Annotated in this window: 56 protein-coding genes (1 of these 56 running past the window's edge); 43 read left to right on the top strand and 13 right to left on the bottom strand. The window is 46.4% G+C overall.

All coding sequences use genetic code 11. The features are described 5' to 3' along the window. Positions 1–1,058, top strand: partial view of an oligosaccharide flippase family protein gene (locus tag LRL21_RS39300; RefSeq protein ID WP_240421255.1) — the 3' portion only. Its footprint begins 421 nt before the window's first position; the window shows 1,058 of its 1,479 coding nt (coding positions 422–1,479); the start codon falls outside the window, past its left edge; it ends in the stop codon at positions 1,056–1,058. 14 nt (positions 1,059–1,072) lie between these two features. On the opposite strand, the gene LRL21_RS39295 is transcribed toward LRL21_RS39300, so the two are convergent. Further along, complete coding sequence (locus LRL21_RS39295) at positions 1,073–1,285, bottom strand: helix-turn-helix domain-containing protein (RefSeq protein WP_240421254.1); 213 nt, start codon at positions 1,283–1,285, stop codon at positions 1,073–1,075. A gap of 135 nt (positions 1,286–1,420) precedes the next feature. On the opposite strand from LRL21_RS39295, the gene LRL21_RS39290 reads away from it, so the two are divergent. Continuing rightward, entirely contained in the window at positions 1,421–1,690 is a 270-nt protein-coding gene (locus tag LRL21_RS39290; protein ID WP_240421253.1) for a hypothetical protein, read from the top strand. A 392-nt stretch (positions 1,691–2,082) separates the two neighbouring features. Here LRL21_RS39290 and LRL21_RS39285 read toward each other — a convergent pair whose 3' ends face one another. The 3 genes from LRL21_RS39285 to LRL21_RS39275 are packed head-to-tail and all read right to left on the bottom strand — an operon-like array spanning position 2,083 to position 3,549. Continuing rightward, positions 2,083–2,565: an SRPBCC family protein gene (locus LRL21_RS39285; RefSeq protein ID WP_240421252.1), complete on the bottom strand. Its 483-nt coding sequence runs from the start codon at positions 2,563–2,565 to the stop codon at positions 2,083–2,085. 39 nt (positions 2,566–2,604) lie between these two features. Beyond that, complete coding sequence (locus LRL21_RS39280; protein WP_240421251.1) at positions 2,605–3,045, bottom strand: SRPBCC family protein; 441 nt, start codon at positions 3,043–3,045, stop codon at positions 2,605–2,607. Between the two features lie 3 nt (positions 3,046–3,048). Further along, a complete protein-coding gene (locus tag LRL21_RS39275) occupies positions 3,049–3,549 on the bottom strand; it encodes a MerR family transcriptional regulator (RefSeq protein ID WP_240421250.1) in 501 nt (166 codons plus the stop codon). 311 nt (positions 3,550–3,860) lie between these two features. On the opposite strand from LRL21_RS39275, the gene LRL21_RS39270 reads away from it, so the two are divergent. From LRL21_RS39270 to LRL21_RS39220, 11 genes are all read left to right on the top strand, one after another. After that, on the top strand, positions 3,861–4,151 hold the full coding sequence (locus LRL21_RS39270) for a hypothetical protein (RefSeq protein WP_240421249.1): 291 nt from the start codon (positions 3,861–3,863) through the stop codon (positions 4,149–4,151). Between the two features lie 187 nt (positions 4,152–4,338). Further along, positions 4,339–4,491 carry a hypothetical protein gene (locus LRL21_RS39265; RefSeq protein WP_240421248.1) on the top strand — a complete coding sequence of 51 codons (153 nt, stop codon included), beginning with the start codon at positions 4,339–4,341 and terminating at the stop codon, positions 4,489–4,491. 93 nt (positions 4,492–4,584) lie between these two features. Further along, positions 4,585–4,932, top strand: coding sequence for a hypothetical protein (locus LRL21_RS39260; protein WP_240421247.1), 348 nt, complete (start codon positions 4,585–4,587; stop codon positions 4,930–4,932). Between the two features lie 166 nt (positions 4,933–5,098). Then, positions 5,099–6,958 (top strand): sensor histidine kinase, encoded by a 1,860-nt coding sequence (locus tag LRL21_RS39255; RefSeq protein WP_240421246.1) that lies wholly within the window; start codon positions 5,099–5,101, stop codon positions 6,956–6,958. After that, positions 6,933–8,549: a response regulator gene (locus tag LRL21_RS39250; RefSeq protein WP_240421245.1), complete on the top strand. Its 1,617-nt coding sequence runs from the start codon at positions 6,933–6,935 to the stop codon at positions 8,547–8,549. Before LRL21_RS39255 ends, LRL21_RS39250 begins: the two co-directional genes overlap by 26 nt. Positions 8,550–8,753: 204 nt before the next feature. Then, positions 8,754–9,071: a glycoside hydrolase family 88 protein gene (locus LRL21_RS39245; RefSeq protein WP_240421244.1), complete on the top strand. Its 318-nt coding sequence runs from the start codon at positions 8,754–8,756 to the stop codon at positions 9,069–9,071. A gap of 8 nt (positions 9,072–9,079) precedes the next feature. Further along, the gene (locus LRL21_RS39240; protein WP_240421243.1) at positions 9,080–10,219 is read left to right on the top strand and encodes a trans-sulfuration enzyme family protein; all 1,140 of its coding nucleotides are present in this window, start codon (positions 9,080–9,082) and stop codon (positions 10,217–10,219) included. 231 nt (positions 10,220–10,450) lie between these two features. Beyond that, positions 10,451–11,443 carry an ABC transporter permease gene (locus LRL21_RS39235; RefSeq protein WP_240421242.1) on the top strand — a complete coding sequence of 331 codons (993 nt, stop codon included), beginning with the start codon at positions 10,451–10,453 and terminating at the stop codon, positions 11,441–11,443. 27 nt (positions 11,444–11,470) lie between these two features. Further along, positions 11,471–12,394, top strand: a complete 924-nt coding sequence (locus LRL21_RS39230; protein WP_240421241.1) for a carbohydrate ABC transporter permease — start codon at positions 11,471–11,473, stop codon at positions 12,392–12,394. Positions 12,395–12,473: 79 nt separating this feature from the next. Then, positions 12,474–14,108 carry an extracellular solute-binding protein gene (locus LRL21_RS39225; protein WP_240421240.1) on the top strand — a complete coding sequence of 545 codons (1,635 nt, stop codon included), beginning with the start codon at positions 12,474–12,476 and terminating at the stop codon, positions 14,106–14,108. 115 nt (positions 14,109–14,223) lie between these two features. Next, positions 14,224–15,960 (top strand): hypothetical protein, encoded by a 1,737-nt coding sequence (locus tag LRL21_RS39220; protein WP_240421239.1) that lies wholly within the window; start codon positions 14,224–14,226, stop codon positions 15,958–15,960. Positions 15,961–16,008: 48 nt separating this feature from the next. Here LRL21_RS39220 and LRL21_RS39215 read toward each other — a convergent pair whose 3' ends face one another. Continuing rightward, positions 16,009–16,926, bottom strand: coding sequence for a LysR family transcriptional regulator (locus LRL21_RS39215; protein WP_240421238.1), 918 nt, complete (start codon positions 16,924–16,926; stop codon positions 16,009–16,011). Between the two features lie 255 nt (positions 16,927–17,181). Between LRL21_RS39215 and LRL21_RS39210 the strand changes: the two genes are divergently transcribed. The 6 genes from LRL21_RS39210 (at position 17,182) to LRL21_RS39185 (ending at position 22,766) form a co-directional block, all read left to right on the top strand. Continuing rightward, positions 17,182–18,066, top strand: coding sequence for a carbohydrate ABC transporter permease (locus tag LRL21_RS39210; RefSeq protein WP_240421237.1), 885 nt, complete (start codon positions 17,182–17,184; stop codon positions 18,064–18,066). Positions 18,067–18,085: 19 nt separating this feature from the next. Then, on the top strand, positions 18,086–18,985 hold the full coding sequence (locus LRL21_RS39205) for a carbohydrate ABC transporter permease (protein WP_240421236.1): 900 nt from the start codon (positions 18,086–18,088) through the stop codon (positions 18,983–18,985). Positions 18,986–19,064: 79 nt separating this feature from the next. After that, positions 19,065–20,330, top strand: coding sequence for an ABC transporter substrate-binding protein (locus tag LRL21_RS39200; protein WP_240421235.1), 1,266 nt, complete (start codon positions 19,065–19,067; stop codon positions 20,328–20,330). 29 nt (positions 20,331–20,359) lie between these two features. Further along, positions 20,360–21,076, top strand: a complete 717-nt coding sequence (locus tag LRL21_RS39195; RefSeq protein ID WP_240421234.1) for a glycerophosphodiester phosphodiesterase — start codon at positions 20,360–20,362, stop codon at positions 21,074–21,076. 314 nt (positions 21,077–21,390) lie between these two features. Beyond that, positions 21,391–21,879, top strand: coding sequence for a DinB family protein (locus LRL21_RS39190; RefSeq protein ID WP_240421233.1), 489 nt, complete (start codon positions 21,391–21,393; stop codon positions 21,877–21,879). A 122-nt stretch (positions 21,880–22,001) separates the two neighbouring features. Then, positions 22,002–22,766 carry an SDR family oxidoreductase gene (locus LRL21_RS39185; protein ID WP_240421232.1) on the top strand — a complete coding sequence of 255 codons (765 nt, stop codon included), beginning with the start codon at positions 22,002–22,004 and terminating at the stop codon, positions 22,764–22,766. Positions 22,767–23,035: 269 nt separating this feature from the next. On the opposite strand, the gene LRL21_RS39180 is transcribed toward LRL21_RS39185, so the two are convergent. Both LRL21_RS39180 and LRL21_RS39175 read right to left on the bottom strand, forming a co-directional pair. Continuing rightward, the gene (locus tag LRL21_RS39180; protein ID WP_240421231.1) at positions 23,036–23,779 is read right to left on the bottom strand and encodes a sulfite exporter TauE/SafE family protein; all 744 of its coding nucleotides are present in this window, start codon (positions 23,777–23,779) and stop codon (positions 23,036–23,038) included. A gap of 322 nt (positions 23,780–24,101) precedes the next feature. Then, positions 24,102–24,521, bottom strand: a complete 420-nt coding sequence (locus tag LRL21_RS39175) for an AraC family transcriptional regulator (protein ID WP_338044740.1) — start codon at positions 24,519–24,521, stop codon at positions 24,102–24,104. Between the two features lie 166 nt (positions 24,522–24,687). Between LRL21_RS39175 and LRL21_RS39170 the strand changes: the two genes are divergently transcribed. From LRL21_RS39170 to LRL21_RS39130, 9 genes are all read left to right on the top strand, one after another. After that, complete coding sequence (locus LRL21_RS39170) at positions 24,688–25,476, top strand: nucleotidyltransferase domain-containing protein (protein ID WP_240421229.1); 789 nt, start codon at positions 24,688–24,690, stop codon at positions 25,474–25,476. 78 nt (positions 25,477–25,554) lie between these two features. Continuing rightward, positions 25,555–26,307 carry an SDR family NAD(P)-dependent oxidoreductase gene (locus LRL21_RS39165; protein WP_240421228.1) on the top strand — a complete coding sequence of 251 codons (753 nt, stop codon included), beginning with the start codon at positions 25,555–25,557 and terminating at the stop codon, positions 26,305–26,307. A 187-nt stretch (positions 26,308–26,494) separates the two neighbouring features. Beyond that, a complete protein-coding gene (locus tag LRL21_RS39160; protein WP_240421227.1) occupies positions 26,495–27,487 on the top strand; it encodes a sugar ABC transporter substrate-binding protein in 993 nt (330 codons plus the stop codon). Next, positions 27,468–28,925, top strand: coding sequence for a sensor histidine kinase (locus tag LRL21_RS39155; protein ID WP_240421226.1), 1,458 nt, complete (start codon positions 27,468–27,470; stop codon positions 28,923–28,925). The genes LRL21_RS39160 and LRL21_RS39155 overlap by 20 nt, the downstream gene beginning before the upstream one ends. After that, positions 28,922–30,511, top strand: a complete 1,590-nt coding sequence (locus LRL21_RS39150) for a response regulator (RefSeq protein ID WP_240421225.1) — start codon at positions 28,922–28,924, stop codon at positions 30,509–30,511. The genes LRL21_RS39155 and LRL21_RS39150 overlap by 4 nt, the downstream gene beginning before the upstream one ends. Positions 30,512–30,641: 130 nt before the next feature. Further along, positions 30,642–31,736, top strand: a complete 1,095-nt coding sequence (gene xylF, locus LRL21_RS39145; protein ID WP_420832552.1) for a D-xylose ABC transporter substrate-binding protein — start codon at positions 30,642–30,644, stop codon at positions 31,734–31,736. 70 nt (positions 31,737–31,806) lie between these two features. Next, positions 31,807–33,336, top strand: a complete 1,530-nt coding sequence (locus tag LRL21_RS39140) for a xylose ABC transporter ATP-binding protein (RefSeq protein WP_240421223.1) — start codon at positions 31,807–31,809, stop codon at positions 33,334–33,336. Positions 33,337–33,346: 10 nt separating this feature from the next. Further along, the gene (locus tag LRL21_RS39135) at positions 33,347–34,519 is read left to right on the top strand and encodes a sugar ABC transporter permease (RefSeq protein WP_420832551.1); all 1,173 of its coding nucleotides are present in this window, start codon (positions 33,347–33,349) and stop codon (positions 34,517–34,519) included. Between the two features lie 275 nt (positions 34,520–34,794). Next, positions 34,795–36,948: a bifunctional diguanylate cyclase/phosphodiesterase gene (locus LRL21_RS39130; protein WP_240421222.1), complete on the top strand. Its 2,154-nt coding sequence runs from the start codon at positions 34,795–34,797 to the stop codon at positions 36,946–36,948. A gap of 128 nt (positions 36,949–37,076) precedes the next feature. On the opposite strand, the gene LRL21_RS39125 is transcribed toward LRL21_RS39130, so the two are convergent. Continuing rightward, positions 37,077–39,341, bottom strand: a complete 2,265-nt coding sequence (locus LRL21_RS39125) for a helix-turn-helix domain-containing protein (protein ID WP_240421221.1) — start codon at positions 39,339–39,341, stop codon at positions 37,077–37,079. A gap of 377 nt (positions 39,342–39,718) precedes the next feature. Here LRL21_RS39125 and LRL21_RS39120 point away from each other — a divergent pair, with 377 nt between their 5' ends. The 10 genes from LRL21_RS39120 (at position 39,719) to LRL21_RS39075 (ending at position 48,330) form a co-directional block, all read left to right on the top strand. Then, positions 39,719–40,612, top strand: coding sequence for an ABC transporter permease (locus LRL21_RS39120; protein WP_240421272.1), 894 nt, complete (start codon positions 39,719–39,721; stop codon positions 40,610–40,612). A gap of 9 nt (positions 40,613–40,621) precedes the next feature. Then, a complete protein-coding gene (locus tag LRL21_RS39115) occupies positions 40,622–41,476 on the top strand; it encodes a carbohydrate ABC transporter permease (RefSeq protein WP_240421220.1) in 855 nt (284 codons plus the stop codon). Positions 41,477–41,547: 71 nt separating this feature from the next. Beyond that, positions 41,548–43,074 carry a type 2 periplasmic-binding domain-containing protein gene (locus tag LRL21_RS39110; RefSeq protein WP_240421219.1) on the top strand — a complete coding sequence of 509 codons (1,527 nt, stop codon included), beginning with the start codon at positions 41,548–41,550 and terminating at the stop codon, positions 43,072–43,074. A gap of 19 nt (positions 43,075–43,093) precedes the next feature. Beyond that, positions 43,094–44,125, top strand: coding sequence for a Gfo/Idh/MocA family protein (locus LRL21_RS39105; protein WP_240421218.1), 1,032 nt, complete (start codon positions 43,094–43,096; stop codon positions 44,123–44,125). Between the two features lie 59 nt (positions 44,126–44,184). Next, positions 44,185–45,117 (top strand): Gfo/Idh/MocA family protein, encoded by a 933-nt coding sequence (locus tag LRL21_RS39100; protein WP_240421217.1) that lies wholly within the window; start codon positions 44,185–44,187, stop codon positions 45,115–45,117. Beyond that, a complete protein-coding gene (locus LRL21_RS39095; RefSeq protein ID WP_240421216.1) occupies positions 45,114–46,013 on the top strand; it encodes a sugar phosphate isomerase/epimerase family protein in 900 nt (299 codons plus the stop codon). Before LRL21_RS39100 ends, LRL21_RS39095 begins: the two co-directional genes overlap by 4 nt. A gap of 191 nt (positions 46,014–46,204) precedes the next feature. Continuing rightward, a complete protein-coding gene (locus LRL21_RS39090) occupies positions 46,205–46,651 on the top strand; it encodes a MarR family winged helix-turn-helix transcriptional regulator (protein WP_240421215.1) in 447 nt (148 codons plus the stop codon). A 65-nt stretch (positions 46,652–46,716) separates the two neighbouring features. Further along, positions 46,717–47,538 (top strand): NAD(P)H-binding protein, encoded by an 822-nt coding sequence (locus tag LRL21_RS39085; protein WP_240421214.1) that lies wholly within the window; start codon positions 46,717–46,719, stop codon positions 47,536–47,538. A 148-nt stretch (positions 47,539–47,686) separates the two neighbouring features. Continuing rightward, a complete protein-coding gene (locus LRL21_RS39080; RefSeq protein WP_240421213.1) occupies positions 47,687–47,863 on the top strand; it encodes a DUF3934 family protein in 177 nt (58 codons plus the stop codon). 23 nt (positions 47,864–47,886) lie between these two features. After that, complete coding sequence (locus tag LRL21_RS39075) at positions 47,887–48,330, top strand: HEAT repeat domain-containing protein (protein WP_240421212.1); 444 nt, start codon at positions 47,887–47,889, stop codon at positions 48,328–48,330. A 77-nt stretch (positions 48,331–48,407) separates the two neighbouring features. Here LRL21_RS39075 and LRL21_RS39070 read toward each other — a convergent pair whose 3' ends face one another. Beyond that, positions 48,408–48,956, bottom strand: a complete 549-nt coding sequence (locus LRL21_RS39070; RefSeq protein ID WP_240421211.1) for a hypothetical protein — start codon at positions 48,954–48,956, stop codon at positions 48,408–48,410. Positions 48,957–49,207: 251 nt separating this feature from the next. Between LRL21_RS39070 and mreB the strand changes: the two genes are divergently transcribed. The 5 genes from mreB to LRL21_RS39045 all read left to right on the top strand — a co-directional run bounded on the left by mreB (position 49,208) and on the right by LRL21_RS39045 (position 54,211). Beyond that, positions 49,208–50,263, top strand: a complete 1,056-nt coding sequence (mreB, locus tag LRL21_RS39065; protein WP_240421210.1) for a rod shape-determining protein — start codon at positions 49,208–49,210, stop codon at positions 50,261–50,263. Positions 50,264–50,434: 171 nt separating this feature from the next. After that, entirely contained in the window at positions 50,435–50,581 is a 147-nt protein-coding gene (locus tag LRL21_RS39060) for a hypothetical protein (protein ID WP_179097742.1), read from the top strand. 160 nt (positions 50,582–50,741) lie between these two features. Then, positions 50,742–52,076 carry a hypothetical protein gene (locus LRL21_RS39055; protein WP_240421209.1) on the top strand — a complete coding sequence of 445 codons (1,335 nt, stop codon included), beginning with the start codon at positions 50,742–50,744 and terminating at the stop codon, positions 52,074–52,076. A 96-nt stretch (positions 52,077–52,172) separates the two neighbouring features. Next, entirely contained in the window at positions 52,173–52,805 is a 633-nt protein-coding gene (locus LRL21_RS39050; protein WP_240421208.1) for a spore coat protein, read from the top strand. Between the two features lie 89 nt (positions 52,806–52,894). Then, the gene (locus tag LRL21_RS39045; protein ID WP_240421207.1) at positions 52,895–54,211 is read left to right on the top strand and encodes an amino acid permease; all 1,317 of its coding nucleotides are present in this window, start codon (positions 52,895–52,897) and stop codon (positions 54,209–54,211) included. 10 nt (positions 54,212–54,221) lie between these two features. Here the strand turns inward: LRL21_RS39045 and LRL21_RS39040 are convergent, their stop codons facing one another. From LRL21_RS39040 to LRL21_RS39025, 4 genes are all read right to left on the bottom strand, one after another. After that, complete coding sequence (locus LRL21_RS39040) at positions 54,222–54,995, bottom strand: YqcI/YcgG family protein (protein ID WP_240421206.1); 774 nt, start codon at positions 54,993–54,995, stop codon at positions 54,222–54,224. Between the two features lie 81 nt (positions 54,996–55,076). Continuing rightward, positions 55,077–55,703: a LysE family translocator gene (locus tag LRL21_RS39035; RefSeq protein WP_240421205.1), complete on the bottom strand. Its 627-nt coding sequence runs from the start codon at positions 55,701–55,703 to the stop codon at positions 55,077–55,079. Positions 55,704–55,775: 72 nt separating this feature from the next. Continuing rightward, entirely contained in the window at positions 55,776–56,363 is a 588-nt protein-coding gene (locus tag LRL21_RS39030; RefSeq protein ID WP_240421271.1) for a DUF1989 domain-containing protein, read from the bottom strand. 100 nt (positions 56,364–56,463) lie between these two features. Further along, complete coding sequence (locus tag LRL21_RS39025; protein ID WP_420832550.1) at positions 56,464–56,946, bottom strand: phage lytic cycle repressor MrpR family protein; 483 nt, start codon at positions 56,944–56,946, stop codon at positions 56,464–56,466. Positions 56,947–57,671 lie beyond the last annotated feature (725 nt).

Genomic DNA, 57,671 nt, shown 5'->3' with positions numbered 1-57,671 from the left:
TCATTAATATGGGGGTATCCTCCTTCTCCGGTAATCGGAATTTCGGCACGCAGGCGTTATTTATGGTGATCACAACGACGCTTTCCACAGCAGGTACGGTATTAGGTGTATTATGGCCTGTAGGTGAGGATGGCTTCCTGTGGGGAGTATCCATTGGGATGAGTGTCGGATCGGTACTGGCTGCGCTATTCATTTGTTGGAAGGTACAAAAAGTACATCATCCGAAATGGCTGGGCCGTGTGTCTATTCCTGAAATCTGGAAGATGATGCAGTATGGTGTTCCGCTGTGGGCTGGCAATATTGCGAAGGCGTTTCAACAGCCTTTTGTGACGATGATTATTGGCTCCAGCTCGGTCATTGCCGTTGGACATATCAGCAACGCTTTTCGCATAACGGGATTTATCGGGATTGTGACGTGGGCATTCATGATTGTGACCTTTCCATTTGTCGCGGCGAGCTATCAGGACCCTCTGGAAAGCAAAAGGCGGGGTATCTTGTGTATCCGATATAACAACCTGATCCTGTACCCTCTAACGGTTGTGATTTGTTTGTATCCAGATCAGATTAATGGATATTTATTTGGTGAGGGCTACACGAGCGAGGACTCGGCCATATATATCCGGCTGCTGGCGCTCGGGGTGTTCTTCTCGTCTGTTGGCCGATTAGGCGGCAATATCTTAGCGGGGATTGGCAAAACCAAAGCGAATTTCTGGGTGATGATCGTGGCCGGTATTTTTGTGATCACGCTGGTTCCCACTATTGCCGCGAATCATCCTGTCCTGTCGGTATGGATCTATACGGGCGGCTGGGCGATCTCTGCCATCTGTATGATCTGGTTCTTTTATTTGGAAAATTTCACGCTCAATTGGTGGAAGGCTTACGGGGAGCCTTTGATTCCGAGCCTGTTTATGGGCCTTTTTATGGAAGTCGGTCGATTTACAGGGGGATGGATGACGAGCTTTGTTGTTGCAGGGATTATTTGTTTGATTGTGCTGACTATGTATGTAGAGCTGAGAGTGGGGAAAGGATTGAGGGCGACGAGGAATGAGGTTATGTGATGGGGGTGGAGCGACTATAATTCCTCAAATTGCAATAATTCACCTATATCAGAAATTCCCAATGCTTCGGCAATACGTTCCATCTGTTCAAGATTGATTTCTTGTCTTTCATTTCTACAGAGCTCGGATATAGCCGCTTGTCTAACATTAGCTTTTTTGGATAGCTCTAGCTGTGTCATATTCCGTTGTTTCAAAACGTCCTTTAATTTTACCGTTAATTTCATCATCAAGAAGATCCTCCAAGCAGTTTTGCTATTTTACTGAAATGTATTGACACATTACGCCCAAGCGTATATTATTAAATTACGCACAAACGTATAATTTATGCTTTATATAATGGACTAATGGCTGGGAGGGGAAATATGGATAGTGATTTAACAGCCCCATATGAACTATTAATAACTGAAGAACAAACGTTAATTGAAAAAATTAAAACTTGTGAAGCATGTGTTTTTGCAGTTCTTGATGCTGTTGTTCAGAATGGCAATAGTTTTCATGCTATTACAACCGAAGAAATCCTCACTGTGATACACAATATGGGCAATGATTTTCAGACAGAGCTGTTGCATTTAAGATTAGAAAAAAGCATCCTAGCTTCAAGTGCTTGCAACGTAGATACAAGATGTATATAGCTAATGGCTTGGTACGATTAACAAAATGATGATGCGCCTGATAACATTACTGTTGTTGGGCATCTTTACTTTACTTTACATTATATCGTATCTGATGATGTTGGCAATGTGAAGTCAACTTAATCGAATTTGTATATACAAACACGCCGTTACCCATTGTTATCTAAGAGGTCCGGTGAAGAACGAGCGCAGCGGCCAAATGATCCTGGAGAAGCGTAAGCGTTCGCCTTTGAAATCGTGAATAAACCGCTTAATCTCATCCCATTTCACGATTTCAATAGCGATCGGAAGGATATTTGGCCGCGCAGCGAGACTTATTCACCGGACTCCTTAGTGGTGTCATACCGTTGCCACCACCCAGAATGGACCGCCAGTGCGGCAGGTTGAACTATCTACTCCTGATGGGTTAACGTCCTTACGACCTCTGCCAGACGATCTAGATTTTCTTCATTTGCAGGAACAACAAGTTTTTTTAGCTTGTTCAGTTCCGCCGCCGTCTCGAACCGTTGACAAAACGTTACTTTGGTTTTGCCCTGCATCTCCTCAAAATCAGCAATTACCAGAAAATCATGTACAGGGGAAAGATGATGTATAACGATTCGTTCAGGGCTGCTGATTTCATCAAACATACATTGATTCGGATAATCCACACCGTTTGGACCATGCATGATGAAAGTCCAAAGCCCGCCTGGCCTGGCATCAAATTGTTGAAACGTATTCGTGAAGCCTTTGGGCCCCCACCACTTGGCAAGCAGCTCTGGAGTCGTCCAGGCATTAAAAACAGTTTCGCGAGGTGCATCTATGAGGCGGGTGTGTACCGTTTCATTGCTGCCTTCGTCATTCGTTGTGCTGATGTTCTCATTATTCTCTAACAATGGGAATTCCTCCGTTTCAATAGTAGTCTTGTGAATTACCTACTCATTTCCAAGCACTTCACCAAGCTTGTCCAGCATAGCGTTCGTGCCATGCTCTCGCTGTGCCGGTGTATCATGACCATCCAGGAAGACGCCTTGCTCGGTGAATACCATTCGTGTGCCGACTTCAGTAGGTTCGATCTCAACAGTAACCACAGATACCGATATTCGGGTATTTCCAAGATCCATGATGTAGGAATAAACGATGCGCTGTCCGGTTACGATTTCCTGATAATAAGCTTCAAAGGTATAGATGGGTCCACCGGGAGGCCCGCCCTGATTAAGTTCCCGTCCTCCGACCCGAAAATCAAACTCAACAGATTGTTGAAACCATAACGCTTTCTTTGAGGCATCAGCCCAAGCGGCAAATACCCGTTCAGGTGAAGTGGCGTACACACGTTCAATAACAAAGGTTGCGTGATTGGCATTTCGTTCTTTCATCAGTTAGTCCTCCTTTGTTGGTTGGGTATTCGCAGGCTCAGACAGAAAATCGCCAAGCCGATCAAAGCTACGCTCCCAGTTCATTTTCCGTTCCGCAAAAAACTTTTCATGCTTCTTTTTCATGAGCTGCAGCAGCCTTGTAAATTCTTCAATGGACACCTCTTCTTGGGACTGCATCAGGCTGCGCACGTACTCTAACTCTCCCATAAGCTTTTGTTGAATGAGGATATTATCTTGAATACGTCTGATCTGTTGGGATACAACCTCGATTGGGTTATAGCTTTGTTCGAGCAGCACGGACTTTATTTCTTCCAATGATAAGTTCAATTCTTTTAGAGCCAGGATTTGGTGTAATCGGGAAATATCCGTTTCGTTATAAAGCCTATGTCCAGAATCGGAAAATCCCGATGGGGAAAACAAACCTATTTGATCGTAATAACGTAAGGTTCGAATCGTTAACCCCGTTAATTTCGCAAGCTCTCCAACCTTCCAAGTTTTTGGCATTACCCTCTCCTTTGTTTGCGCTGATCATTTACCGGTATCTTTACTATAAAACATTACGTAACGTCAGGTGCAAGTATTATTTGTAATTTGAATTATTTTCATGTGAAATGGACCCGGCAATACTAATCCTGATTGGGTACGGCAGATTTGCGGCGAACGCAATCCATATTTTTTAAAAGCCAATTTCGTTTTTTGCATGAATTTGTGTTATCCTTATGTACTGCGATGTAAAATAACAATTCTTTTATCAATAAGGTAGCTGGGATCGATAAAACTGAATTAGGGGTGGTACTCTGAGAAAGCAAAAACCAATGTCATTTGACGATCTGCTGAAGGATTTACAAGGCCAAAAAACAATTCAGGAAGACCCGAACTATGTTTCGTTAGACAAACTGTTTAATGAATCGTTCATGAGCAAGCATTCCAGCTTCAAGAGCTTTGACGAGTTTTTAGAGAAGGGCAACTTTCAAGTGAAAACACACGAGGATATTAATAACATTCATGACGAGCTTTTTGATCGGCATGTTGTAAGGGAAACGGATTTTGCCAGTTGGAAATCGATGCTGGACACAGCGAATGTGGAATATTCGAATGAATCCTGAGTAGTGATATGAAGATCAGATAGAGAGTAAGCAGTCATCTTCTATCTGTAGGTTACGTTGAAAAGTCAAGCTGAAGCTGTGCTTGGCTTTTTTGTGTTATCACAGGGTTTCCCTGCATATGCGGAAGCACGTTGAGTTGTCCTCGCGTATATTGATTAAAAGGATCAATGAGAGGATGGAAGGTTGCATGAATTTAAGACTGTTGGAGTATGGTTACAAATTTCTGCAGGAGAATAAAGGTATACAAAAAATGTTCAAGGATATGGAAAAATTGAACAAAGAAGTAGACATAATAAAAAAGCGTGCCAAAAAAATCAAGGAAACGAAAGGCAAGAAATGAAGCAAGAGACGAAACAATATAAGTTCATTCGGATGATCTTGTCCTAAATCAGCTTCCTTCGCATAAATATGTAGTAAAAGGAGCGTGAATACGATGGACAGGAAAATAAAGCAATATTATCAGCTGAAGCAAAAGCACAAAGAGATAGAGCAAGAGCTGACAGAGCTGCGCAACGATATTTTGAATCATTGTACGGAGCTCGGCGTTTCCAAGCTGGAATCTGGAAGCTACCTGGTGAAGATTGTTCTTCAGGAGCGTAAGGAATACGATGATAACAAGCTGTATGAAGCGCTGCCTGACCCCGAAGTATGGCGATTGCTCTCCAAAGCTGATTCCTCAAAGATTGCCAGTCTGCTCAAACTGAACGTCATTTCGGAAGAAAAAATCAAGGACACATTTTCGGTCAAAAATATTTCACTGCTTCAAGTGGATAAAAAGTAATCATCACGCGAATCCGTTGTACATCATAAAACAGTGAAGAACGCACATAAAAGAATCGTCCTATGGTCAATAAAGGACGGTTTTTTGTTGTTTAATCAAATGCAGCAGTCCGTGAGGATTCGGAATAAAACGCATACATCTGTCGTATGCCGGGATGGATTGTGTTATGCTCGGGGAAGAACACATACTGAATCCACAGGTGATCACGTTGATAGGATGGATTTCCCGATTTCACGATTTCAAGCTGCGCACGAAATTTCTGCTTTCTTTTATTGCTGTTATACTGGTCACGGTGCTGCTCGTCGTAGCGGTCATTTACCAGGTCTCGATTAAGACGATCACAAGCAATACCTCTGTGTACTCGCATTTTCTAAGCCAGCAAATGGGCATTAATTTGGATAAGCGAACACGTGATCTAGAGACAGTTGTGTTTCAGCAGTTCAAAATGTCCCGCTTAAATCTCCCTGGTGAGGTGGGCAGCCAGGAATACGAGGTGGAAGCGTTGTTCCGCGGTCGTTATACGAACGATTTCATAGCAGGCTTGATGCTGTCGCAAAATTATTATCAATCCGTTCTGTTCTATGATGAGCAGGATCGGCTGTATGTTGCAGAACGCTCCGCAGGGCTGAACACGCTCAGCAAGCTGCCTAAGGATTTCAATGTAAACGCCATCAAGGAGAAGAGGGGACGAGCCTCGTGGCTTCCCGGTGGATCGAATCTTGTATTTATGGCCAAATCGCTGTATAGCGGGGAAAGCAGTGCTTATGCTGGAACGGTTGTGATCGGCATCGACAGTGAGCAGATCCGCAGTATTTATACGACGGTGGATGAGCTCACACAGGGAAAAGTGCTCGTCCTTAATGAGGACAATGAACGATTGGTACAGGATGAGCCGATGGAATCCACGATTCGTTATTTTATCGAGCAGCGGTTGTTCGAGCAGACTGCCGATATACAGACTACCTTTGAATTGGACGGACGGGATTATATATACACGATTATGGAGATGCCCTACGAGAAGTGGAAAATTATCCAGATTATTTCGGTGGATGAGCTGACCCGAGGTACGGTAGTGATTCGTTTTTGGACGATTACCGTTCTGATTGTGGCGCTGCTGCTAGCCTTTGTGATGGCGGCTTTTTTATCCAGGCGCATTACCGAAAATGTAGGCTTGCTGCTGCAGAGCATGAGCCAGCTGTCCGTCGATTTCACACCCAGATGGATCGTACCCAAAAGCCGGGATGAATTCGGTCTGCTGGCGGACAGGTTCAACTTGATGACGACCCGCATCAATGAACTGATTAATACGGTATATAAGGAGCAGATGATGAAGCAGCAGGCTGAGTACCGCACCCTGCAATCTGAATACAGAACACTTCAGGCACAGTTTAACCCGCATTTTTTGTACAATACATTGGAAACGATTCACGGTCTTGCCAAGCTGAAGGGCGACGAGCAGATCGGGGAAATGGTGTACCTGCTCGGTTCTCTGCTGCGCGAGAGCATCAGTCGGAAGGGCGATGTGATTGAGCTCAAGGATGAGGTGGCCTTTGTCGCAAAGTATTTAGAGATACACCGGATTATGTATGAAGATAAAATCGAGGTTGGCTACGAAATGGCTCCGGATGTAATGGACTGCTGGGTACCGAAATTTATTTTGCAGCCGCTTGTGGAGAATTCGATTGTACATGGCATTGAAATGAAGCCGGGGCAGGGGTTTGTCGGCATTAAGGCCAACAGGAATAAAGATTCGCTGCTTCTGGAGGTGGTGGACAACGGTATGGGGATGGATGCGGCTGCTGTCCAGGCGCTGCTGGAAGAGGATACGGGCCGAGCGGCTGCTAAGCCTAACCATACGCGGGTCGGATTGCTCAGTGTGCATAAGCGGATTCGGATGCTCTATGGAGAGGAGTTCGGGCTTGCCATCAGCAGCGAGCCTGGTGAGGGAACCAAGGTACGGATTCGTTTGCCAGTTCTGGAGGAAAAGGAGGTAGACACCATTGAAGAAAACAGTCGTGGTCATTGACGATAAACCGATTATTCGCAGAGCTATTGTACAGACGATCAAATGGGAGGAGCTCGACTGTGAGGTTGTTGGTCAGGCTGAGGACGGTATTGAGGGCCTGGCACTGCTGGAAGAGAAACGGCCTGATATCGTTATCACGGACATCAAGATGCCGGGTCATACAGGATTGGAGCTGGCCGAATGGATGCGCGGGCATATACCGCATGCCAAGACTATCCTGATCACAGGCTATCAGGAGTTTGAATATGCCAAGCAGGCGATTAAGCTGGGTGCGTTCGATTTCATCGTCAAGCCAATTCACAATCAGGAGCTGTCCAGAATTGTAAGAGCAGCAGCGGATAAAATCGAAGAGGAGCATTCGGTTCTCCGACAATCGGCGCTGCTGAACGACGAAGTCTCCAGATTGGTGCAGCGGCATTCACATTCACTCCCGGCCCTGCGGGGGCAATGGCTGGAGAGTCGGATTATGGGGATAAAGGAGGCTCAGAATGGGCAGCAGGCGATGAATGAGCTGGGTATTGATTACAGCCGTTTTGTAATGCTGGCATTCAGGCCTCTGGCTGGTAACGGACCACGCTTTGATAAGCCTGCCAATCGGGAGGCGTTGGCCGAGCTTGCCGTCGAATGCTGCCGCAAAGAGGGCATGAATACGATCACGTTGTATCAGGGTGGTGATCTGATTGTCATGTGCCAGTTTGATCGTGTTCCCATTGATCGAGAGGTTAGACGGAAATTGAATGCGGCCGCCGGCGAATGGTTGTCCATGGTGAAGAAAAAGGCAGCAGTTGAATTTCGTGCATCCTTCGGCTCTGTGTACCGGCTGCCTCAGGAGCTGCAGCAGGCATACAGAGAGGTCAGCGCGTTGCTTGATTCGGGTTTCTTTCGCAGCGACGAGATGATTTTGTCTGCAGAGAGCGAGCAGGCTGCCAGAACCCAGGTCAAATTTTCCGTGATGCAGGATATTGAACGCTTCGAGAAGTCGATCGAGCAAATCCCGATGGAACAGCTGGTCGAGGAAACGAAGCGGATCGTTGGGCAAATCGGCATCTATGCCGAGGGCAATATTACGGTAGCCAGAGGTTTGCTGGCGGAGATTTGTTTATCCGCTGCCCGGTATTATTTCCATGCGACAGGTGATGAGCTTGGTCTCGGCAAAAGCATCGACCAGCTGCTGGAGGAGGTGTACCGACTGGACAGCTTGAAGGAGGCGTCGGATTATATGGCGGAGCTGATATCCCGGATCCGGGTCAAGCTTGAAGGTGGGGAAAAGGAGTACAGCCTGATTGTCAAAAGCATTTTGGAGCATATCCATGAGCATTTTGCCGAGGCTGTTACACTGACTACAGTCAGCACACATTTTGGCATCAGCTCGGGTTACCTCAGCCGCTTGCTGAGAACGGAAACCGGCGAAAATTTCGTCGATATTTTATCCAAGGTGAGAATTAAAGCGGCCAAGCGGCTGCTTAAGGACCCGAAATATAAAGTTAATGAGGTTGGGGAAATGGTCGGCTACAAGGAGTATGCGTATTTTTATCAGGTATTCAAGCGGATCGAGGGTAGCTCGCCCAAGGAATTCAAAAATAAAAAGTAAAGAAAACTAATAAAACCTTTAAATATTGATATGGTAAAGACCTGCATCGCGATTTACAGTAGGAACAAGAGATAGGCGTTACCGGGCACGCTTGATTCATGGAAGCGCACTCAAGTCTCAAAGCCGTATTATCAGCTGTAAAGCACAGAGCCCCTTGCACAGCGCAAACAACGGTAATCCATACAGGCTGAAGCTGTTTCCGTTGTGTACAATGATCCGACCTCCTACGAGGAAACGTCGGCAACCGCAGGCTTCGCCTATGGAATTTTGAAAGCGGTACGCAAAGGCTATTTAAGTGAATGCTACCGGGAAACCGGTTTAAGGGCGATGTACGCTGTCATCCAAAAAATCGATGAGCAGGGGCGGGTACAGGGTGTCTCCTATGGAACCCGCATGGGCCGTACGCTCGATTTTTATAAGGAAATTCCGGTGTGCCCGATGCCTTACGGGCAGTCAATGACGCTGCTGATGCTGGCCGAGAGTCTGCATCACTTTCCCCCAATTATAAACGGCAAGGAGTGAAACAGGATATGAGCAGGAGATCGGATCAAGAGGAAATTTGTACACATTTGGGTGACGATTACGATCGTTATCTCGGCGCCATCGTACCCCCGATATTTCAGAATACACTGTTCACGCGCAAGACCGTGGATCACGGCTACACATATACGCGCGTGGCGAATCCGACCACGGAAATCGCCGAGCAGAAGATCGCCGCATTGGAATCAGGCGAAGCGGGACTGTGCTTCTCTTCGGGCATGGGGGCGATCAGCGCTGTGCTGATCAGCTTGCTCGAGCAGGGCAGCCATGTGATTTATCCGCTAAACGTGTACGGGCCAACGCGTACGTTCATCGCGGGTTATATGTCCCGCTTCGGCATCGAGTCGACAGCTGTGAAGGGCTCTGATCTGCAGGAAATTGAACAGGCGATTCGTCCGAACACGCGGGTGATTTATTTGGAGAGTCCCTTGTCCAATACGTTCGAGCTGCAGGACCTGCGCGCTGTTGCGGAGCTGGCGCAGGCCCGTGGCATCACGACCGTTATCGACAATACGTGGGCGACTCCACTGCTCCAGAATCCGCTGCTGCTGGGTGTGGATATTGTGGTTCACTCTGCTTCCAAATATTTGGGCGGGCACAGCGACATCCTCGGCGGTGTGGTTGTCGGCGGCCGAGAGCGGCTTGCCCGTATTAGCCGTGAGGAGCGCGGCTTGTTCGGAGCCGTGATGGACCCGCACCAGGCATGGCTGCTGATTCGCGGGCTGCGAACGCTGCCTGTGCGCATGCGGCAGCACGAGGAAAGTGCGCTGCGGATTGCGACCTTTCTGGAGGCGCACCCGTGCGTCGAGCGCGTGCTGTATCCCGGCCTGCGCAGTGATCCGCAGTACGAGCTCGGTCAATCCCAAATGTCCGGGTACTCGGGACTGATGAGCTTTGTGCCCAGGTGCGGCAGCGACCGGGTGCTCGGGCTGATCAAAGGGCTGCGCCTGTTTGAGGAAGGACCGAGCTGGGGCGGCTTTGAGAGCCTGATCAATTCGCCCGGCCTTTGGCTGGACGATGAAGCGTCTGTGCGCCACGGTATTCCCCGGGGGCTGCTGCGAATTTCGATTGGCCTGGAAAATGCCGAGTCGCTGATGGAGGATCTCGATCAGGCGCTGCGATCCGTATGATGAGCGGGTAGAGAGACGTCCCCAGGGACGTCTTTTTGCATGAAACGGGCTTCAGCTACTAATCGAGGGAGTTAAAAAACTCATAACAGGAAGTTAAAAAAACTAATAAAAAGTAAAGATTCCCGCATTTAAACCGCTTACAAATTATTTTATACTTCAATTACTAACAACGAAGCGAATCAACCCCCACTGAAAGCGTTGCCAGAAAGTGATAACCAATACCAGAAGAGTATGACATCCAAGCGGGGTTGTGCAGAAAGGAGAGACGATATGGAGGTTCACACTGCGACCATCCGTGAAAGGGAGGTCAGCAAAAAATCGAGTCCTGCCTTTCGGGAGTGGAAAAAAAACTATGATTTGTATTTGCTTCTCCTGCCGGCTGTAGCCTTTTTTATCATTTTTTCCTACATTCCGATGGTGGGGCTGATCATTGCTTTTAAGGATTACAATATTTTTCAAGGAGTGTTCGGCAGTGAATGGGCCGGTTTGGATAATTTCAGGGAAATGTTCTCGATTCCCGAGTTTTGGCAAATGATCCGTAACACCCTGCTGCTTAATGTGCTCGGTCTGGTGGTCGGATTTCCGGCTCCTATCCTGCTCGCGCTGATGCTGAATGAAATCCGCTCCAAATATTTTAAAAACATTTCGCAGGCACTGCTCTATCTGCCGCACTTTATGTCCTGGATCGTACTGGGAGGGATCATCTATGCCGTGCTTTCTCCGAAATACGGAATCGTCAATGCGATAATCCGCTGGCTTGGTTTTGAGGAAATTTATTTTATGGCTGATAAAGGCTGGTGGGTCGTTGTATACACCCTGGCTGCGGTCTGGCAGAGCGCCGGATGGGGCACAATCATTTACCTGGCGGCGATGACGGCCATTGATCCTTCGCTATATGAAGCAGCTTCTATTGATGGGGCAGGACGTCTGCGCAAGATCGTCAGCGTCACCATACCAAGTATTATGCCAACGATTATTATTTTGTTTATTCTGGCGATTGGGCATATGGTAAGCATCGGGATTGAGCAGCCGCTTGCATTGGGCAACCCGGTAGTCAATGAAATATCCGAGGTGATCAGTACGTATGTGTTTGCCGTAGGGATCAAGCAGGGGGAGTTCGGTTTGACGACGGCTGTCGGTTTGGTGCAGTCGGTCATCAACCTGACACTGATTCTTACAGCCAATTACTGGGCGAGAAGAGCGGGAGGCGAAGGACTGTGGTAAACTGCAGACAAGAAGGGAAAAAGCTGCATGGCTGACACTCAAAGCACAACGGCCGGACAAAGGTCCAGGCGGCGCCCTTATCCAATCGGTGATATTTGCTTTAACGCGATCCTTTACAGTACATTGACTTTTTTCACCTTCCTGTGCCTGTTCCCGTTTTTGAACACGCTGGCCAACGCTTTCAGCAGCAACCAGGCCATTCAGACGGGTCAGGTCGTACTGTGGCCGATAGGCTGGCAGCTGGATGCGATGAAATCGATTATAACGGACGTTACGATTATTCGCTCGCTGTTCATTACGATCTATATTACCGTACTGGGAACGGCGCTCAATTTATTGTTTACGGTCGTTACTGCTTACCCGCTGTCCCGGCGTGATTTAAAGGGGCGGGCGGTGTTCATGAATTTCATGATTATCACGATGCTGTTCAGCGGGGGAATGATTCCAACCTTCCTGCTTGTGAAAAACATGGGTATGCTCAACTCGCTGTGGGCGTTGATGATACCTGGATTGATCAGTGCATTTAATGTCATTATAATGAAGAGTTTTTTTCAAAGCTTGCCCGACGAGCTGAGAGAAGCTGCCATTATGGATGGCTGCGGCAATATCCGCTACCTGATCCGGATTGTGCTTCCCTTGTCTGGTGCAACGCTTGCAACCATCGGATTATTTTATGCGGTAGGCAACTGGAATGCATACTTCAACGCTGTTCTGTACATCGATAATCCCGATCTTCATACGCTTCAGGTCAAGCTGCGCAATATTTTGCTGTTATCGCAGATGGACACGTCACTGGAAACGATGCAGCTGCAGCAGAGCAAGTTGAGCATCATTCAGGAGTCGCTGAAGGCATCGGTCATTATTTTCGCTACGGTTCCGATTCTGATTGTGTACCCGTTCCTGCAAAAGTATTTTGTCAAAGGCTCATTATTAGGATCAGTAAAAGGCTAAAGTTGTATACGATGCGGGAGGCTGCCTGCAGCGCCTGACTTCATATAAATCTGTGACAGACAACAAGGAGGAAACGACTTTGAAAGCAACATTGAACAGGGGACTTAAGCTTTCTATGGCAGCTATGCTGATTCCAAGCCTGCTGATCGGCTGTACGGGAGGTGCCAATCCAAGCGACTCCACGGCAGCTGCCGGCGATGCCAAAAAAGCGGCCGATCCGGTTAAATTAGAGAAAGTCCGGGTATCGCTCTGGGATCGTTCCAACTCGCCAAGCGGTGAAAAGCTGACCGATTCATTGCTGGTCAAATGGATCAAGGAGAATGCCAAAAAAGAAGGTCTGGACGTGGAGTATGTCACACTGCCAAGGTCTCAGGAAAGTGAGAAGAACAGCACCTGGATGGCTTCCGGTGAATCGCCGGATATCCTGATCACGTACGATTTGAATGCAATGTTCAAATGGGCCGAGCAGGGTGGCTTGTGGGAATTGGATACCCTGCTCGATAAATACGGACCCGACATCAAGAAGCTGATCAAGCCTGCACTGGATTCCGCGGGTACGTACAAAGGCAAGCGTTACGCCATACCGGCTATGCGGATGAGCACGGCGGTCGGTCCCTCCATGAAAATCCGTCAGGACTGGCTTGACAAGCTGAATATGAAAGCGCCTACGACGCTCGATGAGCTGTATACGGTATTGAAAGCGTTTAAGGAAAAGGACCCCGGCGGCGTAGGAAAAGACAACGTGGTGCCTTGGGCGATTCCGGCGATTAATCAAGGGATGAAAGCTTTCTTCTACGGTCCGATGTGGGGCGCGGGCGTTGCGATGGACGGTCCGAAAACCGAGGTGTATATGCCGACAGGCAACTATACCGATGGTGTGTTCCATTCCGCGGTTGATCTTCCCGAGGGCAAAGCGTTCTTCGCCTTTATGAATAAGCTGTACCGGGAGGGCCTGTTGTCCAAGGAGTTCGTGACCGACGTTAACTCCCAGCAGTATCAACAGCATTATACGTCAGGAACAGCGGGCTTTATTGATTCCAATAATCCGGTTTGGGAAATGACTGTGGAGACGAGAAAGACGGTACCGACTGCTACCTGGGTAACGGTGGAGCCGTTCAAGAGACCGAATGGTACCCAGCTAACCTCGCTTGAGTCGCAGTTCGGGCTGCTTAATCTGATTCCAAAGTCAACGAAAAATCCGGAAGCGGCCGTCAAGTTCCTGAACTTCCTCGCCAAAAACGTCGCGATCGTGCAGAGCGGCCTGGAAGGCACACATTATAAAGTCGATAACGGCGTGCGTACCGTGATCGATCCGGCCAAAAACGTCAAGGAGATCGATTGGTATTTCAATGACCTGAATCTGCTGACTCAAGGTTATATGGGACCTCCTACGAAGGAGCAGATTTTGCAAATCAATGCGGCTGATCCGAAGAAGGAAGAGATCGCCAAGCTGATGGACCCTTACTATCGCATGTTCGAAAAATATGGAAAAAGTTATCCGGTTTTCGATACACAGCGTAAGGTGGCCGAGAAAAACGGTGTGAACATCACCAAATATTTGTACGAGAAATTGTCCAAGGTGATTATCGTTCCGAACTTTGACCAGGAGTGGGATGCTCTCGTAGCCGGTTGGGAGAAAAATGGCGGTCGTGAGTATGACAAGGAAGTTACCGAGAACCTAAAGAACATCAACTGGAAAACAACCAATAAATAAAAAACAAGCAGGCTGCAGCTATACAAAAAAATGGAGATTTACTAAATGATACAGAGGAGGAGGAAGAAGGAGCTTGTTCTCCTTTCCTCCTCTGTATATTTATGGGAGCTACAGGTTGAGCGATAACGAGCTGAAGGAGAGAATAGGAATGAACGGTACCCCTTATAACAGTACTGCCGAGATCAGAGAATTGATTGATCTGCAGGATCATAGATTGGATGAGGAATTGGCCAGATTTCGCGATGAGCAGGTGCATGGGAGGAGGCTCAGCTCACAGGGACTTGAGCTGGGCAGATTGGCGCTGATGCTTCCATTATACTGCCAGCCGGATTCGCGGTATTACCACAACAGCGAGCTGCTTGCGATACTTCATGAGCTGGCTTCGGCATTTCTTGCGATCCAGCTGCCAAGCGGATCGGTGTCGTTGTACAACTGCAATATTGATTCACCGCCGGATACCGCGTTTACTTCTCATCTGGTCGCTTTGCTGGTAGAGCTGGGAAGGCGTTTCGGCGGTGCGGAGACGGCGGCAATTACGGAGACTCTTGAGTTGTTTATGGAAAGGGCGCAGGGCAGCATGCTGTACGGAGGCATCCATACACCGAACCATCGCTGGGTGCATGCCTCTGCGCTTGCCAAAATGCATGAGCTGTTCGGCGGGACGGCATTCCGGGACCGCGCTTTTCAGTTTCTGAATGAAGGTCTCGATATTACCGAATATGGAGAATGGACGGAACGCAGTAATGCGATATACAACGCTATCTGCGCTTATTATTTGCATACAGTCGGACGGACGTTCGATTACGAGCCTGCCTTTGAAGCCGCTCAAAGCACCTTGGTCATGATGAGCTATCTGCTTCATCCGGGCGACACCATTGCGACCGAATACTCGGGGCGTCAGGATCTCGGTCAGGTGGCGAAGCTGGATGACCGTTTTTATGTTGCCTGCCATTTGATGGCAGCACGCAGCAAGGACCCGATACTGGCAGCGTTGGCCCGCACCGCCGACCGGACGTCGTCGAAGGGTTCACTGGGTTTAATTCACTGGATGCTGGAGCCGGAGCTGATGGAGCTGCCGGGTGACGATACGCCTTTGTCCGACAGCTATACGGTATTGTTCGGGGAAAACAATGTGGTACGGGTACCGGACCGTGTGCCCTATCTTGGTCCCGTTGTGAAGCACCCACATGGAGCATCCGTACTGCGCCATCGCAGGGGCAAGCTGAGCGTGACAGTGATGGCAGGCCAGCCGGAAATGATGTATATCCAGTACGGCCAAGCGAGAATGCCGGCATTGAAATTGGGTGTCGGCTGGTTCGGTATCGGAGCGGCTGCGTTCCCGGGTATCCGCAAGCTTGCGGAGGATACGTACAGAATGGAAGTTGAGCTGGAGGGTTGTTATTTCCAGCCGCTTGCTGAAGAGCATACGAGAGATGCCAAAGGGATGTATGTGAAGTTGCCGAATCATCTGCGTGAGCGCACCGATATTCTCCATCTCCGCATTGGTATCGAGGTTAAGCTGCTAGACGATGGTGTTGATGTGCGCATCATCTCGGAGGAGAGAGCCGGCATCTACCTGCAGGCCATCTGCATGTTTGATGCACATGGACAGCTGCAGGGTGAAGGCCTTGAGCATACGGCGCCTTCCATACAGCGCTTGACTGAGGGGGCTGCCGTATACAGCTGCGGTGAAGACCACATTCGCATTGAAGAGGGTGCTTTGGAGCACTTCGAAGTTTCCATGCGCAATGATGTTATCAATAAGGAAGCACTTAATTTGACTATGAACTGGGTCACGCCAGCCGATCGTTTACTCCGATTCCGATTTTTTTCGGAGCCTGAACTGCACTGAACCACAGCGAACCAAATAAGGATGCTCTCCATGATTCATTCCGGGCGTTTAGTCTCTGAGGAACGAATTTTTGGCGACGCGTATAAAATTGTTGGCGGTAGTCGAGAGACTCCGTCCTTTTTTATGTGCTACCACATAGCTGCGAGTCGTATTTTCAGCCAATATACGGCAATAAGTAGGCTGCTCATCAACCGTTGATGATCCAATCAAAATTTCAGGGACGAAGCCTACCCCCATTCCAGTGGCCACCAAGGAATTGATCGTATCCCAGTTCATCGTTTCGAATACGATATGTGGCGTGAAGCCAGCCTCATTACAGAGGCGATGTCCCATCGGTGTGAACTTTTGCTCTGTTTTAAGAAAAATAAACGGCTGGTGCTTGGCCAACCGCAAATCAATAAAAGGCAAACCAACGGACATGGCAGGCGTCAAATAAGCGTTAAGCTCATTGTTTTTCGGAATGGCAAATAAAATTTGCTCCTGATAAATATGCTGATACTCGATCTCCTTATAGGCAAAAGGAAGAGGAATCATGCAAAAATCGACCTCATCGTTAATGATCAGCTGCTCCAGTGTAGCGGAATGCTTCTCCATAATGTCTAATTTGACCGAAGGGTACTGTCTGCTGAAGGCAGGTATGATCCTCGGTAGGTAGTGGTAGCTATAAAATGGAGAAATGCCAATGCGCAGGTTTTCCTCTCGCGTGTTGGCTATTGCTGATATTTCCTGGGTTAATCGCTCGCTTTTGTTCATAATTTCGCTTCCCTCTTTAATAAACACCTCTCCGGCTTTTGTCAGCTTGACCGTATTGTTTTCCCGAAAAAATAGAGGGGTTCCCAGCTCCTGCTCCAGTTTTTTGATGCATTGGCTCAAGGCTGGTTGGCTGATCGAAAGCTGTTGAGCAGCTTTGGAGAAGCTCAGCTCTTTGGCTACAGTGAGTGCATACTGAATGTCACGTAATTGCAAAAAGGTTCACCATCCTTATAATTTTTAATTATAGGTTTATTATATAAAATTATTTAATAGAGATCAAGAATCGATATTTACATCATTTTTCAAGTTAATATATGGTAATATTTGCTTTAAATATCATATATAGTATTATTATAGATCGAAAAAGACTGAATTTCCGTTTTACAAAACGTTAACTTGATCTGTATCTATAATCACTTATAATAAAAATATATAAGGAAAGTCATTAAAACGATGTGAGGTGATGCTATGACAGTCAGGAAGCGAAGCGAGAATACGGCGGGATATGTACTGTTACTTCCTTCCCTGCTCATTTTGTTAGTGTTTGTAATCATTCCCATTTTTTATAGTGCAGGCTTAAGCTTACTCTCGTGGGACATGATGAGGCCGATGCCCGAGTTTATAGGATTAGATAATTATGTGAGCTTATTTCAAAACAAAAGCTTCTACAACTCGTTATTTCGAACGCTGCTTTACACGATCATGACAGTCCCAATTTCCATGCTGCTTTCGCTTGGATTCGCATTATTGCTCGACAAGGGACTTCGTCTGGCACTATCGGTATACCGTTCGTTGTTCTTTGCCCCTATTGTCACGTCCACTGTAGCGATTTCTGTTGTATGGATGTTTATTTATCACCCTGACTACGGCATGGCCAATGCGGCTATGAAATGGCTGGGACTGGAGCCCTTGCGCTGGTTGAACGATACCAAGACGGCGTTAATTTCTTTGGCCATCATGGCAATCTGGAAGCACATCGGGTTTTGTGTCGTTATTTACTTGGCTGGACTACAAGGGATTCCAACAGATGTGGAGGAAGCGGCCAAAATGGACGGTGCAGGTCCACTGCGAATCATGCTAAGCATTAAGCTTCCATTACTGACGCCAACAATCTTTTTTCTGCTTATTTATTTGACGATTGAGCAGCTTCAGACCTTCACGCAAATCGACGTTATGACCAAGGGAGGTCCAGCCGGAAGCACAGAGCTTGTGGTCATGCACCTGTGGAATTATGCGTTTGAGCGCTTCCAGATGGGATATGCCTCAGCCATTGCCATGGTATTACTCGGCATCATTCTCTTGCTGACTTGGGTGCAAATGAGATTAGTCGGCCGCAAAGTGCATTATCAATAAATGACGGAGGCGTAAACAATTGGATCATTCAACCAAGCTAGTAAGCCGTGTCTCTCCTCAAGGTCATCAGATTAAAAGCTTGCAAAATTCATCAACGATGATTAAACAAGCCGCATCCATTCTGAAGCATCTATTGCTGATCAGTGCGTCACTTGTGATGGCATTTCCATTCATCTGGATGGTGATCAGCTCGCTGAAGATGCCGGATGAAATATTTGGCGGAGGGCTGTTAAGCATGCCGAGCTCCTTACGCTGGAGCAATTATTTGCAAGCTTGGCAAAGTGCGCCTTTCGACCGTTTTTTTATGAATAGCGTGTTGGTTTCCGTCTGTACGGTTGCGGGTCAGGTAATTACGTGCAGCATGGCCGCCTATGCATTTGCATGTGTTGATTTCAAAGGCAAGCAAGGCTGGTTTCTCCTATTCATTGCTACAACGATGATTCCCTTCGAATCGACGATGATTCCATCCTATTTGGTGGTCAAGTCTTTGGGGCTTATCAATACGCACCTGGCGCTTATTATACCGAGCTTGACGAGTGTGTTTGGCATCTTTTTGCTAAGGCAATTTTTCCTTACAATTCCTAGAGATTTGCTTGATGCGGCCAAAATCGATGGATGCTCCCATTTCACAACCTTATTCCGGATTGTGCTGCCCTTATCGCAAACCATTTTAGCTACCGTCAGTCTGTTTGCTTTTATTAATTCGTGGAACAGCTATTTGTGGCCACTGCTCGTGACGAATACGACGCAGATGCGTACGGTGCAAATTGGTCTTAGATATATGATCGATAAGGAGCTCGGAACGCAATGGCCGCAGCTGCTCGCTGCCTCTACTTTTGTCATCCTGCCGATTCTGGTGTTGTTCTTGTTTCTGCAAAAATATTTTGTTCGTGGTATCGTCACGAGCGGATTGAAGTAACCCATCAGGTAGCTTGTCGTTTCTATTGAATCCTAATTGAAGCTAATTTAATCATACAATAAATGAGGAGATGAACAAGATGAAGAAGAAAGTATTAGTGACGATGACAGCTTTATTAGCTATTCTATCTGGTTGTGGAGAGCAGCAGGGGAGCACCAGCACTCAGGAGACTGCAAAAGGGGCAGTTGCAAGCGGACCGATTACGCTTAAGCTGTGGTCTACGGAAAAGGATCTATTGAAAGGCTACATGGATGCATTCCAAACGGCTAACCCCAATATTAAGATCGAAGTTGAATTCATGGGTGATTATGATGAAATGGCCAAAAAGGTTCAGGCAGGTATCGTATCCAACAGTCTGCCTAATGTCGTTCAACTGGGTCAAAGACATGCGATTCCGCAAATCGCGGACAGCGGGAAGTTATTGCCAATCGAAAGCTTTATGTCCAAGGAAGAGGTCGCACAAATTTTGCCTGGATTTTGGCAGCGGTACACGTATAAGGACAAGAAATGGGTCATACCGTTCCAGAGCAGCACTCCGGTCATGTATTACAACAAAACAATGTTGGATAAACAGGGCTTAAAGGTGCCTGATACGTGGGATGAACTGATCGAAGCGGGGAAAAAGGTGAGCGGCAATGGCGAATGGGGGCTGAACTTAAATAGCGACAGCCCGTGGTATTTCCAACCCATGGTATGGAATCGTGGAGGGCAATTGATCAAGGCAGACGGTACGCCTAATGTGAACAGCAAAGAGGTTGTAGAAACGCTGAAATCGATTCAAGATGCTGTACATACGTCCAAGATCATGCCGCAAAATCAAATTAAAACATCAGGTGAGGATTTTGCAGCGGGCAAGCTGGCTATGTTGTTCCGCTCAGGCGCATCACTTGCTGCTTTGAAAAAGCAGATTGGCAATAAGTTTGAAATCGGAGTCGCGTATTTGCCAAAGGTCAATCAACGCTGGGTACCGATCGGAGGCAACGGTCTGGGTATTTTCAAATCGGATAAGGCTCATGAGGAAGCGTCATGGAAATTAGTGTCCTTTTTGACAAGTCCGGAGATCACAGCTCAAAACTCCATGAGCACCGGATATATTCCTGTCAACAAAGCGGCCTACGAATTGCCTGATTTCAAGCAGCACTTGACGAAGGATTCGAACTTTAAAGTGACCATTGATCAAACCCAATTTTTACGCGCAGAAGGTATCCACCCAGCCGACGCACTCATTTGGTCGGGTATTGTTAATGCGATTGAAACAGTGCACAATGATGCCAAGGCTGATCCACAAAAGGTTATGGACGCTTTGCAAGCTGAAGTTATCAATTATATGAAATCATATAAATAAAAGTCAAAGGTGTGAATGAATCCATGATTATGAATATTGCTCACAGGGGAGCGTCGCATAACGCGCCGGAAAATACATTGGCAGCCTTTTACAAAGGATTGGAAATGGGAGCCAATGGCTTGGAAACCGATCTTAGAAAGTCCAAGGACGGTGTTATTGTTTTACATCACGATGAATTGCTGAATCGTACAACCAACGGGACGGGACGTGTTTCCGATTATACGTGGAAGCAGCTGCAGCAGTTGGATGCAGGCTCCTGGTTTTCAGATAAGTATGTTGGGGAACGGTTAATCAGTTTGGACACATTTTTGTATGCTTTTGGCAATAAGCCCATCCACCTGGCGTTGGAGCTGAAAGAATCCGGGCTTGAAGAAGAACTCATCGATGGATTAAAAAGACACGATCTCATTGATAAGGTAACGATTACCTCGTTTGATTTTGAGAATTTGCAAGCCGTTCGGCAATTGCATGGTTCGATTCGGTTAGGACATTTGGTTCGTCATTGGGATGAGGATCATCTGGCACTATTGAAGGAGTATGGGGTTATCCAGCTGTGCCCCCAGGCAGATACCGTGACTCTGGAAGGAGTCAGCTTGTTGAAGCAGCACGGCTTTGAGGTTCGGGCCTGGAAAGTAGCCGATGATGCACTAATGAAGCATTGTCTCGAATGTGGCGTGGATGGCATGACGGTTAATTTTCCTAATCAATTAAACGAAGCTCTTCAATCCAATGTGTACCCTTCATGATCGCTTGCTGTAACGAAGAGGGTTCACGGTAGTTGAGATGTGGCACGTAGTAAGCAATTATTCAATTCATAGTTAATATCCAAGGGCTGCCATGTGGTAGTCCTTTTTCTCCGCTAAAGGTACTGTGGACCTTCTTAACTTATCCATCGGGTGTAACCATATAAAAGACCACTTGTCAGCCCTCAAGGCTGACGGAATGTCTCTACTCCTCGAACACCGACTTTCTCGATTACCGCAATCCGTAAGAAACGTTCACGCGCATGGCGTGATAGGATTGAGGTGATGAACGGCCTTGGCCAGAGGAGGATATGATTATGAACGTTATTGAGGATTGGAGCGGTGAATTGAAAAGGGAAGCCGAATCGACACGGTCGCTTCTCGAAAGGCTCCCGGAAGACAAATTCTCTTGGAGACCGCACCCGAGATCGATGTCTTTAGGACAGCTCGCCCTACACGCTGCGGGAGTGCCCGGAGGGCTGGCTCTATTGCTGGACGAGGCGGTCAGCGAAGTTCCGGTCGTTCCGCTGCCAGAGCCGACCACCCGGCAAGAACTGCTCGAAGCGCTGGAATGGAGCGTGTCTCTCGCCGAGAGCAAGCTTCGGGAATGGGGAGAAGATGGGCTAAGGGAAACCTGGAAGCTCGTTAGCAGGGGGGAGACCGTCTTGGAAGCGCCCCGGATCGACATGGTGCGCACGCTGATGTTCAATCACGTTTATCATCATCGGGGTCAGTTGACGGTCTATCTCCGACTGCTCGGAATACCGGTTCCAGGGATGTACGGCCCCAGCGCGGACGAACAATAACGATGCTTAAGTGAATGACTCTAAATTAAATCTGGGTTCTACGAATAAGAAAGCAACATTACAAAATTTACCTTGTGTTATAACTATCGTGTACGTATTAGACACAAGAGGAGATTAAAATTATGACTGGATTGAAGGGTAAAGTTGCTTTGGTTACGGGTGCAAGCCGCGGGATTGGACGTGCCATTGCGACACGTTTAGCGCAAGAAGGTGCGTTAGTAGCTGTCCATTATGGCACGAACCGTGAAGCTGCAGAAGAAGTAGTACATGATATCGAGCAGAATGGAGGGGCTGCATTCGCGATTGGTACGAAACTTGGTTCTTCAGAAAGCATACAGACACTTTATAAGACATTGGATGAATTATTGAAAGAAAGTACAGGTGATATTCACTTCGATATACTAGTGAACAATGCAGGGATCGCCCTGGTAGCCCCGATTGAGGATACTACGGAAGACGCATTCGATAAAATCATGGAAATCAATGTAAAGATGCCATTTTTCCTGACTCAACAAGCTTTGCCACGTTTACGAGATGGAGGTCGAATTATTAACTTGTCATCCTCTATTACAAGGATTTCCCTGCCTGCCATTCCCGCATACAGTATGACCAAGGGGGCAATCAACACACTCACGCTCGCGTTATCCAACCAACTCGGCCCACGTGGAATTACAATCAATGCCATCCAACCTGGATTCGTTGCCACGGATATGAATGCTGCAATGCTGCAAGATCCTGCCTCACAACAATTTGGTGCTGATTTTTCTATCTTTGGAAGATGGGGCCAACCAGAAGATGTCGCGGATATAGCTGCTTTTCTGGCTTCTCCCGACAGTCGATGGGTAACCGGGCAATTGATCGATGCCAGTGGGGGCTCTCATTTGTAAAGTCATCTGGCCTGCCATTCTCAGCAATTTACAAAGTCTCCTTGAAACAGGAATGGCCTTTCGGCCTTTTAGTTTCACTTTGGTTTAGGCTAAACCTCTGGAAACGTCACAGAAGAAAGACTAAAAGTGCAAAAGCATTTCAAGAAGCTGAGACTGCGGCTGCTTTGTTTACGCGAGTGGAGAGTGCTAATAAGGAGGCCATTAAGTGATTAAAGGTCTGTATGAAGCACACTTGCCCGTTAGCGGTTGCGATGAAGCTGGTGTAAAGGTCAAGGCAACAATAATAAAATTCCGAGTACGATGATAATAATAAATAAGTAACGTTCGAATTTTCCAGCTGGAATTCGCTTGTTCAAATAAACACCGAGTGCAGTAGCTATGAGAATGGCTGGTAAAGAATAAGCATAATAAATTAAGGAGTCAAATGTCCATAACCCGCCGAGTGCATGTCCTGTAACAACAAGAACGCCAGATAGAAGAAAATGAGCTTGCAATGTTCCTCGAAAACGATCTGGATTCCATCGGCGTAATGTACCGTAGACAACGACCGGCACACCATTAAAATTATAAGCGCTGCCAAGAGCTCCTGAGGCAAATCCGAATGGTAATACCCATCCGCGATCGTTAAGTAATGGACGTTCGATGGCCCGAGAGAGAATCTTCTTAATTAAAGAGTAACATCCAAAAGCAATCAGAAAAATACCAAGTCCAAACGTAATCACGTTTGCAGGAGTAAGATGAAGCAAAACAAGGCCGAAGGGGATTCCGATTACCGTAGAAACTGCTAGTCGGATCAGGACAGGGCGTTCAACATGACGCCATCCGCTGAAAACAGTGAGTAAAGCAACGGTTAGTCCCGCTAACCCAATTAGAGAAACCGAGGTTTGCAAAGTGATCGGAAGCAGTGCAAGCAAAGGCATGCTCACTATAGCTTCCCCGAAGCCAAACATGGATTTCATCAAGGCACCAACAAAAACCGCAACGACCACCAGCACAATAAGTGTAGTTGTCATTGTACAATACCTTCAAAGAAATTAAATTTTATATTTGCCTGTTTTAAAATCCTTGTGTGGGAGCCGAAACTTCGCATAGTAACACCTTCTTTGTTTGTTTTACATCATATTAACATGTGTTAAATGCATTTAAAACATGCATTTTAACGCACGTAACAAGATGTTTAATCGTTCAAAAACAAACAAACAAGGACCTGTACATAATTGATGATAAAATGCATTAAAACTGAAATTTGGGGGTGTGAGACGGATATGATGTAACTGGTTAGTTTAATGAACAAGGAGCAGCAGCTGCTCCTTGTTTTTGTTAAGCTCAGCAATCTTATAACCGTTTTACCGACACACATATTTCGCAAAAGTTTTGGTTAACCATTTCACCAGTGTATTTTTCTAAAATCGGTTTGTTGTCAATATGATATCCTCTGCTGTGTAAAGCTGGTACAATTTCAGCCCATGCTTTTTGAATATCCTCTACTGTATGTTTGACTTTGCAAATAACATATTCTCCGCCAGAAAGTTCACTTTCGTGAATTGAATCATCAATTTGATCATCATTCGTAATGACGATGCATGCATCATATCTACAGTTTTCAGGAAGTGTTGTTTGCGGGTTATCTTGTGGAATTCCGAATAAAATTGCCGATTCAGTCAGTAATTTTTTCTCACCCGCCCATCTTTTTAACTTATCCATTGCTTGAATATTCGTAAAACCATACGGACCAATTTGTCGGACATATGCAATAGTACCTCCTCATCTATTCATTCCCTGCAAAATAATCAGACGATGTCAGAGGGCAATGGAAACTTTCTTTATAGTCGTCATACTTGTGCCATGTTCGCTTAGCCTATTATCAGCGATGATAGAAACAGAAGCGACACAACGTGCAGGATGAAGGAGGTAGTGCTATATGACCGATTATCAGCGACTTATTAAGGAAGAGTTACAACAAATTGAACGGGATGAGCAAGTTCGGATTTTGTATGCATGTGAATCGGGTAGTCGTGCGTGGGGCTTTCCTTCACAGGACAGTGATTACGACGTCAGATTTATATATATCCGACCGATAGAGTGGTATTTGTCCATTGTCGATAAACGGGATGTTATTGAGCGTCCAATCAACAATATGTTGGATATTAACGGCTGGGATTTGAAGAAAGCCTTGAAGCTGTTTCGCAAATCGAATCCGCCGCTGCTGGAATGGCTGCAGTCACCGATGGTTTATATGGAAAATTATTCGGTTGCTAAACAAATCCGCGGCATTTCTCCAACAACCTTCTCGCCGCATTCGTGCATGCATCATTATCTGCATATGGCGAAGGGGAATTACCGGGAATATTTGCAGGGAGATCAGGTGAAAATTAAAAAATATTTTTATGTACTGCGGCCGATCCTGGCATGTGAGTGGATTGAGAAGTACAAAACTATGCCGCCTATCGAGTTTCATTTACTGGTAGAAGGCTTAGTACCAGAGGGCAGTGAGCTGAAGGGCATTATTCAAGATCTGCTGGTTCGGAAAATGGCTGGTGATGAGATGGATTACGAAGCAAGAATTCATCCGATTAACGAGTTTTTGGAAGATAGAATCAATTACTACGACAGGACGGCATCCCATATGCCTTCTGCTGAGGGTGGTCTGACTGCTCGGCTTGACGAACTATTCCGATCGGCACTCCAGGAAGTTTGGTTTATTGCATAGAAACTTACCCAATAGTGGAAATTACCTGTATGGCTGAAGCTGAAAAGCCTGTTTGAATTGAAAAAAGGAGATGCCGATATGGGGATTCTGCAGGGTAAAGTAGCTATTGTGACAGGTGCTGGAAGCGGGATGGGACGCGAGGAAGCACTTCTTCTTGCTGGGGAAGGAGCTCAAATTGTAGCTACCGATATTAATGCTGCCTCCGTACAAGCTGTTGTGAAGGAGATTGAAGCAATTGGTGGACAAGCGATTGCTTATGCGCATAATGTTGCAATGGAGGACGAGTGGATCAAGGTCGTAGCCGGAACTATGGAGACATACGGCAGACTGGATGTGCTCGTTAATAATGCGGGGATTTCCTTGGCTACTGGGTTGTTAGAGACGACGATTGAACAATGGGATAAGGTTATGAACATCAACTTGAAGAGCACCTTCCTCGGGATGAAACACGTTATTCCACATATGCAGGCCAACAATGGGGGCTCCATTATTAATATTTCTTCCATTGCAGGTCTTACAGGAAGCAGCGGGGCAGGCGCTTACACAGCTTCCAAAGGCGGAGTTCGCATGCTATCCAAAGCCGCTGCTGTTGATTATGGCAAGGATAACATTCGGGTCAACTCGGTACACCCGGGCTTTATTGAGACGCCGATGAGCTCCGATTTTGTACATAACGAGCAGATGCTGAAGTGGTTTTTGTCTCAGACAGCCCTCCCAAGAGTAGGACAAGCTTCTGAAGTGGCGGCAGCGGTGTTATTCCTGGCCTCTGATGCGTCTTCCTATATTACAGGTATCGAATTACCAGTTGATGGTGGCGTTACGGCAAAGTAATCCAGGAACTGCACATCCATATAACAAGCCTGAGCTGAGATCTTCGCGATCTCGTTCAGGCTTGTTTGGCTGTCAGGCTGAAAGAACATACTGCATCTCACACATCGGGATGATGAGAATAACCCTTCCCAATCCATTAAGGATGCACTATATTTAGTAATACATGGAATAAATAGGAGGTTGCTATGTGCGCAAATGGCTCGGTTTCATTTTAAGCATCACATGTATCGCCACGACGCTAGTTTTTACTGTGTATTATGCTTATCAATTTTATATGGCCAACCAAACCGACGAGTTTCAAAGCACAGAAGCTCCTGACACCAAATACAGGTTAATGTTTATCGCTACCGAGCAGAATGCGCCCTCCAGGGGACGCGTTCAGGAAAGAGCCTTGGAAGAAGCGAAGAAGCAGGGAGCTTCGATCCAATTTCGCAACGCGGTGCGGCCGAACGAGGATGAAATTATGAAGCAGATGGAGGTCGGGATAGCGGCCAGAGTCGATGTTATGATCGTACAGGGGATGGACAGCCCGAGGTTTGTGCAAGTCGTGAATAAAGCCTCTGCTCTGGGAATAGCGGTCATTACTGTATTTACTGACTCCCCGTCCAGCCTGAGAAAAGTGTATGTTGGTGCAGACCATTTCATCGAGGGCAATCAAATGGCCGATACAGTGGCGAAGGCCGTTCATTATGAGGGAGCCGTTGGTATTTTGTATGACAGCAAAGATCACAGCTATCAAAGTGAACGGTTGAAGGGAATTGTACAAGCGCTATCCAGGTATCCGGCGATTCGTGTGGTGCAAGCGCAGTTCGAAGGAGACTCCCGAGATGGGTCCTATCGACGAACTAACGATTTGTTAAATGATGGCGAGCATCTGCGTGCGGTAGTCGGTCTAAGCTCGGAGTCCGTTGTTGGTTCTGTGCAAGCGCTTACCAATCGTGATCGGATTCAGGATTATTTTGTTGCTGCCTTTGATGATTCACCGGAAATTATGCATTTGATTTCTTCGAACAAAATTGACGGGGTGATGCTTCACGATGATGGTGATGTCGGACAAACCAGCGTTGCTCTAGCGTTGGAATGGCTGCGAGGCAAGAATCTGCCGCTGGAGCCTTACCATTATGTGACGAATCGGCTGTATACGAGTGAGGAGTTCATGCATGAAAACATTGCAAAGTAAAATGATCATGCTGACGGTCATTATTTTGGTATTTATGGCTGGACTGTGGCTGTTTCTTAACAATCAGCATCAGCTGACGATTGAAAAATATAATTCGATTCTGCAGCGCTATATGGCAATGAACGAGCTGACGAACTTGAGTACGGAAGCGGTCAAGCAGCTTAACGGGTATACCAATAACCCCAGTAAGGAAACAGAAGCCCGATTTAGCTACGCGGTCGAGAAGCTCGAAAGAAATTATGTTGAGCTGCCCGCGCTTATCAATTCGGGTAACATGACGACCTTGCTTAATTTCAAAAATATGATTGCGAGCCTGGTTGAGACGATGAAGCTCTCAGCCAAGGATACCGAGCGACAGGAGAAGAACTCGGCACTCACACGACTGGAGGAAGCGATCCAAATTAACAAATTCGTTCATGAGGAAATGCTTTCTTTGCTCAATGAGGAGTTGAATACATATAACGAATTTTATGTGCGTATGATTCGGCAGAGTGCGGATTTGCGCAAGCTTGGGTTCTGGAGCTTAGGTTTGGCCTCGGCCTTGTTATTTCTGTTTTCGTACCAGTTTGTCGGCAGTATTACCCGTCCTGTTCGAACGTTAGCGGCAGCAGCCCGGGAAATATCTGCGGGTAATTTTGATAAGCCTATAGAAATCAAAGGCAGGGATGAACTGTCCTTGCTTACTCTGACGATGAATCGCATGCGAATCAGTATCAAAAATTTGATTGAGGAAATGAGTATCAAAGCGCAGCTGGAAAAGGACTTACGGGATCATAAATTATTATTGAAGGAAAGCGAGCTGCGCAGCTTGCAAAATCAAATCAATCCGCATTTTTTATTCAACACACTGAACATGCTGACAAAAAAAGCATATTTGGAAGGCGCCGAGGAAACCAGCGAGCTGATTGCAAGCGTGTCCGGGCTTCTGCGCTACAATCTGCGAAGCTTGAAAGGAGTGGTGACGCTGAGGGAGGAGCTGCATGTCATCCAAGAATATTTGATCATACAGAAAGCCCGATTCGGTTCCAGGGTGGGGTATGAGCTGAAGCTGGATGAGTCGTGTTTTACGGTACCTATCCCTTGTATGACGCTGCAGCCCTTTGTTGAAAATGCGATCATCCATGCGATTGAACCGCTTGAGCAAGGAGGTATGATCCGAATCGAAGTAACTCGGCACAATGAGCAAGTGATCATCGAAATTGCCGACGATGGTGGCGGCATGAAGGAGGAGCAGATCGCTGCTTTCTTCCATTTTCGGGATCATGACCCGGAGGAGTCCGTCACGGTTGGGAAGACGACTGGCATTGGCATTCCCAATGTTATTCGCCGTCTCCAGTTGTATTGTGGGGCGGATGACGTCGTTCAAATTAGTAGTGATAAAGACAAAGGAACCGTCATTCGGCTGACTTTGCCGCAACAAGGAGGAAATAAGGGATGACTACATTTAAAATATTGATCGCAGACGATGAGGAGCTCGAACGTGAAGCGCTGAGCCGTATTTTAACGAAAGGTCTGAATGACATCGAAATCGTCGGGCTGGCTCACAACGGAAGAATGGCGGTGGAGCTGGCGGAGCAGCATCGGCCGGATGTGATTTTATTGGATATCAAGATGCCGGGCGTGGATGGACTGCAAGCGGCTCAGATCATCCGCAGCACCGATCGTGATGTGAAGATCATTATGGTTACAGCTTTTGATTCCTTCGATTATGCCCAACAAGCGCTCCGCCTGCAGGTGAGCGATTATATGCTGAAGCCCAGCAAGTCGTCGGTGATTTTGGAGACGGTCGGCCAGGTGCTGCAAGAGCTGGAGGGTGAGCGTGAGAATCGGCAGCGGCAGCTTCGTGTGGTGGAAAAGCTGGATAAGCTGCTGCCCGTACTGGAGGCGGATTATGTGACTCAGCTGCTGTATGACAGTGTTCATGAGTCGCATCTGCAGGAAATGATGTCATTGCTGGAATGGAAGGAGCAGGGCCCTGCCTTTGTCATGGTATGTACGATTCAGACGGAAGGCGATGACGCAAGCCTGCCTGCCGTATATAAATCGCTAACCGAATATTTCCGAACGACCTCAGATGGATGGGTTGGGAAGCTCAGCTTTAACCAGATGCCGATTATCGTTCTGGCCGATGTGCAGCAATCGTTCCGCGCGCAAAGCAACTCGCTCATTCGCAAATTACTTAATTACGTTAGCTGCTTTCGTGGTGTACGCGTATTTATCGGCGTTGGCAGCTGCTCAGAGTCTACTCACGATATTAGACAATCGTATCATGAGGCACTGTTAGCTTCCACGGATCTGTCGATTCCGACCCATTGTCGGCATTATTCCGATCTGCTGCAAGAGGATAATCGGTCGGCGCAACGTTCTTCGGAAACGGAAAAGGAGGTGCTGGAGCAAGCTCGACGAGGTCAATGGCACGAGGTAAACAGGCTCCTTCAGCAGTGGATCAATGGCTTTGAGGCAGAGGGCTGCCGATTGGTTGAAGCGCAGCAGCGGGTTCAAGACCTGCTCTTGATTTTGTCCCGATTTACCCTGGAGCTGGGTGCCAAGACGGAAAAGCCTTATTATGCCTTTCAAATTGTGAGCTATGCCCAGCTTCGGTCGGAGCTGCTTCGTATTGTGGGTGGAATCGTACGATCCGTCAAGGAGATGCAGACACAGGTGGAGCCCGACTTGATGCTCAAGGTCAAGGCCTATATTATCCAGCATGCGCAGCGGGAAATATCGCTTGATTTGATCGCGGAGCATGTCCAGGTCAGCCCTTTTTACATCAGCCGGCTGTTTAAGGAAACCTTCGGGACGAACTATGTGGATTTTTTGACGGAGTGCCGGATCGATAAGGCGAAGGGACTTATGTCTGATGAAGGTAAGAGCTTGAAGGAGATTGCCTATGAGGTAGGCTACCATGATCCGAATTACTTCAGCCGTGTGTTTAAAAGAACCGTGGGCCAATCACCGACTGATTATCGAAAAGATTTGCTCACGCGGCATCGCACGGTATCCCCTAACCATGAAAGCGTTTAAAAAAGTGAAGAAGATAACAAGATAGTGCAGATAATGACTCAACTTAAAGCGCTCTCCCCATGATAAATTCAAGTTGTAAGCAGGTTTAACAAACAAATAACTTTACAATTAGAGGGAGAGGTTCGAATTGATGAACAAATGGTTGAAAAAGAGCGGCATTGTGGGCTTGGCATTGACTTTTACCGTAGCTTTAACGGGCTGCACGACTGGAGAAACCAAGCCGGCGGCAGCAGTTGCCGATTCGAAGCCAGCCGCTACAGCTCCAGCCGCGGATAAGAAAGACAAGAAGATTGTTATCGGAATGTCGCTGGATACCTTGCAGGAAGAGCGTTGGCAGCGTGACCGCGATATGTTCGTAGCCAAGGCCAAGGAGCTTGGAGCGGAAGTTAACGTGCAGGCAGCCAACAGCGATGACGCCAAGCAAATCGCACAGGCGGAGAACTTGATCAGCCAAGGCGTAGATATTCTTGTGGTCGTTCCTCATAATGCAGAGGCAACAGCAGCCATTGTGCAAAAAGCACATGCAGCCAATATCAAGGTTATCTCATATGACCGATTGATCAAAAACTCGGATGTGGACCTTTACATTTCCTTTGATAATGAGCGCGTTGGCGAGATGCAGGCGAAAGCAATTATAGAAAAAGCGCCAAAAGGTAAATATGTGCTAATCGAAGGCTCAGAAACGGACAATAACGCACATTTATTCAAAAAAGGGCAAATGAACATTTTAAAGCCGCTGGTGGATAAAGGCGATATCAAAATTGTATACGAGCAATGGACCAAGGATTGGGGTCCGGCTAATGCACTGGCTAATATGGAAAATGCGCTGACAACGAACAAAAATGAAGTTGATGCGGTTGTTGCCGCCAACGACGGTACAGCAGGCGGAGTTATTCAAGCTTTGACAGCGCAAAAGCTGGCCGGTAAGATTCCGGTTTCCGGTCAAGATGCGGAGCTGGCAGCGATGCAGCGCATAGTTGAAGGTACGCAGTTAATGACCGTGTATAAGCCGCTGAAGAAGCTGGCGGATGAAGCTGCTACTGTTGCTGTGAAGATGGCTAAGGGCGAAAAGGTGGACGCTCCGAAAAAAGTGAATAATGCCAAAATCGATGTACCTTCTATCCTGCTCGATCCGGTAGCGGTGAACAAAGATAATGTGGATTCAACCGTCATTGCGGACGGCTTCCATAAGAAAGAAGACGTATACAAAAACGTTAAGAAATAAGCAGCGAGCCGAGAGGGCGGGGAATCCCGCCCTTTTTCTGAGAGGGAAACCGAGAAGGGGGAATAGTTACATGGAAACCATGGCCCTTGAGATGAAAACGATTACGAAGGAATTTCCGGGGGTTAAGGCACTGAATCAGGTTACGTTCAAGGTGAAAAAGGGTGAGGTGCACGCTTTGTGCGGGGAGAACGGAGCGGGCAAATCAACTTTAATGAAAGTGCTAAGCGGGTTGTATCCGGCTGGAACCTATGAAGGTGAAATTCTGGTCGACGGCGTCGTGCAGCGGTTCGGACATATTAAAGATGCGGAGAAAGCAGGCATTGCTATCATCTATCAGGAGCTTGCATTGGTGAAGAATCTGACCGTTGGTGAAAATCTGTTTCTAGGGAACGAGCCTTCCCGCTTCGGCATCATGGACTGGGATTATGTTTACCTCGAGACGGAAAGCTGGCTGCGTCAGGTAGGGTTAAGCGGCATCAAGCCGGATCGAATTACGGGGACGCTTGGCATTGGGCAGCAGCAGTTGATTGAAATAGCAAAAGCCTTATCCAAGAAGGCAAAAATCCTCATCCTCGATGAGCCGACAGCGGCACTGACCGAGAAGGAAGTTGCTATTTTGCTTGCCATTTTGAAAGAGTTCAAAAATCTGGGCGTTACCTGCATTTATATCTCACATAAATTAAATGAAGTATTCGAGATCGCGGATACGATTACCATACTGCGTGATGGACTGGCGATTGCTTCGCGGCCGACATCGGAATTGACTGAGGATAAAGTGATTTCACTTATGGTGGGACGGGAATTAAAAGAACGGTTTCCTCGTGTGGAGGCACAGCCGGGTACAACGATGCTGGCAGTGAAGGATTACACGGTATGGGACCCGAGTCAGCCGGGACGTAAAGTGATTGACAACATTTCTTTTGAATTAAAGCAGGGAGAAATTCTTGGCATCTCGGGTTTGGTCGGAGCCGGTCGCAGTGAATTGGTGCTGAGTCTGTTTGGAGCATATGAGGGAGCAAAGCAAGGTAGCGTTGCCATTGACGGCAAACCTGTAAATATTAGAAACACACAACAGGCCATAGAGCACGGAATGGCGCTAGTATCCGAGGATCGAAAAAAATATGGGCTGGTGCTGGATATGGATATTAAAAATAATATCAGCTTGTCCAGTTTACATAGCATTTCCGTTCGCGGAGTCATTCAGGAAAATCAGGAAATAGCCGTTGGTCAGGATTACATTCAACAGTTGAAAATAAAAGCGAATTCGGTAGAAACCGTTGTAGGTACATTAAGCGGCGGCAACCAGCAGAAGGTCGTTATTGGGAAATGGTTAATGACCAAGCCCAAAATTCTCATATTGGATGAACCGACGCGTGGGATCGATGTCGGCGCTAAGTTCGAAATTTATAACATTATGAATCAATTATTATCGCAGGGGGTGGCCATTATTATGATCTCATCCGAACTGCCTGAAGTTCTAGGGGTCAGTCACCGGATTTTGGTAATTTCGGAGGGCAAGAAGGCCGGTATATTCAACTATCAATCAGCAACTCAGGAGGTTATCATGGCGGCAGCAACAGGGGGAATCAAAAATGGCTAATTTTGGCGGTATGCAGGTACCGGTAGACGGGGTCAAAAATCAGAGGAAAATTCAGCTGTGGATGAAAATGGACATTAGAGCCTACGCAATGATCGGCGCTTTAGTGGCGATTTGGCTGTTGTTCTCCTTGCTTAACGACACGTTCCTGACACCGAGAAATTTATCCAACTTATTTTTGCAAATGTCAGTCACCTCGGTATTGGCGATTGGCATGGTACTGGTCATAGTGGCCGGACAGATCGATTTGTCTATCGGCTCGATTGTTGGCTTGACCGGCGGGGTGGCCGCCATTCTCAATGTCTGGTATGACTGGAGTACGGTACCCGTCATTATAGCAACCATATTGCTGGGTGCAGTGATCGGGTTCATTCAGGGCTGGTGGGTCGCGTATCGGGCCGTTCCCGCATTTATCGTGACGTTGGGCGGTATGATGGTATTTCGAGGGCTTTGGCTGGGCATTTCCGGTAGTAAAACGATTGCTCCGCTATCCCCGGGATTCAAATATATAGGCCAATCGTATTTAATTGGGCCAATCGGTCTCATTTTGGCAGTAATCGCGATCGTATTTCTGGTGATTGGACTGCTCCGTAAGCGAAATTCACGCAAAAAATACGGCTTTGAGCTGGAGCCCATGACGTTCACAATGGCCAAGGCTGTCATCTATGCCGCACTCATTCTCGGCTTCGTGCTTCTCATGAATCAATATCAAGGTATACCCGTACCCTTCCTGATCGTCATTGTCTTGGCAGTGATCTTCACATTCATGGCCAAAAACACTGTGTTCGGACGCCAAACGTATGCGGTAGGCGGCAATGCGGAGGCTTCCCGCTTATCCGGGATTAATACAAAACGAAGATTGCTTGTTGTCTTTGTACTGTGCAACACACTGGCAGCGGTAGCCGGATTGATTCTGACCGCAAGGCTGAATGCGGCTACGTCTAATGCCGGTAATATGTATGAGCTGGACGCGATTGCGGCCTGCGTCATCGGCGGAACCAGCTTGCTTGGCGGTGCTGGGACGATTATCGGCGCTATTATCGGGGCCTTGGTAATGGCCAGTCTCGATAATGGAATGAGCATCATGAACGTGGACTCGTATTGGCAGCTGATTGCCAAAGGCAGCATCTTGGTCGTTGCCGTATGGTTCGATATTTACAGCCGTCAAAAAAAGAAAAAGGCGTAAGCAGTACGAATTCCGAAGCTATTATGGATTGAACAGCAGTAGGGTGTGTACCTGCTGCGAGGTTGTATGAGCGAACAACTCATGCAGCCTTTTTTTATGAAATGAAGTATTACCAATTCCATAGACAAATACGTATAGATTAATTACAATACAGATAAGCAATATAAACCGACTCTGATGATTGGCGGGGTGGGTTTATTTTGCATGTGCAAGTATGAGCGCAACTTAGTTCGATAGATGATACAGAAATGTTTAAATGCTGGAGGTGACAGTTAATGAAGGAACAGAGTACCAACAGCGTATCCAATTCCCCTACCTATCCTTCTGAGGATAGCCTGTTACTGGAGAATGACGAAAAACTTCGAGATGCTTTGAAGGAACTGTCAGATATTAAACATGCATTGGACCAGTCATCCATTGTGGCCATCACAGATCCGCGAGGAACCATTCTCTACGTAAATGATCAATTTTGTAAAATATCTCAGTATGAGCGGAATGAATTGCTGGGAGAGGATCACCGGATATTAAATTCACAATATCACGCCCGCGATTATTTCAAGGACATGTGGGCCACAATTGGGTCCGGACGTATTTGGCGAGGAGAAATCAGGAATAAAGCCAAGGACGGCACGTTTTACTGGGTAGATACGACGATCGTTCCATTTTTAAATGAACAGGGAAGACCTTACCATTATGTTTCGATTCGAAATGATATTACCCTTCGTAAGCAAATGGAGGAAGAGATAAGAAAAAGCGAGGAAAAATACCGTTTAATTACTGAAAATTCGTCGGATCTGATTTCAATCATCGATACAGCAGGGAACTTTGTGTATGCATCCCCATCGCACATGATTTTGTTAGGACACGACCTGACTAGCTTTGAATCCAGTCATTTGCTTCAATGGGTTCATGAAGAGGATCGTGGGATTGTATCTACGAGCATTCAGCAAATCATACATACAAGCAAATCGTCGACTCAACTGGAGTTTCGGGTTCGAACGCGCAGTGACAGGTACTTATATGTAGAAACGACGCTTAATCCGATTCTCCAAGCATCCGGGGAGGTTACAAGCCTGGTTCTCGTCATGCGTGATATCACCGAACGGAAAAAATCGGAGCAAACGATTTATCATTTAGCTTACCACGATACCTTAACGGACTTGCCGAATCGACGATTATTTATGGATCGGCTGCGCAAGGAGGTTCAACTAGCGAAGCGTCATCATACTCAATTAGCGATTATGTTTCTGGACTTAGATCGATTTAAAGACATCAATGATTCGCTTGGACATGAAGCCGGCGATCTTATTCTTATAGAATCAGCTAAAAGACTCAGCCATTGCGTCGGTCCCAACGGTTTGGTCGCTCGTCTGGGGGGCGATGAATTTGTTGTGTTATTAAAGAGCCTGTCGAGTCTGACGGAAGTAGAATCGGTGTCAATCAACATTCAAACCAGTCTTCAAGAACCGATCGAGCTTGCCGGGCAGCTTCATAGGATGTCCTGCAGTATGGGAGTCGCATTTTTTCCTTCCAATGGGAGGGACCCGGATGAGCTGTTAAAACGGGCAGATATGGCCTTATATGCTGCTAAGGATATGGGGAGAAATGGGGTATCATTTTTTCATTCGGATATGGAGGAGCGTTCGCTGGCACGTATCCTGTTAGAAAATGAGCTGAAAAAAGCGATTGAGCTTGAGCAATTTCATATTGATTATCAGCCTAAGCTGGATTTATCAACGGGCCGATTAATCGGGATGGAAGCACTTGTGAGATGGAATCATCCTGAATTAGGGAGAATACCTCCAGATAAATTCATTCCTGTTGCTGAAGATACGGGGCTGATTATCCCTCTGGGAGAGTGGGTGTTGCGGCATAGCTGTAAGCAAAATAAAAAGTGGCAAAATCAAGGGTATCCACCTGTACAGCTGTCTGTGAATTTGTCGGCCAGACAATTTTATCAGCCTGATCTGCTAGACAAGATCAAAGAGGTATTAACGATGACAGGACTGGATCCACAATGGTTGGAGCTGGAAGTTACCGAAAGTATTTTTGCCGATATCGATCATGCCGTCACCATTCTGGAAGCAATTAAGGTATTAGGGGTGAATACCTCTATCGATGATTTCGGAACGGGGTACAGTTCGTTCAGTTATATTAAGCACCTTCCCGTTAATACCTTGAAAATTGATGCGTCGTTTATTCGGGATATTCATCATAATAAAGAAAGTCAGGCCATTGTTAAGGCGATATTGACCATTGCTCAAACGTTGGATATCAACGTGATTGCCGAAGGTGTCGAAAGCCAGGAACAGCTAGCCATCCTGCAAGAGGACGGGTGCAATCAAGGACAAGGCTTTCTATTCAGCAAACCTTTATCCGATCAGGATTTTGGAAACTACTTGAAATATCTTCCAATAACTCGCAGCTAATGTGATTGTAAAGGTTCGCTTGCCTTCCAGAATAACACAATAAACATGCTGACGCTCCAGCATGTTTTTTCGTTGTATGAACGTTCTGTCGCGGATAAACGGGCACAGCATTGCTTTACGGTATCCAGTTAATCCTGAAGCCTCGTGTTCAACGGATGGGTATGCATTTTCCTGTATTCGCCAGGTGACAAGCCCGTATGTTTTTTAAACATCCGGATGAAGGAATTGATCGTCTGATACCCGATCAAATGAGAAATATCCTGGATCTTTAAATCCGTCCTCTCCAGCATATGCTTCGCTTTGCGGATGCGAACGCCATTCAGATATTCGATGAAATTAATCCCGGTCTTCTCCTTGAAATTCGTTGACAGGTAGGTGCCGCTAATATTCAGCTTATCGGCCACAACGTCAAGTGAAGCATCCTCTCCATAATGCTCCTCCAAATAATTCATAGCGAACGTAATCATCGGGTCATAAGCTTCCTTTTTTTGCTTGATCAGCCGGACGCTTTCACTCAGAAAGCTTTCAAAATAAGCTTTATACGGCTCCAGCGTATGGCATTCCTTCAGTTGCTCGGCTGGAGCCATATCGCCCTTGAACGGATGCTGGGTGATGTTCAGCGAAGCAAGCGTCTTCAATACCATATCAGCCGTTGATAAGGCAAATCCGGCAAAATGGCAGGCAGGCGACTGCTTCTTGCTCATCTGGTCAAACATCCGCTGGACAAGTCGATTCGTTTGCGGCAGGTTGCCAGCAGATAAATTATTGTGAAATTCCTGGGCTTCCGAAGGGCTAAAGGCCGAATCGGTCCATTCATACGGCTGATGCTCAATAATTTGCGTATCCTCATTGAGACGCCGCAGCTTGACCAGTGAAGAAGCCTCCTCATAGGACTTGGTTATTTCCGAGGAGTTCCGGTACACCCCGCTGTAAGCAATCGTCAAGAAGCATAGCTCCTTATCCAGATCGAATACCTTCTTCATATGCTCCAACGTTTCCCGCAAATCCGGCGTATTGTTTCTAATGAATACAAGCGCAATGATTTCATCCTTTTCCAGCTGCAGCGTAGCGGGATCATCATACTTCAACACAAGATTGTACTGGATAAATTCGCGAAAAAAACTGGACGCCCGGTCCTGCTCAAAGCCTGCTTGCTCATTGAACCTTTTGCGATAGGTGAGCTGGAAAATAACGAGCTGGAACGGCTTGTCATGGAACAAGGTTTCCTGGGTATCGGCTGCGTTGTTATAAATCTGCTTCAGCTTGTTCGTGTATGAATAATACCGCAGCAGCGAGTTTTTTTCGGCAAGCTCGTGATTGAAATTTTTGTTCGTTTGCAGCAATGAGTTGAATTGGTCGCTAATAATATTAAATTCCTTGATTTGCGTCTGCTTGGGAAGCTCTGAATTGAACTGCTGAACGGACTCAATGATCCGCTTGATCGGATTGTTAAACTTGATGCTGATAAAGATCGAGGCCCCGACGCTGAACAAAATAGCAACGAGCAGCAGTGAGAAGAGGATGAGATTAAGCTTTTTAAACTGTGTGGAAATATTTTCATAAGGAACTCTATTGATGTAAGAAAAGCCGGTCTCACTGGATGTTTTATAAAAGTAGTAGTTATAGTCCTTTTGCGTGTAGGTTTGATCTGCTGGAAAGCTTGGCAGCTTCGAAGAGGTGAAAGCATCCATCATGGTAAATAAAGCTTGACCATTGCCATCCATAATCATGAAGTTAGGATTGATCGATTGGTGGAATTTCTCGAACAGCTTGTCGCCGTCCAGTAAAATAATAACAGCCAGCTTCGTATTCAGATTGTTCTTGACCATAACGGGGAGCAGGTTACGCTTGGCCAATTCCTTACTGCTGTCTTTTTCAGTGAAGGTGCTTGCCGGATAAACCTTGAAGGTGAAGGGCTGAGCCATTTCATGCAGCCAGAAGGCCTCATCGTATTGCGGGTTCAAATAATATTTAGAGAACAGGTTATCTGATTGGTGTGAACCCTCCTTGTCGATCACATAACGCATATCGCTCATCATAACCATGATGTTGTATATAAATAAATCTTCATTTTCGTATAAGGTCTTTACTGCTTTGTTCACGGCACTGACGAACTCGTAGTTCAGACTGCCGCTGCTTCGTTTGAGCAAATTCGCCTCCGGGCTGAACAGCAGGTTCAACGCAATTTTACGCTCCAGACGAAATTGGGCTTCATAGTTTCTTACAGTATTATCCAGATTCAAATGGTTGTAACGAATGATTTCATCCTGAATCATGTCGCGGGAAAAGGAGTACGACAGGAAGTTAAAAGAGATAAACAAAATGATAATCAGAATAAAGCTGGACAGCAGTCTTGTGAAGAGCGAACCCGGCTGTCGCTTGATCTTTAGCATGTTACCACACCACCTTCGTCCCTTTTTTAGGATAGATCCGCACCCCGGCATAAGCTGCAAGAGTGCGATGGATGAGACCCATTATATCATCACAAGCATGGCTTGAATATCGATGCAGCGAGGAAAACGGCTCATTCTTGTTATCTATTTTTGAGCTGTTTATCCATTATTACGATTTATAGAGATCGGGCTCAAATTGTAAAACTGGAGGATAGCCGATCGGTGGAATTTGCTCTAAGCTAGCCTTATCAACTTGCGAAAGGAGTCTGCCGATGACGCAGCGAACTTCCATTCATAGCAGCAGCCCGTCCGATACAGCAGCTTCTGTATATGTGGACAATTACGGTCCCGTCAGCCGCTCGAAGTTCTCAGGGCTCATGCGACAAACCCGAAAGGGTAAGTATTTGCTGCTGATGTTTCTGCCCTGTTTGCTGTATTATGTACTATTCAAGTACGCACCGATGTTTGGGATCGTCATTTCTTTTAAAAACTACAACCTGTACAAGGGGGTGTGGCAGAGTGAATGGGTAGGGATGAAATATTACATGATGTTTTTTCAAAACCCGGATCTGTTCATTCTGCTGCGCAATACGTTTCTGCTGGGCTTCTATAAGCTGCTGTTTGGCTTTCCGGCCCCGATTGTCCTCGCACTGCTGCTTAATGAAACGAAAAATGCGATTTTTAAAAGATTCGTACAATCCGTCAGCTATTTACCGCATTTCATATCGAATGTCGTGGTAGCGAGTATGGTCATTATGTTTCTTTCTCCGAGCAGCGGCATCATTAACCAGCTGACCGGACTATTGGGAGCTTCGCCCATCAACTTTCTGGTCAAGCCCGACTGGTTTCGTACGATCTATGTTGCTTCGGAAGTATGGCAGCATTTCGGTTGGGAAACAATCATTTATTTGGCGGCATTGACCTCCATCGATCCTCTGCTATATGAAGCGGCAGAGATTGACGGCGCATCGCGGATGAAAAAGCTGTTCCACGTTACACTGCCTGGCATCGCACCCGCAATTGTCATTTTGTTCATTATGAATGTGGGCAAGGTGCTGGAGATCGGGTTCGAGAAGGTGTTTCTGCTGTTCAATCCGGCAACCTACAGCACGGCGGATATTTTAAGCACGTATGTGTACCGGGTGGGTTTGACGAATGGTAATTTCAGCTACGCAACAGCGATCGATTTATTCACCGGCATCGTCAGTCTGATCTTTATTTATTCTGCCAACTATCTCAGCCGCAAGCTGGGGGAAACAAGCCTATGGTAGGAGGTCGCCATGAGAGTTAAAATCAGCCTGTTTTCAGTTGTAAGTGCCGTTGTGCTGTCGATGGTGGCGGTGGCAACCTTGTATCCGTTCATCTATATGATTTCAGTTTCCTTAAGCAGCAGCGTATACGTACTGCGGAACGAAGTCAGCTTCTATCCACGAGGAATCAACCTTGATATGTATCGCATGGTGCTCAAGGACCCGCGAATTTGGCAGTCTTATATCAATACGATTATTTACACAGGTTTAGGTACCTTGATTTCCTTAATCATTACCTCTATGGGTGCCTACGCTTTGGCCAAAAAAGAAATGGTTTTCAGAAAAGCATTTACGCTGATAATTGTGTTTACGATGTTTTTCGGCGGCGGGATGATTCCGACCTTTCTCGTTGTCAAAAACCTCGGCTTGATCGATACGGTATGGGGAATGGTGCTCCCTGGTGCGGTCAGTACCTGGAATTTGCTGGTCATGCGTACCTTCTTCTCGGCCATGCCGGTTGAGCTGGAGGAATCGGGAAGACTGGACGGATTGACCGACTTTGGTATTTTTATGCGGATCATCGTTCCTCTGTCGAAGGCTGTGTTTGCGACGATTGGTCTATTTTATGCGGTGGCGATGTGGAACAATTTTTACCTGCCCTTGTTGTATTTGCGGGACGCCAATCTGTTTCCGCTGCAGGTCGTTCTGAGAAATATGATTATGGCGGGTACGGAGGCGAGCAATGCGGGAGGTGAAAACTTCATCGTTGATGAATCCTTAAAGTATGCGGTCATTATGGTGGCGACCGTGCCGATTCTGATCGTATATCCGTTCCTGCAAAAGTATTTTTCCAAAGGGGTTATGATAGGGGCAGTCAAGGGTTAACCAGGCTTATTAGATCAAGTACGACCCAACCCGTAAATAGTGATGTACATTCCGTACGAGGAGAGATGAAGATGAATAGAAGATGGAGAGCTCTGACAGTCTTATCGATAGTGGCGGCGCTTGCTGCAGGCTGCACAAACCAAACCGGGGTGAGTCCACAGGGAAATGACACGGGAACAGGTCAGAAAAAAACCTTCTCGATGCTGACTGAATCGACGACGAACTGGCCGTACAGCAAGGACTGGCTCATCTGGAAGCTGCTTGAGGATAAAACGGGCGTCAAGCTCAATGTCCAGCTGCCTTCCGGCAAAATGGAGGACGCCATCAATTTGTACGTCGCCTCCGGTAATATGCCCGACATTCTGTATGTTCAGAATAAAACGCAAGCGGACAAATTTGGGCAGCAGGGGGCTTTTGTGAATTTGCTCGATTATTTGGACCAGATGCCTAATTTCAAAAAATGGATTGCCAAGTATCCCGATATTGCCAAATCCCAGCTTGCTGCAGACGGTAAAATGTATGTGACTCCCAATGAAGGCTTTGGTGAAACCAACCGTACGATCTGGATGTACCGCGAGGATATTTTGAAGAAAAATGGGCTGACGGCTCCAAACAATTATGAAGAGCTGTATGAGACGTCTAAGAAGCTGAAGCAGCTTTATCCCGACAGCTACCCATTTGTATTCCGCGTTTCGAACAGCAGCAAGCTGCAAATTCTCAAATATATGTCAGCTAACTTTGATACGTATGACGATTACTATTATGACAATAAGACCAAACAGGTCCGTTACGGGCCAACAGAAGACAATTATAAAAAAATGATTGAATATATGGTCAAGTTCGCTAAGGAAGGCTTAATGCCGCCCGATTGGCTGACTACGGAAACGAAGCAGTGGCAGGATTTAATTTCAACGAATCGCGGTTTTTTTACAGCTGATTATATTGGACGTGTCGACTTTTACAATACGATTATGCGCAAGGAGAATCCGCAGTTCAACTTTGCCTTCATGCCGCCCCCAGCCGGATTTGCGGGCGCCAAGCAGCAGAATGCGTACACCCAATTTGTAGAAGGTGGAATGTCGATAGCCGCGAATTCGACCAATATTAAGGGCGTAGCCAAATATCTGGATTTCTATTATTCGGAGGAAGGCAGAGACATCTCCAGCTGGGGTAAGGAAGGCGAAACGTATGTTGTCGAGAACGGCAAGAAAAAGATGAAGTCGGATTTTGTGGACGTTACCGATTTGCGCAAAAAGACGGGGCTTGCGAGCTTTGGAACTTATACGTGGATTGATTTTGACGCGCATCTGTCCTTATCCTCACCCGAGCAGCAGGCCGTATTCAAAGAAGCCAAGAAGTACGATTCTGAATTGAAGTTCAAGCCGCCGTTTACCGATAAGGAGCTGGAGATTGTATCCACGGTAGGCAAGGCTCTTGAAAAGGATCGGGATGAAACGATTATCAAAATGATTTTGGGCGATATCAGCATGGCCGATTGGGACAAATATGTTGCTAATCAGAAGAAGCTAGGATTGCAGCAGATGCTGGATATTTATAAAACGGCTTACGAGCGATTGAATAATACGAGCTTAAAATAAGCATTAAGGGAGAGAGAACATGCAGGAGTCTATAAGGTTTGCCATCGTTGGGGCAGGGGTTATTTCTGATTTTCACGCAAAAGCGATTACGCAGCATCCGCAGGCCGAGCTGGTTGCGATATCGGATATTGTTCTGGAAAAGGCTAATAAACTGGCGGACGCCTATAATGCTGCTTCCGTATACAGCGATTATGAGCAAATGCTCAAAAGGGAAGATATTGATGTGGTATGTGTATGTACACCAAGCGGTTTGCACGGGGAAGTCGTTATCGCTGCTGCTCAGGCAGGCAAGCATATCCTGTGTGAGAAGCCGCTTGAGATTAAAGCGGGCGCCATGACGGAAATGCTCGCCGCAGTCAACAAACATGGCGTTAAAATGGGATGCGTGTTCCAGCGACGTATCATGGAAGCATCACTTGTAGCGCGTCGAGCCGTGCAGGAGGGTAAGCTCGGCAAGCTGGTGCTCGGTGACGCTTACCTCAAGTATTATCGCAGTCCCGAATATTACCGCAGCGCCGGATGGCGGGGAACGTGGCAGTTCGACGGAGGTGGCGCATTGATGAATCAGGGCGTGCATGGTATCGACCTGATCCAGTGGCTGATGGGCGATGTTCAATCGGTATTCGCCTATTCAGCTCCGCTGCTTCGTGACATTGAAGTGGAGGATACAGCTGTAGCGGTTTTGAAATATAAGAACGGCGCCTTTGGGGTCATTCAAGGTACGACCTCCGTTTATCCGGCGCAGGAAACCCGTTTTGAACTGCATGGTGAAAAGGGTACTATTATTTTTGCAGACAGTGGAATTAAGAAGTGGTCTTTCCTTGACAGCGATGAAGAAATACCGATTGTTCAGCCACGGATGGATTCAAGCAGTAATCCGACTGACATTTCATCGGATGGGCATTACATCCTGGTAGATGATCTGATCGAAGCGATCCGCAATGACAGACAGCCGCTTATTTCCGGTGAAGAGGCTCGAAAATCGGTTGATTTGATTCTGGCGATCTATGAATCGGCGCAAACGGGTAAAGAAGTTATTTTGCCATATTGAATTTGAAAAGTAGAACCACATCTTGGATAAGTATAAGGACAAAGGATAAGGAGTGAGGCATGATGATACCTGTAGAGCAGCAACCACATCTAATTCGAATTGGAATGATCGGTCTGGATACCTCCCATGTTACAGCCTTTGCCAAGCTGCTGCATGATACCGACGGAAAGTATTATATTCCCGGGGCGAGGATCGTTGCGGCGTTCCCGGGTGGCTCCCCCGACTTTGAACGGAGCGCTTCAAGGCTTGAAGGCTACACGAATGAGCTGCGGGAGCAATATGGGGTTAAGCTTGTAGGTTCACCTGAAGCCGTTGCGGAGCAATGCGATGCAATATTGCTGGAATCGGTCGATGGACGCGTCCATTTGGAGCAATTTCGCCGGATTGCGCCGTTTGACAAACCGGTGTTCATCGATAAGCCTTTTACTACGGATTATGCGGAAGCGGTCGAGCTTGTACGCTTGGCCGAGCGGGAGAGCATTCCGGTGATGAGCTGTTCGGCGCTCCGTTATGCTGAAGGTTTAACAAGAGTGCTTGAGGATACACGGACAGCCGGTTCGGTTATCGGTGCGGAATTTTACGGTCCGCTGGAAATTGTACCGACCCAACCGGGTTTGTTTTGGTACGGGATTCATACGGTGGAGATGCTGTACCGCTCCATGGGCCGAGGTTGTGTAGAGGTTCGAACAACGACTCATGCCGATCATGATCTGGTTGTCGGCCAATGGGCGGACGGACGTATAGGCGTCATTCGGGGAAACCGCCGGGGCAACAAGCAGTTCGGCGGAATTGTTCATCGGGAGAACGATTCTTATTTCGTCGATGTATATGCCAACGGCAAGCCTTATTATGCAAGTCTGCTGGAGCAGATTATGCAGTTGTTCCGCAGTGGCAGTTCAACGATTGACCTCTCGGAAACGTTGGAAATTATCCGATTTATTGAAGCTGCGAATGCAAGCCGCGATTCGGGCGGAGCCAAGGTGCTGTTATGAGCTTGTTCCGTTTGGGCATTATCACTGATGAGGTGTCCCAAGACCCTGCTGTGGCTATTCAAATAGCCCAGGAGTACGGACTGGAGGCGCTTGAATTCCGTTCCGTTGATAATCAGCCGTTTCATAAGCTGAGTGATAACCGGATTACCGAAATTGCTGCAATGGTACAGGAAGCGGGACTCGTTATATGCGGCTTATCCACCCCTGTCTTCAAATGTCGGCTCGATGCTGCCCAAGAAATTGAAGAGCATCTCGGCATCCTAAAGCGCTCACTGGACATTGCCAAGCAGTTGAAGGTTAAGCGTATACGTGGCTTCAGCTTCTGGGCTGATGGTGAATTCGACCTGAAGCTTCCGCTAATTGTTGAGCAGCTGCGAAGAATCGAGCCGCATTTGCAGGAGGCGGAGGTTGTGTACGCGCTTGAATTCGACCCAAGCTTGTATGCCTGCAATGCGAGGAAGGTTCGGCGTGTACTGGATGAGGTGAATTCACCATGGATTCAGGGATTGTATGATCCGGGGAACGATTTATGGGACCCCGATGGAGAGGTTCCGTACCCTGACGGCTACAACGCGTTACATGGCACTATCGACCATATTCACCTCAAAGATGCCGCGAAAACCGAAGACGGTGTTCGCGGTGTGGCAATCGGACGGGGAGAGGTTGATTATAAGGCTCTGCTGCAGCGTTTAATCGAGGACCAATACAGCGGATATTTGGTTGTGGAAACACACTATCGCTTACATTCGCAATTGACAGAGGAGCAGCTCAAGCGCCCAGCCGGAAGTGACTTTTCAGCAGGTGGCGAGGAGGCGTCCCGTGAATGCCTGGATAGCCTGCTCGTGCTGTTACAGGAGCTGGAACTTCCTAATGCGACTGCCCGCTCCCGCTCATGAAACCGTGAATTTTTAGCAGGACCCTTAAATTAAAAACCATCCAGCCTGTCCGTTGTACTGAACTCTATGACAATGGGCAGGCCGATGGTATATAGCTAACCAAGGTAAATAAGTCTATGTTTGACAGGTGGCATACTGCTATTGTACAGTAAAAAAAGTTAAGCACTTAACTATTTATTGGCGGTGGTTGGATGAAGGATCTGCAGGAATACGTACTGGATTTACCCTTGCATACGGTTGCTTTTTTTTCTCTGGTGGAAGCAACGGCCAAATTGGTCGATGTGTCGGAAAGATATTGGCAGTCCAAAGGTCTGAATGGTGCCAGGATTCGAATTTTGGTTGAAATCATGAAGGAGGGCGGTACGATACTCCCTTCCATGCTGGCTCGCAAGATTGGCGTTACCAAATCGAATATTAGTCTCTTGCTGACTCCCTTGGAACATGAAGGCTTGATTATTCGCGCAAGTCATCCGCAGGATGGTAGAAAAACGGTGATTTCAATAACAAGTGAAGGCCAGAGCATTCTATTGAAGCACTTACCCGAAAATCGTGAACAGATTGCCGACAAAATGAACGTGCTGGAGGAGCAAGAGCTGCAGCAATTACTGTTCTTATTAAAGAAACTAACAAGAACGTAAAATTTCTTGTTGTCCATTTAGTTAAGTGCTTAACTAAAATTCAGCTGTAGAAAGGATGAAATCGAATGTCGATCGTCATTACAGGAGCTAATGGTCAATTAGGCAGTTTAATTATGGAGCAGCTTCTTCATAAGGTGTCAGCAGATCAAATCATTGCGTGTGTTCGTCACCCTGAACAAGCCAATACGTATCAGAAGCAAGGAATTGAAGTGCGTTATTGCGACTACGATCAACCGGAATCACTGAAGCAAGCCTTCACCGGAGCCTCCAAGCTATTACTCATATCAAGCTCCAATCCAGACGATACGATTCGGCTGCGACAGCATGCCCATGTTATAGAGGCGGCGAAGCAAGCGAAAGTTGAACATCTCCTGTATACGAGCTTTGCTTTTCTTGGAGCCGGCTCGATTGCACCCTCTCATTTGCATTTGGCCACAGAGCATGCGATTCTGACAACCGGAATTCCACACACTTTTCTGCGGAATGCATTATATACGGATTTTGTTGGCGTGCTCGGACTGGATACCGCCATGACTTCTGGGGAGCTGAGCGTTTACCCTGGAGATTGGCAATTTAATACGGTGACACGTAATGATCTGGCTAAAGGAATAGCAGCCGTTCTAACTGAATCAGGTCATGAGTATCAAAGCTATGAGCTGACTGCGCCGCGTCCATGGACCTTTCATGATCTAGTAATTGTACTGTCTGAGCTTGCGGGTAAGCCTGTTTCACTCCGTCAGGATCCGCAAATCCGCAACTGGATATACGGGTACTTGCGCAGGATCGATACGTCCTCAACCTCAGCCGATCTAGAGAAATTAATGGGTGGTCCGGTCACTTCACTGAAAGAAAGCATCCAACCTTTTATCACTGCTCAATATCAATGATGTCTATGAATTTGTCTATGAATTGTTTTGCGAAAAACCCAGGTTTCATGATGCTTGGGCTTTTTTCTGTACATATCGGTTTCGATACTGTATATTTCAACATACTAGGTATAATAATTAAGTATACAATTGACAGCGGAGTGATTATTTGAGTAAAGCTAAGGGCAAAGGCGGAACAGGTAGAGGAACAGACAGCAAAGGCTGGAATCGATGGCAAGCTAGCGCCAACAGAGCCAAGAATGCTCCCAAACCGTATACGAGCAAAGCGGATAAAGCAGGCGGTACCAAGAACGCTGGCAGTAATAAAGGCAAATCGGATAAGTAAGTAGACAAAAGGAGATCGATGGTTTGAGCAACATATTAGCACAAAGTGAATTGCCTCCCAATTATGAGGGATTAGTCAAGTCAGTTAATCGTACAGCGAATTGGAAAGAACGTTTGGATGCGGTTGAAGAGCTGGGTCAGTGGAATATCCCACAAGTTATCGCTGTACTTACACGGGTCATGAACAATGATACGGTTTTTCAGGTTCAAGAGGCTGCTTTTCATAAGCTGAAGGCTTTCGGAGAAGAGGTTCAACTGCCCTCCAAGAAAAAAGGCGAACTGATTAAAGGAGCCGCCAAAATTTTCACAAGAATTAAAAAGAGCTTGCCTGAAGGTCATACGTATGAACAATTCAAAGAAAAATTGAAAAAGATGAGAACGGATGTGTATGATACTTACGAAGGCGAAAAGGGTGCGGATTTTGATGCGTGGCTTGAGCAAACGTGGGCGTCATTAACGAAAAAATAGGCAAGTTGCATAAAAGACCCAACACCAATAGCTCTTCACGGTGTTGGGTTTCTTGTATTATGCAGCGTCCATACGTATTATTTAGCCAGATCAAAAGCTTTGCTTTGATTGATTGTAATCAGCTCCGACAGCTTGGTTTCAGAACCAACTCTTCGATATACCCATCCCTTTGCAAGCAGTGAGGCTTCTCCATTGTTAACCTCAATTTTTCCGGAATAAATCCGCTCGTCGCATTTTTTATGATTACCATAATTCATATGATACAGCTCTGTTGCGTTTCCTTTCAGGTTAAAGGGTTTGCCGGGGATGATGGTAGATTCCAGACCAGCAGAGGTAATCCCCGCATCTGGAAGCATGGTTCCATCCTTCTGATACAAATACAAGGTGATATTCGCGGTCGTACTGCTTGCATTTGACACTTGAAAACCAAAATCAAACGGGTTATCCGAGCTGCAATAATCGTGCATCGGAATTTGAAAGGATATGGATTGAGGAGAAGCTGGTGTCTTTAAAGCTTGAATATTTTCAGTGGTCGTGCTCGATGGCTCAACGGCTGTGGCGGGTATGACGAACATGAGACTTAAGGCGATGGCTGGCAGCAAAGCTTTTTTTAGAGTATTTTTCATAGATAACGCTCCTCTTCTGGTCATAGTGCAGGTGCAGATAAATGTGGGGGGCTGCTTATTTTTGAGTTCATAGAATTTACTAGAATACTATAATTATAATGGAAAACGATGCCGGTGCAAAGGATTCAATATGACACACTACCCCCAGAGAAGAGGGGTTGAACGCGAACTGTATGAAAAATAACACAATAAATATCACACACTGCTGCTTTACGGCCTAGTCTATTGGCACAGCGAGAGGGAGCGTGTCTATGTTTAAAAGGTTTGAACAACTGTTCGGTGTTGATCTGGGTACTTGCAATACGTTAATTTATCAACAAGGCGTTGGTATTGTTTTGAGGGAGCCTTCAGTGATAGCCATTCATAAAGATACAGGGCAGATCGAAGCCTTTGGTGAACAGGCCTATGCCATGATTGGGAGAACGCCCGCCAATTTGGAGGTTATTTATCCATTAAAGGATGGAGTCATTGCCAACTTTGACATGACCTCAGCGATGCTAAAACATTTTATAAGTAAAATACAAGGTAAATATAATAGGTTTCGTGGTTCACAAGTATACATATCTGTGCGGTGCGGTATTACCGAGGTGCAGAAGCGGGCAGTGGAAGAGATGATCGTGCATAAAGGTGGAAGAAAATCAGTAACGATTGAGGAACCGCTGGCTGCGGCTATAGGTGCGGGACTCCCTGTAGCAGACCCTATCGGGAGCATGGTCGTTGATATTGGTGGCGGGACAAGTCAAGTGGCTCTGATCTCGCTGGGCGGGATTGTGGTCAGTCAATACGTGCGGGTTGGTGGCATGTCGCTTGATCAGGACATGATCGAATACGTCAAAAGAAAATACAATTTGGTTATTGGTGAGCGAACTGCTGAGGAGATCAAGAAAAATTTGGCTTCAGCGGTCATGCCTGAAGATGATGTGCGGATGGATATTAGAGGCAATGATATGATGGAAGGCTTGCCCAAAACGATTTCCATCACGTCCAAAGAGATTTACGAGATTGTGGATCAATTCTCGATGTCGATTGTCGAAACGATCCGCCAGACGATGGAGCAATGTCCCCCTGAACTGGCAGGGGATTTGATGGAGCGGGGCATCCTGTTGTGCGGAGGGGGAGCCTTACTGCATGGACTGGATCGAAGGCTGCAGCAAGAAACAGGAATTCCGGTTCATTTGGCTGAGAAGCCGATGGAATGTATCGCTCACGGAGCGGGAGAGATGCTGAGCTATAAGCTTCTGGCATCAGGTCATCACGGTGCCGGAGGTTCCAAGCCTTCAAATAATGCTGAAGCGGATGCGGTATAGGAACTAATCCAAAGTCGACATAGATGATTACTTGTGGTTAAAAGACCGTTCTTGTGAGCGGTCTTTTTCTCATAAGCGAACAGGCATCTTTTCAAGCCTAAATGGTTACAGTAAATAAGGGACGACCCGTAAAGGTTAAGTACAATTAATAAACAGAGGAGCAAGCTGATCATGACCAAGTCAAAAAGCAGAGATAAAAATTTGCAAAATGTAAATAAGGATTTACGTAAATCGCCTGTAAACAGCCATCAGGCCCAGCAATTGCAGCAGGATACGAATGATCGCAGACATCAAGATGCCTTAAACCATGAAGACTAAATAGTGATCATAGCTGCCTTTCTTAGCCATGGCTAAGAAAGGTTTTTTCATGCTGACCAATCATCGGGCTTCTGATATACAAATCTATTCAATATTGGTAATATTGAATTTGCCAAATAACAGTAAAAGTATTTTTATGTCAAATCTTATAGGAGTTATAATGCGGATATTTATATTAATGATCATGCTCGTTTCCATATTGTCAGGATGTGATACTCGGAATGTACCTCCTGCTGCGAATGCCACTTCAGTAACCAAGCCTGAAAATGTATCAGCACCCATTCAAGCTTCTGCACAGCCTGCGGGAGCAGCACCGAGCCAACCATCAGGCCAATCATCGATCAGCTCTACTTTGGATAAGTTTATAGCAAGAGGTTATCAAGTAGAGAAGAAACATATTTTCACAAGAAATTTCGAAGGAATTGGAGAGCTGACAGTCACACCTGTCACCCAATTTGGTAACCTTACAGAGTTTCCATTGTCATTAATCCTAACCGGGGGAAATAAAGAAATCATTCTTACACCGAAGAGAGCAGATGGTCATCCGATGTTCAGCTCTTTTGAGGCGATTTCTTTTAAAGATATCGATGAGGGCAGTCCGCAAGTTGGTTATGCTGATATAACCGTCATCGCTAATTTCATCACAGGTGCAGGCCAGGATGGCGCGAAACCCTTCTCCGATGTATTTATTTTTAAAAACAATACAAAGGGCGGCTTCGACGAGGATACTTCATTGGAAGACACAATCACAAGCTCGATACATAGCAGAACCTTCACGATGAAAACCGTATTTGATTTGGCGAATTCAATGAATAGCAATAGCCGTACAGAGGCTAAGCAAGCCGCACACAATCAGGTGATTAGTAATTTGTGCGACAAAGCTACATGGACGAATACAGACTTAGATCAGGTCATTCAGAGATATAACGACACCTTTACTAAACAAGGGCTGGATTTATCTGAGTCAGGTGAGGATAACATGTATATGGCCATGGGCCAATGTTTTCAAGAAGAGACGCTGCGACTGACAGCTGCCAACAAAGCATTGACAGATCAAGTACAGGCCATCAAAGCGCTCCTTTCCGAAATCAACAATGCGATAATCCGTTTCAATCTGCATTACAATGGCGGAGGCACTATGTATACACACGGGGGCAATCGAAGTGAAGGTGTAAATCAATTTTACATCCATCAGTTTGTGAAAATGACTCTTAATGGCAGCAAGCCGGATGTAGATGGCTACAATAAACATTTAGCCGAGATCAATCAGGGACTCACCAGGCTAAAAGCTTTGAACAAGGTTGCAGGCACTGATGACTGGGAGTCGAACCGTAACAAAATCGAAGTTGCCAAGAGGCTCAGTGGAATGAAATCAGAAGTTGAAACGATGACCAATTCGATAGAAAAGCTGACTCGATCACTGCAGGCTAAAGACGCGGCGGCCGTGTATCTACTAGATCGATTAGTCATTAAAATTCAAAACATCCTTGGCTAAATGGATGGATTTAAACGTCAGCTTTCGTATAAAATATCCTCAAATTACGCATATTATCGAAGTTATCACAATTCCAATATCAAAGGAGACTTCGAGATGCAGCAGCAAACAAGGTCCAGCAGCAATACCCAAGGCTCACAGCAAATGAATCATGGGGGTCATGAGCTTTTTGATATGCATGAAGTATTAGGATGTACCATCAATGTGTTGGATCAATTTATGATGTTCAGACAATTCGTTCAGGACCCGGAGCTTCTGGACATTCTGGATCGTCAATATAATTTTACGCTTTCCCAATACAACCTGACGGCAGAATGCTTCACAACAGGCCAAAAGCCAAGCCAGGAAACGTCAACCTATATGATTAAAAATTTGACGCAGCCAATCTATGGGCTTACACCATCACAGCCGAAGAAACCGAATCAATCCTTGGCTGACATCAAGGATGCAGGCATTAGCGGGCATATGCTTGGATTGATCAAAAGCCATGCTTCAACCTTGACGATGTGTGCAGCTGAGGTGACGAATCCGGTCGTACGGCGCGTATTGGCTTCGCAAGTGGAAAATTATATTGAAATGGCCTACGAAATTTTTATGTATCAAAATAAAAATGCCTACTACCAGGTGCCGCAATTGGCAGCAGCTGATACCCAGCAAATGCTCAACACATTTGTACCGGCAGCCGGAAAACCACAAATGCCGTCTAATGCAGTCACTACCATTCACTAATCATGACAATAATCCGGTATGGGTCACGATAACCTGTGCCGGGTTTTCTTTGTCTTGGCCCCAGGATTAAGGAGTCGGAGGGATTCATTATGCGGACATCTCAGGGGAAGCTGCCCTGGTGGCAGCTAACTCTATTTGGTGTTGGATGCACAATCGGGACGGGTTTTTTTCTGGGTTCCAGCATCGTCATTCATAAAAGTGGTTTTTGGACTTTGTTCATTTTTATCCTTGCAGCCTTAGCGACTCTGTTTGTGTATGAAGCCTTGGCCCAAATGACAGTCCAACACCCGCAAAAAGGCTCCTTTCGAACCTATGCCCAACAAGCTTATGGCCGATCGGCAGGCTTTGGTGTAGGTTGGATGTACTGGTGCTCAGAGATGCTGATTATGGGAAGCACGTTGACTGCGCTCGGCATATTTACGCAGCTCTGGCTTCCAGCTACTCCTCTATGGCTGCTCGCGTCGGGTTACACGCTATTGGCTCTTTTTGTCGTGATATGGGGCACTAATGGGATTAATAAGGTAGAGAACTTGTTGGCTATTGTCAAAATTGCCGCAGTATTGATGTTCATTCTGGTGGCGGGGGTTGCTTTTATAAAAGGAACGGGTGGTGTTAGGCCCATTCATCAGAGCGCGGCGATGTGGTTTGATTCAGGCTGGCTGGGAGCATGGAAAGGGCTGCTATATGCGTTTTATGCCTTCGGAGGTATTGAGGTGATGGGATTTATGGCTGTGGATTTGCGTGATTCCAAGCAAGCGCCGAAGGCAGGACGAATTATGCTGCTTGCTGTTACCGTACTGTATGTGTTTTCAATCGGATTGACCTTGCTTTTTGTGACCCGAGAGGGAGTAACCGCTGACAAAAGCTTGCTTATCGCAGCACTTGAGGTCATGGGCTTGCCGTATTTGGTGATTGTGCTGAATGGTGTGCTTATCCTTGCAGGCTTTTCCATTCTCGTTGCTTCCTTGTATGCCGTATCTACGATGCTGATCGCATTAGCTGAGGATGGTGATGCTCCCGCATGGATAGCCGTTACGTCAGGAACACGAAAGCTGCCGCTATACGCGCTTGGACTTAATACACTTGGCCTTGGAGTCTCTATCCTGCTTGCACTGCTGATGCCCAAACAAATTTTTGAGCATATCACGACGGCGGCTGGTTTGGTGGTTTTGTATACATGGTTGTTTATTCTTGCTTCCTATCTGAAGCTGAACAAGCCTGGAGCAGGTGGCTGGGTGAAATCATGCGCAGCCATTCTTCTCATTACGGCAGCTGCTGCGGGGCCGCTTTTGGAGGAAACAGGTCGGCCTGGTTTTTGGTCAAGCCTGCTTATTGTGTTGGTCATCGGAATGATTACAGGATGGAAGTGGTACAAAGCAAATAAAGGAACCAAAGAGCTAGCCTAATCGTAGCTTGCTATTTATGAAAACGTACACCCATAGCTTTGAATTTGTTTTTCATATAGGTAAAAGGACATTTGGAAGGTACGGTTTCGTCATCACGTAAATAATACTGCTTCCATTCCTGATTATTTTCTTGTCCATACCATTTCAGTGAGGGATGTGCCGGTATACCGTCGTAGTCGACTAATTTTTGACGAATCAGCTTTTTTACGTTGCGACCAAATGGTGTTGAATCGTTGATTTCATCAAACACCCACCGGGGCTGGAAGGCAATGAGAAAATAAGGGGTATTTCGGCTTTTTCGAATTTGATGGGCAGGCGTAGCGCAAAATGCGAAATAGGGATGGCCGTCATAGCAGAATTCCCAGGAAGGATGGGAAGGGTCTGTCGAAATGTGATCAGGCCAAGGGGAAGGGTCTTTGGCGTTAACCCGATTCAGAACGGACCAAAAAAGCTGCTCGAAGTCTTCTACTGAGGACTTATTCACAAGCTCTCTCGGTGTGTTGAAAAATATAACGAGTGATGCGTATTTGCCGGTTTCACGCGAACAGCTGCCGTATTGCTTCAAGAGCTGCATAACGTCAAGAATAGCCTGCTCGGATCTTGGATCTGCTGCGAATCCGAACCGAAGGTTGTTGGTAATAAAACCTTGACGTCCCGGAATACACGGGTACTTCTGTTCGGGATCATCTATCATATTTCCGAATTGGCAAAAGGCATCCTGCTGCCATTCCGTTAGTTCGGACAGGTGAGCATCGAGCCAGACCTTGGTAGTTAAGCCGACCATGTTGGAAACCTCCTTCACTAGTACGGTGCATACTATGCGATGGAGGTTATATGGGTGAATACCCTATGATTGCACTAATTATTAACGAGTAAGCTGTACAAAAGCCTGAAACCCGAAATAAATGCCAAAGCCAATGAGAGAGAGGCCAGCTAATGCAGAAATGGTTTGCAGTAGGGTGCGATTGCCGAATTTGTGAAAGGAGCTTGCCAGCGCAGCCATAATCACATCCCATAACAGAATACCTGCAAATATGCCCAAGCTGTTCCACAGCACTTGCGAAATACCGTGGTGATGTATGCCCTCCGCCAGAACGGAACCGTAAATACCGAGCCAAAATAAAATATTAAGCGGGTTCAGGAGTGCCATGACAAACCCGGAGCGGAAAGAGTTGATAGTCGATTGTTCATCCTTTGTCCCGGGTGTGGGCATCTTTTTTATATTTTGTAACGTCTCAATTCCTATGTACATCAATACAAAGCAGCCGAACAGCCACAAAAATGTTTTCATAAAAGGTGTACTTAAAAAATGGGCCAGACCAAAATAAATCAGCAGCATATATACCAAGTCGGCACACATCGCACCCAACCCGATCAACCACGCATGGGTAAAGCCGTATCGGGCTCCTCTGTCGAGCTGAGCTGCATTAATGGGACCGATGGGTGCCGATAACGATATACCGAGAATCATATAGGTGAAAAACGTATTCATGCCACATTCCTCCCTTGAATACTAAGACTTGTACATGTCATTGTATTCAAGGGTGTACTCCATTAGAAGAAGCTACATGATTTCCACATCAATTGGCGTACATGTATATCCATTACATTCACTTTCTGCACACGGACAAGCCGAGATCGCGATGGTCAGATCCATCTCTGCGCGAAGCTCGATATAGTCTCCGGCCTTCGATAACGGTTTTTCCACACGAATTTGCCCGGACGGATGGATCACCGTGTTCATGAACAAGTTGAATGGATAATACTGATCAGGCGGCGATATGCCAAAAGGTGCAAGTGCTTTGTTCAGGTTATCATAACAGCTTGCATGGTTCTGTTTGTTGTACAGCAGCTCATACATTTCAGCGCGGCACGCGGAATTAATAAAATCGTGCTGACCTACGGTATCCGATAATACGGTAAGCAGCGGTCTGTATTTATTGGAGTAGATGATGTCGCCAGGCTTTATTTTCATTGTATGCAAAGCGTCCATAGTAACGCTCGGATCCAGTCGCTCACTCGTATCGTGGGCTAGATAAGCTACCAGATCGGCGACCTGCGCTCCCTCCACATCGGTTACTCGGACGACGTGCCCTTTTGCAAGCTGAAAACCAAGCTCTTTCGTAGCGGGAATGAACCATTTTTGTGTAATCATTGCTGCCTCCTGCAGTATTAGGTAGGTTACTTTCACAGTATGGCTGCGGGAAGGGATTGTCATGCAAGTAAAAAAGAGGCTTTTCAGCCTCCCTCATTCACGCATATGCAATTTCTTTAAGCTGGGGCTTAATTGAAGTTAAATGAATTAATTCAGGTGTTTTGAAAAACTCGGCCAATCTCCGAAGCCGCATGTATATCGTGCGCAGCACTACGGAATCCATCTCCGTTATCATACTTTGGTTAGCTATGAAATCTTGTAAGCTTACCTTTATGAGAAATTCGCTGTCACGCAAATTTATAGAAAGCTGTCTGCTTGGACTGTATCCATTATTCACAACATATTTAGTTTGATTGACTGCACTTTGGAAGAGATCCAGGCAACGCTTAGTTACGGAAACCTGCCTCTTGATGCCATGGCAATCTTTTAATGTAAGCATCTGGGTTTCCACATCTAAGGAATCTTTCTTTAAGTATACTAATTCGTGGATACCGAACCCTTCCATAAGTAGGCGGATAATAATGGCGTCTTGGGGGTTAATGCACTGGGACTCAATGAAACGGATTTTATCAAGTGTAATAATAGTCGATCATCCCTTCGTAATTCTGTATATGGGTTTACTGGAATATTTTATAATATATTAAGGATAATTTATACGATGTAAAAGAGGAGGTTTTGTCAGTTCATGACTGAAGCAGATTATACTTTATGACAAAAATTTATGTTGTCTTTCATTCATAAGCGTGGCTTTGATCCGAGCAGTCACCTATGATTTTAAGACAGGCAGGTATTGAAAAAAAGGATGCTATAATAGAAGCTGTAGCTTTGAGTCACTTGCTGTAGAAGGGGTTGGGAACAGTTTTTTGAAAAAACACTTGCCATGAAGGTAATAAACATGGTAGATTAGTCTTCTTGCTGTTGCGAAGGCATCAAGCAGGAGGCAATTAGATGGACGATTTAATCATACAATTAACTTGCAGGTAACGAGAAATTAACACTTGCAATTGAAGCTTAAACGTGGTAAATTAACATTCTTGCTGTTGAGAAACAGAATTATAATAGCAAGAAGATGGATGATTTGATCATCAAAAAGAAATTAAAAAAAGTACTTGCAATTGAATGAATGAATGTGCTATATTAATCAGGTCGCTTTTGACGGAATGTCGAAAATGATCGAAAAGAATTGTCCTTTGAAAACTGAATCAACGAGTGAGTAAATAGCAGTACAAGAGAATGCAAATTCTCGTCAGCAAGGAATGAGTACAAATCAAAGTTCTACCTTCATGGAGAGTTTGATCCTGGCTC

Origin of the sequence: Paenibacillus periandrae, assembly GCF_022458865.1 — a bacterium.
Classification (GTDB): domain Bacteria; phylum Bacillota; class Bacilli; order Paenibacillales; family NBRC-103111; genus Paenibacillus_S; species Paenibacillus_S periandrae.
The sequence above is the reverse complement of the archived record's forward strand: the minus strand, read 5'-3'. Positions and strand labels throughout refer to the sequence as shown.

What these genes read in the sequence shown, in the direction of transcription:
- LRL21_RS39295 (WP_240421254.1), bottom strand. Translation starts at nt 1,285, where the DNA reads ATGATGAAATTAACGGTAAAATTAAAGGACGTTTTGAAACAACGGAAT.
- LRL21_RS39290 (WP_240421253.1), top strand. Translation starts at nt 1,421, where the DNA reads ATGGATAGTGATTTAACAGCCCCATATGAACTATTAATAACTGAAGAA.
- LRL21_RS39280 (WP_240421251.1), bottom strand. Translation starts at nt 3,045, where the DNA reads ATGAAAGAACGAAATGCCAATCACGCAACCTTTGTTATTGAACGTGTG.
- LRL21_RS39275 (WP_240421250.1), bottom strand. Translation starts at nt 3,549, where the DNA reads ATGCCAAAAACTTGGAAGGTTGGAGAGCTTGCGAAATTAACGGGGTTA.
- LRL21_RS39270 (WP_240421249.1), top strand. Translation starts at nt 3,861, where the DNA reads ATGTCATTTGACGATCTGCTGAAGGATTTACAAGGCCAAAAAACAATT.
- LRL21_RS39265 (WP_240421248.1), top strand. Translation starts at nt 4,339, where the DNA reads ATGAATTTAAGACTGTTGGAGTATGGTTACAAATTTCTGCAGGAGAAT.
- LRL21_RS39260 (WP_240421247.1), top strand. Translation starts at nt 4,585, where the DNA reads ATGGACAGGAAAATAAAGCAATATTATCAGCTGAAGCAAAAGCACAAA.
- LRL21_RS39255 (WP_240421246.1), top strand. Translation starts at nt 5,099, where the DNA reads ATGCTCGGGGAAGAACACATACTGAATCCACAGGTGATCACGTTGATA.
- LRL21_RS39240 (WP_240421243.1), top strand. Translation starts at nt 9,080, where the DNA reads ATGAGCAGGAGATCGGATCAAGAGGAAATTTGTACACATTTGGGTGAC.
- LRL21_RS39235 (WP_240421242.1), top strand. Translation starts at nt 10,451, where the DNA reads ATGACATCCAAGCGGGGTTGTGCAGAAAGGAGAGACGATATGGAGGTT.
- LRL21_RS39230 (WP_240421241.1), top strand. Translation starts at nt 11,471, where the DNA reads ATGGCTGACACTCAAAGCACAACGGCCGGACAAAGGTCCAGGCGGCGC.
- LRL21_RS39210 (WP_240421237.1), top strand. Translation starts at nt 17,182, where the DNA reads ATGACAGTCAGGAAGCGAAGCGAGAATACGGCGGGATATGTACTGTTA.
- LRL21_RS39200 (WP_240421235.1), top strand. Translation starts at nt 19,065, where the DNA reads ATGAAGAAGAAAGTATTAGTGACGATGACAGCTTTATTAGCTATTCTA.
- LRL21_RS39195 (WP_240421234.1), top strand. Translation starts at nt 20,360, where the DNA reads ATGAATATTGCTCACAGGGGAGCGTCGCATAACGCGCCGGAAAATACA.
- LRL21_RS39190 (WP_240421233.1), top strand. Translation starts at nt 21,391, where the DNA reads ATGAACGTTATTGAGGATTGGAGCGGTGAATTGAAAAGGGAAGCCGAA.
- LRL21_RS39185 (WP_240421232.1), top strand. Translation starts at nt 22,002, where the DNA reads ATGACTGGATTGAAGGGTAAAGTTGCTTTGGTTACGGGTGCAAGCCGC.
- LRL21_RS39180 (WP_240421231.1), bottom strand. Translation starts at nt 23,779, where the DNA reads ATGACAACTACACTTATTGTGCTGGTGGTCGTTGCGGTTTTTGTTGGT.
- LRL21_RS39170 (WP_240421229.1), top strand. Translation starts at nt 24,688, where the DNA reads ATGACCGATTATCAGCGACTTATTAAGGAAGAGTTACAACAAATTGAA.
- LRL21_RS39165 (WP_240421228.1), top strand. Translation starts at nt 25,555, where the DNA reads ATGGGGATTCTGCAGGGTAAAGTAGCTATTGTGACAGGTGCTGGAAGC.
- LRL21_RS39155 (WP_240421226.1), top strand. Translation starts at nt 27,468, where the DNA reads ATGAAAACATTGCAAAGTAAAATGATCATGCTGACGGTCATTATTTTG.
- LRL21_RS39150 (WP_240421225.1), top strand. Translation starts at nt 28,922, where the DNA reads ATGACTACATTTAAAATATTGATCGCAGACGATGAGGAGCTCGAACGT.
- xylF (WP_420832552.1), top strand. Translation starts at nt 30,642, where the DNA reads ATGAACAAATGGTTGAAAAAGAGCGGCATTGTGGGCTTGGCATTGACT.
- LRL21_RS39140 (WP_240421223.1), top strand. Translation starts at nt 31,807, where the DNA reads ATGGAAACCATGGCCCTTGAGATGAAAACGATTACGAAGGAATTTCCG.
- LRL21_RS39135 (WP_420832551.1), top strand. Translation starts at nt 33,347, where the DNA reads ATGCAGGTACCGGTAGACGGGGTCAAAAATCAGAGGAAAATTCAGCTG.
- LRL21_RS39130 (WP_240421222.1), top strand. Translation starts at nt 34,795, where the DNA reads ATGAAGGAACAGAGTACCAACAGCGTATCCAATTCCCCTACCTATCCT.
- LRL21_RS39125 (WP_240421221.1), bottom strand. Translation starts at nt 39,341, where the DNA reads ATGCTAAAGATCAAGCGACAGCCGGGTTCGCTCTTCACAAGACTGCTG.
- LRL21_RS39120 (WP_240421272.1), top strand. Translation starts at nt 39,719, where the DNA reads ATGCGACAAACCCGAAAGGGTAAGTATTTGCTGCTGATGTTTCTGCCC.
- LRL21_RS39115 (WP_240421220.1), top strand. Translation starts at nt 40,622, where the DNA reads ATGAGAGTTAAAATCAGCCTGTTTTCAGTTGTAAGTGCCGTTGTGCTG.
- LRL21_RS39110 (WP_240421219.1), top strand. Translation starts at nt 41,548, where the DNA reads ATGAATAGAAGATGGAGAGCTCTGACAGTCTTATCGATAGTGGCGGCG.
- LRL21_RS39105 (WP_240421218.1), top strand. Translation starts at nt 43,094, where the DNA reads ATGCAGGAGTCTATAAGGTTTGCCATCGTTGGGGCAGGGGTTATTTCT.
- LRL21_RS39100 (WP_240421217.1), top strand. Translation starts at nt 44,185, where the DNA reads ATGATGATACCTGTAGAGCAGCAACCACATCTAATTCGAATTGGAATG.
- LRL21_RS39095 (WP_240421216.1), top strand. Translation starts at nt 45,114, where the DNA reads ATGAGCTTGTTCCGTTTGGGCATTATCACTGATGAGGTGTCCCAAGAC.
- LRL21_RS39090 (WP_240421215.1), top strand. Translation starts at nt 46,205, where the DNA reads ATGAAGGATCTGCAGGAATACGTACTGGATTTACCCTTGCATACGGTT.
- LRL21_RS39085 (WP_240421214.1), top strand. Translation starts at nt 46,717, where the DNA reads ATGTCGATCGTCATTACAGGAGCTAATGGTCAATTAGGCAGTTTAATT.
- LRL21_RS39070 (WP_240421211.1), bottom strand. Translation starts at nt 48,956, where the DNA reads ATGAAAAATACTCTAAAAAAAGCTTTGCTGCCAGCCATCGCCTTAAGT.
- mreB (WP_240421210.1), top strand. Translation starts at nt 49,208, where the DNA reads ATGTTTAAAAGGTTTGAACAACTGTTCGGTGTTGATCTGGGTACTTGC.
- LRL21_RS39060 (WP_179097742.1), top strand. Translation starts at nt 50,435, where the DNA reads ATGACCAAGTCAAAAAGCAGAGATAAAAATTTGCAAAATGTAAATAAG.
- LRL21_RS39055 (WP_240421209.1), top strand. Translation starts at nt 50,742, where the DNA reads ATGCGGATATTTATATTAATGATCATGCTCGTTTCCATATTGTCAGGA.
- LRL21_RS39050 (WP_240421208.1), top strand. Translation starts at nt 52,173, where the DNA reads ATGCAGCAGCAAACAAGGTCCAGCAGCAATACCCAAGGCTCACAGCAA.
- LRL21_RS39045 (WP_240421207.1), top strand. Translation starts at nt 52,895, where the DNA reads ATGCGGACATCTCAGGGGAAGCTGCCCTGGTGGCAGCTAACTCTATTT.
- LRL21_RS39040 (WP_240421206.1), bottom strand. Translation starts at nt 54,995, where the DNA reads ATGGTCGGCTTAACTACCAAGGTCTGGCTCGATGCTCACCTGTCCGAA.
- LRL21_RS39035 (WP_240421205.1), bottom strand. Translation starts at nt 55,703, where the DNA reads ATGAATACGTTTTTCACCTATATGATTCTCGGTATATCGTTATCGGCA.